Genomic DNA, 57,232 nt, shown 5'->3' on the forward strand with positions numbered 1-57,232 from the left:
AGGACGTCTCGGTCGTCGACTGACCCGAGGAGGCGCGGGTCGACTGGCGCAGGCCGCCTCGCCGCCACGCTGCGGTCACGACGCCAGGTCGTGGACACGACGCCAGGGGTGGAGCCGGCGTCGTGTCCACGACCTGGCGTTCTGCACGCGCGGCGTCGGCGTGCGCCCCGGGTCAGCGCGCGGCGGTGCGCTGGCGGTGCGCTCGCACCTTCGCGCGGTTGCCGCAGCGCTGCATCGAGCACCAGCGGCGACTGCCCGCCCGCGACTCGTCGAAGAACACGAGTCCGCACGCCTCGTTCGAGCAGCGGCGCAGGCGCGAGTCCGAGCCGCCGACGAACCCGACCGTCGTGAACAGCGCCACGGCGTCACGCGCGACCGACGCCATGGCCTGCCCGAGGCGGAGTCGACCGGCGCCGGCCTGGCGACGTCCGCCCGCGAGCGAGGGCGGCACGTCGGGCAGCGCGGCGAAGAGGTTGAGCGTGTCGACGTCCTGAGGATCGGTCGACGTGCCGTCGGCGGAGGCCACGGCCAGACGCGCGATCGCATCGCGGAGGCCCCGCGCGTCGGCCAGCTCGCGGTCGCCCGCGGATCCGGCGACGCCCTCGAAGCGCTCGCCGATCCAGTCGTCGAGATCGGCGGGCAGCAGCAGGCCGTCCCACGGGGTCGACCCGTCGGCCGGCAGGTCGAGACCGGACTCGGGGCCGAAGCGCGATCCGGCCCGGAACCCGCCGAGATAGGCGAAGTCGAGCCCGAGCGACCCCGAGTCGAAGAACCACCGGGTGTCGGTGTCGGATCTGAGCCACTGTCCGGTCTGCACCGAACCAGTCTAAGCGGTTACGCGCTTCGTCCAGGTGATCAGGTGCTCGGGGTCGTAGCGGCGCGAGCAGCGACCGCACGACAGCGGCCGTCTCGGCTCGCGGTAGCGGTAGTGCTCGTGACCCTCCGAGCAGACACCGACCCAGGGGGCGAGATCGGACGCGATGGCGCCGTCGTGCAGGCGGTCGCCGACGTAGCCGAGATCGCCGGCGACGGACCTCCAGCGGGGTCCGTGCCCCGCCTTCGACCCCGCGAGGGCGTGGGCGACCTCGTGCAGCAGCACCTGGTGGATCTCGTCGTCGTCGTAGCGCTCCGCCAGATGCCGCGACACGGTGATCCGCTTCTTCGTGTAGTCGCACAGCCCGGCACGGGTCTTCGCGTTGTCGAAGCCGAAGGTCCACACCGTCGGGTCGAGATGCAGGGCGATGAGGGCGTCGGCCCAGCGCCTCACGCGCTCGAGATCGGCCACGGCGACGTCAGGACTCGCGGGGAGGGCAGGAGGTGCGGGTGCGGTGGGAGGCGCGGGTCACCGCGACGGGAACGGCCAGGTCGTCGGCCGGTCGTCGTCGGGCAGACCCTCGACGACCCCGGTGACGCCCGTGGCGCCCGGGCGGGTCGTGTCGTCGTCGTGGTCGGAGTCCGTGCCGCGGCCGCCGCGAGGGGCGGAGTCGCGGAAGCGGTCGCCCTCTCGGTGCCCGGCGGCGTTCGCGGCGAGGCTCGAGATCTTGCCCCAGAGGCTGGTGTCGGCGCGGACGGGACGGTCGGACTCGGCCGCCGCTCGCTCGGCGGCCCGTTCGTCACGACGGGTCGCGCGGTCGTGCGAGTCGTCCGTCCGCGTGGCGGCCGCCCGGGCGGCTGCGGCGGGGTCGACGGCCACCGGCTCGGCGACGGGGTCGACGGCCGCGGGGTCGGACAGCGCCGTCGAGGGCAGGCCCGCGGTGGGGTTCGTGTCGCCGGGGCGGGGGGCGTCGAGAGGGGCGTCGGAGACGTGCGCCGCGCCTCCTTCGCTGATGTCGGCGGGTGCGGCCGGCGCGTCGTCGGGCGCGAGATACGCCCGGAGGACGTCGTCGAACGCGTTCTGCAGATCGGTGACGCGGTCGCGCGGAGCCCCGGTGGCCGCGTAGGCGGTCAGGGACTGCGCCAGGTTCTCGCGGGCCTCGTCGTGCCGCTCGAGCTCGAGCAGCGTGTAGCCCTCGAGCTCGGCGGCGGCGGCCTCGAGCTCGCGCCATTCTTCGGTGGCGGCCGTGATGCGGCTCGTGTGCAGATCGTTCAGGGCGCGATCGAGCTTGCCCTGCTCGCGGAAGATGTGAGCGCGGCGGATGCGCGCGGCCGTCGAGTCGGCCCGGTCGCCTGTGAAGTGCGCGAGCCGGAAGGCCTCTTCGGCGATGGCCAGGGCCTCGTCGAGTCGACCCAGCAGACGCAGCAGATCGGCGCGCTCGCCGAGGGCCGAGGTGCTGCGGCTCTGGCCGAGAGCGGCCAGACGGGCTTCGGCCGAGGGGACGTCGACCGCCGTGCGCAGGCTGATCGGCTCGAAGCCGCCGGCCCCACCGAGACGCGTGCCCGTGGGCGCGGCGAGACCCGGCGGCACGCTGTGGGGACGGGCGCTGCCGGGTGCGGTTCCGAGGTGGGGGTCGTGCTCGCTCATCGTGTCACAGGGTAACCCGCCCGCCCCCCGAAGGGACCGCACGGCGCGCAGGGGGCCTCCCCTCGACGGCACGGATCGTGCCGCGGGAGGCGCTGGTCGGGAGGCGCGGAGCAGGGGCCCGGCGCGGAACGCGAGGCGCGGGTCGGGAGGCGCGGGTCAGGGTGCGCGGGTCAGCGGCACCGACACGATGCGATCGTCGTCGTCGCCGGGCGACCCCCGGCCGTCGGTGTTGCCCGTGACGAGCCAGAGGGTGCCGTCGGGCCCGGGCAGCACGTCGCGGATCCGCCCCAGCGACTCGTCGCCCGTGAAGCGCTCGGTGGCCACGGCCTCGGAGGTCTCGGGCACCTGGATCTCGAAGAGCCGCTCGCCGCCCAGCCCCGCCAGGAACAGGGTCGAGCCGACCGCCGTCAGACCGCTCGGGCTGGCCTCGTCGGTCGACCACTGCAGCACGGGGTTCAGGAACTCGCCGTCGTCGCCGCGCCCCTCGACCTCGGGCCAGCCGTAGTTCGAGCCGGGCGACAGCGAGTTGAGCTCGTCGTAGGTGTCCTGCCCGAACTCCGCGGCCCAGAGCGACCCGAAGGCGTCCCACGCGATGCCCTGCGGGTTGCGGTGACCCAGGGTGTACACGGGCGAGCCGGGCATCGGGTTGCTTGTCGGCACGGCGCCGGTCGGCGACAGGCGCAGCACCTTGCCGCCGAGCGAGTCGGGGTCTTGAGAGGCGGTCGGGTCGGAGGCGTCGCCCGTCGTCGCGTAGAGCATGCCGTCGGGTCCGAACGCGAGTCGGCCGCCGTCGTGGTTCGACGCCTTCGGGATCCCGGTGAGCACCTCTTCGAGGCCGCCCAGGCCGTACGACCCGGCGGCGCCGGTGATCGGGGCCCGCACGATGCGGTTGTCGTCGGCGGTGGTGAGGTAGGCGTAGAGGTACGACGGCGCTCCGCCGAGCACGGCGAGACCGAGCAGCCCGCCCTCGCCCTCGTGCACGACGCCCTCGATCCGGGCGACGTCGCGCAGCTCGCCCGAGGGCGTGAGCTCGACCACGCGGCCGCTGTCGCGGAGGCTGATGAGCGCCGACCCGCTGTCGAGGCGGACGACCGACCAGGGGGCCTCGAGGCCGGTGACGACGTCGGTGGTCGCGGCGTCGTCGGCGACGGTGACGCCGCCGGTGCCGGTCGTGGGCGCCACCGGCGAGGGGCCCGCCGTGGTCGGCACGTCGGCGCGGCTCGACGACGACGCGTCGGACAGGGCGGGGCCGGCGGTGGGCACGTCGGCGGTGCAGCCGACGAGCAGCAGCCCGGTGCTCAGCGCGACGCCGCTCGCGACGGCCCGCGCCCGGGCGGCGAGCCGTCGGGGGGTGGTCGTCCGTGCCTCGTGCATCACCCCATGAGACAGCATCGGGCCGGCACGTCAGACCCGGATCGGGTCATCGTTGTCGGACCGTGACGCGGGTGTCGGCACTCTGGAGGACACCCCTCGGCGTGTCGCAGGCCCCGGTCGGCGGACGGTCGCCTGGCCGGCGCCCGAGAGTCGTCAGCGGGGGTCGAGCTCGGCCCGGAGCGGCCAGTCCTGCCCCTCGAGGATCAGCTGCGCGCCGGCCCCGGTCAGGCGGTTGACGACGATGGGCGCCAGCAGGTTCACGGTCATCCCCGAGGAGGCGGGGGTCGCCACGACGAGGAGCATCGCGTCGTCCGCGTCGGTCAGCCCGAGCAGCGTCGTCTGCTCGTCGGTCACGACGGGCGAGTAGTCCGGGAGGTGCACGGCCGCATCGAGGACGAAGAGGCGGACGTCGTCGTCGGCGTCCGCGCTCCGCAGCGCGTAGAGCCCCGTGGCCCCGACGATCTCGTCGAGGACGAACTCGACCCGCGGTTCGAGACCGAACGGCGAGCCGACGAAGCTGACCTGCGACTGCATCGTGCCGCTCATCGGAGGAAGTCCATCAGCGAGGTCTGGATGACCTTGGCGGTGACGGCCAGAGCCGCCTGGTAGCTGTTCTCCTGCAGCTTGAGGTCGAGCACGGCCTGGCCGAGATCGAGGTCCTCCAGCTGGGACCGCTGGGTCTCGAGACTCACGGTGGTGTCCATCAGGGTGTCCTCGGCTCTCAGAAGCTGGGCGTGGCGGGCGCCGACGTCGGACTGCACGGCCCGCAGCGCGGTGACCCGCGTGTCGATCTCGGCGAGGCGGGTGCCGACGTCGGCGCCGCTCCTCAGGTCGGCGACGATCGAGTCGACGAGCCGGAAGACCGAGTCGTCGCCGACGCCGAAGGCCGTGGCCCCGTCGGCGTCGACGCGGATGCTCGTCTCGGGACCGACCCGACGGGTGACGGACGAGACGGCGGCGCCCGTGTACTCGTAGTCGTCCGTCCAGGCGACTCCCGCGTCGGAGGTGCCCGCGAAGACGCTGCGACCGTTGTAGCTCGCGTTGGCGGTGCCCAGCAGGTCGTCCTTCAGACCGGCGATCTCGATCGCGATCGCATCACGCGCCTCCTGCGAGACGGCGCCGGTGTTGGCGCCCTGCAGGGTGAGCTGACGGATCTTCGCCATCAGCGAGTCGGTGGCCGACAGCGCGGAGTCGGCGGTCGACAACCAGCCGTCGCCGTCGTCGACGTTGCGGGAGTGCTGGGCGGCCTGCGCCTGGAGGCTCTTCACCCGCATGGCCTCGGCGGCGGCGGTCGGATCGTCGGACGGCTTGCCGATCTTCTGCAGGCTCGAGGCGCGGTCCTGGCTCTCGGCGACCCGGGTCTTGCTCGACATCAGGTGCTGCTGGGCCCGGAGGCTGTTCATCTGGTCGGTCACGCGACTGATCATGGTCCGCTACCTCCCGACCCGGCCCATGCCGTTGATGAGCGTGTCGAGCATCTCGTCGATGGCTGTCATGACTCGGGCCGCTCCCTGATAGGCGTGCTGGTACGAGAGGAGGTTCACATTCTCCTCGTCGAGGCTGACCCCGGCGCCCGAGAGCTGACGGTTCTTCGCCGAGTTCGCGGCGAGGTCGGTGAGGGTCGCCTGCTGCGATTCGCTCTTCGCGGTCGCCCCGATGCCGGCGACGATGGTCGACCAGGCGCGATCGGGTGAGCCGGGGCCGACGCCGAGCTGCGCGATGGCGAGGGCGATCGTGTTGTCGTGCGCGCCTCCCACGCCGTCGCCGGTGGCGATCCCCGCTGCTCCGGCGACCTGAACGGTGAGGCTGCGGGCGGCCGACAGGCCGGGCGTGACCGAGAAGAAGTCGCCCCCGGCGTCGCCACCCGTCGTGACTCCGGTGCGGTGCACGGCGTTGACCTGCGTGGCCAGCTGCGTCGCGAGGGCGTCGTACGATGCCGCGGCCTCCGCGAGCGTGCCGCCGGCGCCGCCCGCGGCGGGCTGCAGCAGCGACACGGTGCCGGCGAGGCTGCCGCCGGTGAGCGGGATGGGCTGCCCGGGGCGGTCGGCCCATTCGACCGAGACGCCGCCCCCTGAAGCGAGGGCGTAGTCGCCGGCCACGGTGACGGTGCGGGCCGAGGTGCCGCTGACCAGGGCGTTCCCGCCGATCAGCACATCGACGGTGCCGTCGCCCGCGTCGCGGACGGTACCGCCTGCGATCGCCGCGATGCGCTCGGTGAGCACCGAGCGGGCGTCGATCAGCTCGTTCGAGCCGACGCCGAGCTGCGTGTTCGTGCGGATGCGGTCGTTGAGGTCGGCGACCTGCGTCGCCGCGCTGTTCAGCTCGGATGCGAGACCGTCGGCCTGCAGTCGGAGTCCGGTCCACTGCTCGTCGACGGCACGGTGCCCGGCCGAGAGCGCGGCGGCCAGCGAGGTGGCCTGGCCGATCAGCACGGCAGCGGGGCCGGAGTCGCCCGGGTTGTTCGCGACGTCGCCCCAGGCCGACCAGAACGCGTTCAGCTGACTCGCGATGCCGTTCGTCGACGGCTCGCCGAGCGACGCCTCGAGGGTGGCGATCGCGGAGGCGCGGGTCGACTGGTACCCGGCGGTCGAGGCCGCGCTCCGCACCTGACCGTCGACGACCTGGTTGCCGAGCCGTGCGATGGCGTCGACCGAGACGCCCTGGCCGGGCACGACGCCGGCGCTGAAGATCCCGGCACGGGCGGGCGACTCGATCGACGAGGTCGCGACGCGCTGGCGGGTGTAGCCGTCGGTGTTGACGTTGGCGATGTTCTGCCCCGTGACGTCGATGCCCGCACGAGCGGCGGCGAGGCCGGAGTAGGCGGTGTTCAGCCCACCGAAGGTGCTGCCCATGGTCAGAGTCTCCCGTCGAAGAGATGCCCGCTCGAGGCGGGGCCGGTGGTGCCGACCCGGCGACCGGCGGTCGTCGCCGCGGTGGAGCCCGTGGCGTCGTAGATGGCGCCGGCGGCGGCGCCCGCGTCGGTGGTCGTCGTCGCGAGCGTCTCCTGCGTGGCGCGGGCCGCCGCGCGGAGGAACCGCTCGTTCTCGTCGCGCAGCTGCGCGATGCGGGCCGTGAGCTCGGTCATGGCCGCGAGGTGGGCGGTGAAGATCTCGCCCCAGGGGCCTGCGGGAGCCGCGGCGATGATCTCGCGGAGGGGCGCCTCCTCGTCCGTGCCCCACTCCTGGGCGACCGACGACACCTCGACGCTGCGGTCGAGGCCGGCGGACCGGAGCCGGTCGAGCACCTGCTCGACCTCCCGCGTGGCGTGATCGATCCACCGGGTGCGGCCGGCGGTGAGCAGCAGCTGCTCCTCCTCGAGCTTGAACGTGAGCAGTTCGAGCAGCTCGCGTTCACGCCAGAGCAGCGCGGACAGTTCGTTCGCGCCCATGGGGTCTCCTCGATCGGTGATGGTCTCGGCGGGGGAGCGGTGATGTCCCCTACGAGGAGGACTATCGGCGCGACCCGGCTCGGCGTTAGGCGACGGGCCGCGGTGATCGTCGGGACACGCCCCTAGCGGGTCGACGACGTCCGTCGGAAGGTGCCGGTGCGCCCCACTGCGGGGGTAGGGGTACAGGCCGCGTCCTCCACAGATGCGACACCCGTTCCCCCTGACTGGGGTCACCCAGGCCCCCTTCAGGCTGTGTGGACGCCGATAGCGTTGGCGATGCCGGGAGGGTCGCAGACCCACCCGGAGCTCCTCCCGAATCCACCCGACCTCGGGACGAGTCACCCGTTCACGACCCGACGCACCGTGCGTCGCCGACGCACCGCAACCACTCGTCGCTTACCCGCAGATCCGTTCGCACCGGTTCGACATCGCCCTGGTCAGAGGGCTGTTCGTCGCGCCCGCGATCCATTCACCGTCCGTCCGGACGCCTCTTGCTGGGAGCAAGCGATGAACCGCACCGAACGCAACGCCCTCGTGGTCGAGAACCTGCCGCTGGTCGGCTACCTCGTCTCCGAGGTCTGCGCCCGCGCGACGCACCTGTCGCGCGACGACCTCGCCGGGGTCGGCGCCGTCGCCCTCGTCCAGGCCGCCGACGCCTTCGACCCCACCCTCGGCATCCCGTTCGGCGCCTACGCCCGAACCCGCATCGTCGGCGCGTTCGCCGACGACATGCGCTCGGGCGACTGGGCCAGCCGCGGCACCCGCAAGCGCATCAAGGAGACCCTCGCCGTCCAGGAGGCGCTCACCGCGTCCCTGGGACGTCGTCCGTCGGTCGACGAGGTCGCCTCGGCCCTCGGGGTCGACCGTCAGACGGCTCAGTCCGCGTTGAGCGACGCCGGCCGCACCGTCTCGACGCTCGACGACACCGTCGCCGACCACCTCGCGAGCGACCTGCCGCTGCCGGGCGACGACCTCCTCGTCGACGAGCGCAGCCGCTACCTGCGGGCCGCCGTCGAGGCGCTGCCCGAGCGCATGCGCCTCATCGTCGAGGGCGTCTACTTCGGCGACCGCACCGTCACCGAGATCGCCGACGAGCTCGGCATCACCCACAGCGCCGTCTCGCAGCAGCGCACCGAGGCCGTCCGCCTGCTGCGCGACGGGCTCGCCGCGCACTACGCCGACGACTCCGACGCCGCGTTCGAGCCGGTCTCGAAGACGGCGCCCGCCCGACGCAGCGCCTATCTGTCGCGCGTCGCGACCAACGCGGCCGTGGGCATCGCGCGCGCGCTGCGCGACCCCGAGCCGCAGGGCTTCAGCACGGCGGTCTGAACCGCCTCGGAAACTTTCGACGTCGCACTAACGCGCGTCGTGAGCCGGTCGACAGTAGCCGGTGTCAGCCCACGGATGGGCCGACGAACACCACCCAGTCACGGAGGAGAACACCATGGGTATGCAGATCAACACCAACCTCGCGGCCAACAACACGTACCGCAACCTGAACGCCACGCAGAACGACCTCTCGAAGAGCCTCGAGAAGCTCTCGTCCGGTCTCCGCATCAACCGTGCCGCTGACGACGCGGCCGGCCTCTCGATCTCCGAGGGCCTGCGTTCGCAGGTCGGCGGACTGACGGTCGCCGCACGCAACGCCCAGGACGGCATCTCCGTCGTGCAGACCGCTGAAGGTGGGCTCACCGAGACCCACTCCATCCTCCAGCGCATGCGCGACCTGGCCGTCCAGGCCGGCAACGACTCGAACAACGCCGACTCGCGCAAGGCCATCACCACCGAGGTCGACGCGCTGCAGAAGGAGCTCTCGCGCATCTCGGCGTCGACGAACTTCAACGGCACCAACCTGCTCGACGGCAGCAAGAGCTCGCTGAAGTTCCAGGTCGGCGCCAACAGCGGTTCGGACAGCCAGATCACCGTCGACCTGTCGAAGGCGAACGTCTCGGCGATCGCCACCAACATCAGCGGCGGCGACCTCGCCACGGCCGGCACCAAGTTCGCGATCGACGACCTCACGGCCCTCGGCACGACGGCCTCGTTCACCTCGAGCAAGGACGGCGTCAGCACGACGGTCACGACCGCCACGCTGTCGTCGACCGCCGACGGCTCCGCCACCGGCTTCCAGAGCGTAGACGAGTTCGCCACGGCCCTGAAGTCGGACGCCGCGTTCAGCGCCAACTTCAGCGTCAGCGTCGACAAGGACGCCAACGGCGCCGGCGTCGGCATCACGGTGACGGCGCTCAACGGCGGCACGCTGGCCGACGGCGACAACGACGATGCCGGCGACGGCCTCGGCGCCGGCGCGGCCGCCACGGCCCTGACCGGTGGTGTGCAGTTCGACACCGCCGAGAAGGCCCAGGCCTCGATCAAGCTGATCGACGAGCAGATCAAGACGGTCTCGACCGCCCGCTCGGAGCTCGGTGCCGTGCAGAACCGGTTCGAGCACGCGATCAACGTGACGAACGTCGCCAAGGAGAACCTCACGGCGGCCGAGTCGCGCATCCGCGACACCGACATGGCGGAGGAGATGGTCAAGTACACGCGCTCGAACATCCTCAGCCAGGCCGGCACCGCGATGCTCGCGCAGGCGAACCAGAGCACCCAGGGCGTCCTGTCGCTCCTCCGCTAGTCGGAGGTCGACCCGGCGTCAGCTCCCAGCAGACGCCGCGCGACACCAGGGCCTGACGAGTGACCGGCCCGCACCGAGACGAGAGCTGACCCTCTCGCTCACCGCGGGCCGGTCGCCCGTCGCTCGTCAGCCACCCAAACGACCCGTGCCACCCGCACGACCCGTGCCACCCGCACGACCCGCCCCGCCACCCGAGAACGCGACAGGAGCCCGCCATGGCCAACATCGGCATCGACGGTCTCGCCAGCGGGCTCGACACCACCACCCTGATCAACAACCTGATCTCGATCGAGGGCACGCCGCAGACGCTGCTCAAGAACAAGGTCTCGGCCGCGACCGGCTTCATCACGTCGATGCAGACGCTGAACGCCCAGATCTCGGCCCTCGCCACGACCGCGGCCACCGCCGCGAAGCCCGCGTCGCTGCAGGCGTACTCCGCCACGAGCAGCTCGACCGCGGCCACCGTCATGGCCTCGGCGACCGCCGCCGCCGGCTCGCTCGACCTCGTCGTCGGAGCGACCGCCCAGGCCAAGACGGCCGTCACGGCGGCCCTCACCGCCTGGCCCGACTCGCCCGCCGTCCTGACCTTCACCTCGGCCGCCGGGAAGACGGTCGAGGTGACCGCCGCCTCCTCCTCGCTCGACGACGTCGTCACCGCCGTCAACGCGTCGGGCGCCGGCGTGAGCGCCCTCAAGGTCGCCTCCGGCACCGACGCCGCGGGGGCCGTGCAGTACCGCCTCCAGCTGACGTCGAAGACGACCGGTGCCACCGGCGACTTCGCCGTGCACCGCGGCACGGCCGCCGAGGTCACCGCCGGCACCGCGCCCGATCTGCTGGCCGAGCCGGGCGCCGCCGTCGTCAAGTCGGCCCGCGACGCGTCCATCACCCTCTACGCGGGGTCACCCGCCGAGCAGGTGGTGACCAGCGCCTCCAACACCTTCGCCGATCTGCTGCCCGGCGTCTCGGTCACGGTCACCGCCGTCTCGGCAGCCGCTGACAAGCCGATCACCATCTCCGTCTCGCGCGACACCGCCACGGCAGGCAAGGTCGCGTCGGGGCTCGTCTCGAGTCTCAACGCCGTGCTCGGCGCCATCACGAGCGGGCAGGCCACCACGAGCAGCACGAGCGCGACGGGCAACACGACCGTCAAGGGCGGTGCCTACACGGGGCAGTCGTCGGTCCGAGCGGCCCAGATCGCCCTGCAGTCGGCGGCCTCGATCCCCGTCGACGGCCGCTCACCCGCGACCATCGGCATCAGCATCGGACGCGACGGCTCGTTCGCCTTCGACGCCGACAAGTTCCAGGCGGCGCTCGCCGCCGACCCCGCCGCGACCCAGTCGATGCTCAGCGGGATCGCCGAGCGCGTCGCCGCGGCTGCCACCGGCGCCTCGGACAAGACGACCGGCACCCTGACCGCCGTCATCACCGGCCAGCAGTCGGTCGTGAAGGACCTCGGCGTCCGCATCGCCGACTGGGACCTCCGTCTCGTCGCGCGTCGCGCGACCCTCCAGACCACCTACAACAACCTCGAGGTGAAGCTGCAGGCGCTCCAGTCGCAGTCCACCTGGCTCAGCAGCCAGATCTCCTCCCTGACCTCCTCGACGAGCGGCTCATGATGAACGCACAAGGATTCGCGGCCTTCGCCGCCGCATCGGCGGGACCCTCCGCCGCCGAGAGGCGCCAGCGCGCCCAGTACACGTCGGAGGCCGTGCTCTCGGCCACCCCCGTGCAGCTCGTCACGATGCTCTACGACCGGCTCATGCTCGACCTCTCACGCGCCGAGGCCGCCCAGGTGAGCGGATCGTGGCTCGTCGCCTCCGAGCAGCTGCAGCACGCGCAGGCGATCGTCGCCGAGCTGTCGTCGTCGCTGCGCATCGACGTCTGGGACGGCGGCGAGGGTCTGCTCGCCCTCTACGGCTACGCGTCGACGGCGCTCGTCAACGCCAACGTGCACCGCGACGTCGCCCTCACGCGCGAGGTCGTCGGCCTGCTCGAGCCGCTCCGGCAGGCCTGGCGCGAGGCCGGCTCCTCGCTGCAGGCCGCCGAGGCCGCCGCCCGACCCGCCGCCACCGCGACGAGCGGTCTGCCGGGAGGCGCGCTCGGTGTCGCCTGACGCCCCCGGTGCCGGGACGGCGCCCGAGTCCGTCGCCGCGCCTCGCGTCGCGGCGCCTCGCGTCGCCGCGCCTCGCGTCGCCGCGCCTCGCGTCGCGGTGCCGCACGACGCGGCGTCGCACGATGCGGCGTCGCACGACGCGGTGTCGCGCGTCGCGGCCTGGTCCGTCGTGCTCGACGACCTCGAGGCCCGTGTCACCCGCCTCGAACGCGACGGACGTCCCGGTGTCACGGGGCGCGCCGACGCCGACGGGACGGACCCCGCCTGGACGGCGCCCACGGGGCTCGGACCGGTGCCGTCCGTGCTGACGACCCGCGCCTCCTCGGTGCTGGCCCGTCAGCGTGCGGTGCTCCGCTCGCTGGTCGACGACCGGGCCGAGGTCGTGCAGCAACTCGGCGCCGTCCGCCGGGTCGAGGCGTCGCACGAGCCCGGTCGGCCCGTGTACCTCGACGCCCTGGGCTGACGCGTCGCTGCGCGGCGTGCCGTGGGCGGCGGGGGAGGCCGGCGGCCCTGCCGCCACGTTCTCGACACGCCGCCACGTGATCCGGTGGCGGGGTGTGGAGTCGGTGGCGGCGTGCGCGGGCTCGGCGTCGTGGGTGGCGGCTCGCGCGGGGTCAGGAGGCGCGGGTCAGCCCCAGGGGATGACGCCGATCACGATCGCCACGGCGAGCATCACCAGCGACACCACCGCCGCGCGCCACAGCACCTTCTTGTGGTGGTCGCCGAGGTTGACGTTCGCGAGGCTGACGAGCAGCAGGATCGCCGGCACGAGCGGGCTCTGCAGGTGCACGGGCTGACCGACGACCGAGGCCCGCGCCATCTCGACGGGATCGATGCCGAACGCCGCCCCGCTCTGCGCGAGCACGGGGAGGATGCCGAAGTAGAACGCGTCGTTGCTCATGAAGAAGGTGAGCGGCAGGCTCAGCACGCCGGTGATGACGGCGAGATACGGCCCCATCGAGGTGGGGATGACGTCGACCAGCCACTGCGCCATCGCGTCGACCATGCCCGTGCCGTTCAGCACGCCGATCAGGACGCCTGCGGCGAAGACCATCGACACGACCCCGACGATGCTCGGGGCGTGGGCGACGATCTCGGCGGACTGCTCCTTCACGCGGGGGAAGTTCACGAGCAGCGCGATCGCCGTGCCCACCATGAAGACGTAGGCGAGCGGGAACAGGTCGGCGACCAGCAGCACCATCACGGCGACGGTCAGCACGAGGTTGAACCAGATCATCCGCGGGCGGAGCGTGGGGCGGTCGGGGTCGAGCATCGTGTCGGCCAGCGTCGCCCCGCCGGGGGTCCCGTTCTCGTTGCCGCCGGAGCCGCCGGAGCCGCCGGAGCCGCCGGAGCCGCCGGGGTTGTCGACCGCACGCTCGCCGGGGGCGTCGGCGCGCGAGCCGTCCGCCCGTCCGCCGCGGACGCCGAGGGCGACCGTGGGGCTGGTGAACATCGAGACGCCCACGCCGGGCATCCCCGTGCCGCCGCCGCGCGACGCGGTCGCGAGCTCCTGCGACAGGGGCGACATGGCGGCCGCGGCCGCCTCGAGCTTCGAGCCGCCGATCTCGAGCGACCCGAGCCGGCGGCGCTCGCGCAGACCCATCAGCCAGGCGAAGACGAAGACGAGCACGAGACCCGCGATCAGCGACGGCACGAGCGGCACGAAGATGTCGCTCGGCTGCACGCCGAGGGCCGCGGCCGCGCGGACGGTCGGGCCGCCCCACGGGACGATGTTCAGGGTGCCGTTGGCGAGACCGGCGACGCAGGTCAGCACCACGGGGCTCATGCCGAGCTTCAGGTAGATGGGCAGCATCGCGGCCGTCGTCACGATGAACGTGGTCGACCCGTCGCCGTCGAGCGAGACCGCTCCGGCGAGCAGAGCCGTGCCGAGCACGACCTTCGCCGGGTCGTTGCCGGTCACCCGCAGGATCAGCCGCACCAGCGGATCGAACAGCCCGACGTCGATCATCAGCCCGAAGTACATGATCGCGAACATCAGCAGCGCTGCGGTGGGGGCCAGATCGCCGATCGCCTCGATGACCATGTCGCCGATGCCGAGACCGGCGCCGGCGAACAGTCCGAAGATCGTGGGCACCATGATCAGGGCCAGCATCGGCGAGAGCCGCTTGGTCATGATCAGCGCCATGAAGGTCAGCACCATGAGGTAACCGAGTACGACGAGCATCCGAACTCCTTCGTCCGTGAGCGGCACCGTGGGGGAGCCGAGCGTGTCCGGGCACGCTAGCCGCGCCTCCTCGGCCCTGTCGCGCTTCTGCGCATTCGCCGACTATCGCGCGTTCGCCACGTTCTGCGCATTCTGCTCACCCCCGCGGTGACCCGCCGCGGCCCGTGGGTGAGGGCCGAGGGCACGGCCCACGGACCGCAGGAGGCGCGGGTCGGCCCGACCGCGCCCGGTACCCTGGCCCACGTGACCGACGACAGCTCACGCCCGCGCCCGCGCAAGCGCCGGTTCGCCACCGAGGTGCTGCTGCTGCAGCTCGCCGTCGTCACCGTGATCGTCGTGCTCACCAGCGCGGTCTTCGCCGCCATCGCGGTGCAGCGCCTCGCCCGCGAGGCCGAGTCGACGGCGCTCGCCGTGGCGCAGAGCGTCGCGTCCGACACCGACGTCCGGGCCGAGGTCGCGGCCCTCAGCATCGACGGAACCCCGCTCGACGAGGAGGCGCTGGCCGGCGGCGACCTGCAGCGCACGGCCGTCGCGGCGCAGCTGCGGACCGGGGCGCTCTTCGTCGTCATCACCGACGACCGCGGCGTCCGCCTGGCCCACCCCGACGCGGAGCGCATCGGCGAGCGGGTCAGCACGAGCCCCGACGCCGCCCTCCGCGGCGAGGAGGTCGTCTCGTGGGAGCGCGGCACCCTCGGCGAGTCCGCCCGCGCCAAGGTGCCGATCGTCACGCCGACGGCCGACGACCCGCGGGCCGGCTCAGGAGGCGCGGCTGCGGCGGCGCCGTCCGCGGGCGACTCGGAGGCGGTGCGGGTGGCCGACGCCGCCGACGTGGTGGGCGAGGTCAGCGTCGGCTACGCGCCCGCCCGGGTGTACGAGACGCTCGCGCGCGACAGCCTGCCCGTGATCGGCATGGCACTGCTGGCCCTCGCCGTCGGGGTCGTGGCCTCGGTGCTCATCCGCCGACGCCTCGACCGGCTGACCCTCGGACTCCAGCCGGAGGAGCTCTCGGCCCTCGTGCAGAACCAGCAGGCGGTGCTCGGCGGCGTCGCCGAGGGCGTGCTCGCGGTGTCGCGCGACGGGGTGGTGACGGTCTGCAACGATCTGGCGCCGCGCCTCCTCGGCCTCGACCCCGGCCCGATCGTCGGTCGCCCCGTCGACGGGCTGGGGCTTCCGGGCGTGCTCGTCGACCTGCTGATCGGACCGCCGCCCGCGAGCCCGGGAGGCGCGGGTGCGGTCGGTCGCACCGCCGACGGACCGCACGACACCACCCTCGTCGTCGGGCCCCACGTGCTGCTCGTCGACGTGCGCGGCGTCTCGCGCGACGGGGTCGACCTGGGTCGCGTCGCCGTCATGCGCGACCGCACCGCCGTCGAGGCCCTCACCCGCCGGCTCGACGCGGTCGGCGCGATGACCACCGCGCTCCGGGCCCAGCGGCACGAGTTCGCCAACCGCCTGCACGCCGTGTCGGGGATGCTCGAGCTCGGGCGCACCGAGCAGGCGCGCAGCTACCTCGCCGACGTGCTCGACCACGGTCCGCTGCGCTACCCCGTCGCCCACGCGGATCGGCTGACCGAGCCCTACCTGCAGGCGTTCCTCGGCGCGAAGGGGGTCGAGGCCGCCGAACGGGGCGTGCTGCTGAAGCTCGGCCCCGAGACGCTCGTGTCGGGCGTGGTGGTCGAGCCCGGCGACGTCACGACGGTGCTCGGCAATCTCGTCGACAACGCCGTGCGGGCCGCCGTCGCCGGTCGGGTCAGCCCGGCGTGGATCGAGGTCGAGGTGCTCGACGGCGGCACCGACCTGCACCTCTCGGTGATGGACTCGGGGCAGGGGGTCGACGAGGTCGACACCCTCTTCGAGCGGCTGCGCACCGACGACGACGACCCCTCGCGGGTGCACGGGCTCGGCTTCGGCCTGCCCCTGTCGCGCGAGATCGCCCGGCGGCGCGGGGGCGACGTCTGGCTCGGCTCCTCCGGGGGCGACGACCACGGCGCCGTGTTCTGCGCCCGACTCGTCGGCGCGGTGCAGCCGCCGGCACCGTCCGCCCCGCCCGCCCCGCCCGCCCCGCCCGCCCCGCCTGAGAGGATCGAGCCGTGACGTCACCCGACCTGACCGTGCTCGTCGTCGACGACGACTTCTACGTCGCCGAGCTGCACCGCCGGCAGGTCGACGAGGTGCCCGGGTTCCGCGCGCTCGAACCGGTGGGCACGGCCGCCGAGATGCGCCGGACTCTCGCCGAGACGCCCGTCGACCTGCTGCTGCTCGACGTGCACCTGCCCGACGGCAGCGGTCTCGACCTGCTGCGCGAGGTCGACGTCGACGCGTTCGTGCTCAGCGCGGCGTCCGACGGCGAGACCGTGCGCCGGGCGCTGCGCCGCGGGGTCGTCGGCTACCTCATCAAGCCGTTCGCCTCGGGGGTGCTGAGCGACCGGCTGCGGGCCTATCAGCGCTACCGCAACGTGCTCGACGACCGCGGCTCCGTCGACCAGGAGGCCCTCGAGCGGGCCCTGCGCATCCTCCATTCCGGCGACGCGGCGAAGGCGGCGTCGCCGTCGCGCTCGGCCACCGAGCAGGCGGTGCTCGAGCAGTTCGACCACGCCGACGCGGCGGCCGCCGCCGGTGCGGAGGGAGCCGCCGGCGAGGAGGGAGACGCCGGCACCCCGGTCGAGCTCTCGGCCGCGGACGTGGCGACGAGGGTCGGCGTCTCGCGGGCGACCGCGCAGCGGTACCTCGCGGCGCTCGCGGCCGACGGTCTCGTGACGATGAAGCTCAGCTACGGCACGACCGGCCGCCCCGAGCACCGCTACTCCCGAGGCTGACCCGCCCCGCGCCTCCTCGGCTCGATCCTCTCCGCGCCCCCACTACGGGGCGGCCCGCGCCGGGCGGCTTACGCCGACCCCGACCCCGCCGATAGAGCGACGTGAGCACGGATCGCTCGCACACCCGGCCATGGATCGGCCCCCGCCCGACGCAGGGCACCCCAGACACCTCACCGGGACAGGCATGCCACTCGAATCCGTGACGCAAGCGGCGCTGCAGAGCGCCCTCGACGGTCTCTCGCTGCGCCAGAAGACCATCGCGAACAACATCGCCAACGTGAACACGCCCGGCTACCAGGCCAAGCGCGTGCAGTTCGAGGAGGCGCTCGGCCGGTCGGTCGCGGACGGCGGCGGGGCGATCCAGGCGACCACGGCGCGCTCCCTCGAGCCCACCCGCACCGACGGCAGCAACGTGAACCTCGACACCGAGACGCTCTCGAACGTCGACACCGTGCTGCGGTACCAGTTCGCGACGCAGGCGATGAACTCCGAGCTGACGGCCGTCCGCGCCGCCTTCAGGACGAACTCGTGACCGCCTTCGACGCGATCGGCATCGCGAGCACCGGCCTGACCGTGCACCGCAAGTGGCTCGACGCGGTCTCGGACAACATCGCCAACGCGAACACCGTCAAGTCGATGGACGACACGGCGTTCCAGGCGCGCTACGTCGAGGTGCAGGAGGGCGACGGCACCTCGGGCGTCTTCGTCCGCGCCGACCGCTACGGCAGCGAGGCGGGCCGGGTCACGTACTCGCCCGACCACCCGCTCGCCGACGCCGAGGGCTACGTGCGCATGCCCGACATCGACCTCGGCGCCCAGATGGGCGACCTGATCATGGCGCAGCGCGGCTACCAGGCCAACGCCGCTGTCGTCGACCGTGCCAAGACGGCCTACGAGGCCGCACTCCAGATCGGACGTGGCTGATGCCCCTCTCGGCGATCCAGGCTCTCGGAGCCGTCCAGCAGTCCGGCTACGCCGACGCCGCCTCGCTGCTGCAGGGCGCGGGCGCGGTCGGAGGTCCCGGTGCGCCCGACGCGACGGGCCGAGGAGGCGCGACCAGCGCCTCCGGGGCGACCTTCGGGGCGTCGATGGCCGGTGCCGTCGAGGGACTGCAGCAGCTGCAGGGCGAGGCGAAGACCCTCGCCGTCAAGGCCGTGACCGGTGATCTCACCGACATCCACGACGCGACCATCGCCGCGACGCGCGCGCAGGTCACGCTCGAGCTCGTCAGCGCCGTCCGCAACAAGGGCGTCGACGCCTTCAACGAGATCATGAGGATGCAGGCCTGATGCCCACCGCCGTCAAGAACTCGCTCGACCGGATGCGCGCGACCCTCGCGGGCTTCTCGATCGCCCAGCGGACGATCGCGGTCATCCTCCTCGCCGCCCTCGTGCTCGGCGTCGTGGCCCTCACCAGCTGGCTGACGAAGCCGACGTACACGCCGCTGTTCAGCGGCGTCGACCCGGCCGACGCCAGCGCCATCGTCGAGCAGCTGCAGGCCGACGGGGTGCCTTACCAGCTGACCGCGGGCGGCAACACGATCCTCGTGCCCGAGGAGCACGTCTACCAGGAGCGCCTCACCGCCGCGGCCGCCGGCCTGCCCTCGACCGCCGGCACCGGCGGCTACACGCTGCTCGACACGATGGGCGTCACCTCGTCGGAGTTCCAGCAGGACGTCACCTACAAGCGCGCCATCGAGGGCGAGCTCGCCAACACGATCAAGGCGATGGACGGCGTGAAGAACGCCACCGTGCAGCTCGCCATCCCCGAGCAGACCGTGTTCGTCGCCGAGCAGCGCGACCCGACGGCCTCGGTGTTCGTCGAGACGCAGGCGGGGGTGTCGCTGACCACCGAGCAGGTGCAGGCCATCGTCAACCTGACCAGCGCCTCCGTCGAGGGCATGACCCCCACCGGCGTCGCCGTCACCGACTCGACCGGCACGGTGCTGTCGCAGGTCGGCACCGGGGCGACCGGAGGAGGCGCGGGCGAGGCCGGCGAGTACGAGTCGAAGGTGCAGACGGCCGTCCAGACCATGCTCGACAAGGTCGTCGGCGTCGGCAACTCGTCGGTCGTGGTCGCGGCGCAGCTCGACTCGAACTCGGGAACGCGCGTCACCGAGCGGTTCACCGAGCCCGAGAGCGGCCCGCTGGCCCTGAACGAGTCGACCACGACCGAGCAGTACGGTGCGGGCGGGGCCGGCGACGGCACCGGGCGGACCGGCGTGCTCGGACCGGACAACATCGCCGTGCCCACCGGCGCCGACGGCGAGGCCGCCGGTGCGGACGGGGCGGCCGGCGACGGCTACGTCAACGAGTCGGCGACGAAGAACAACGCCGTCGACAAGGTCACCGAGACGATGAGCGTGCCCTCGGGCACCGTCGCCCGGCAGACCGTGTCCGTCGCTCTGAACGCGACGGCCGCGCAGGGCGTCAACATGCAGAGCATCCGCGACCTGGTCGACAGCGCGGCCGGCATCGACGGCGCCCGGGGCGACACCGTCGACGTCGCGATGGTCGACTTCGACACGACCGCGGCGACCGCCGCTCAGGAGGCGCTGGCCGCCGCGGACGCCGCCGCCGCGACCGAGGCCATGTGGTCGACGATCCGCACGGCCAGCATCGTCGGCGTCATCGCCCTGGCCGCCGTCATCGCGCTCATCGTCTTCGCTCGACGCAGCCGCCGCCAGGCCCGTGAGGACGTCGATCTCGGCGAGCTCGCCGCCGCCAACGCCGCCCAGACCTGGGACGCCACCATGCGACTCGACCTCGACGCCGCCTCCGGCCGGTCGATGCTCGGCGGCGACGACTCCGCGACGCAGATGCTGCCCGTCGTCGAGGCGCCCGAGCCGTCGCCCGAGGCCGTCTCGGCCGAACGCCGCCGCGCCGAGGTCGACGCCCTGGCCGAGCGCGACCCGGCCAAGACCGCGGAGCTGCTGCGCGGTCTGATGGACCAGCGGAGCGGGCTGTGACCGACGTCGCCGTGCCCTTCGGCTCGGCCACCGCCCCTCCTGCCGTCCTCACCGGCCCGCAGAAGGTCGCCGTCGTGCTCATGCAGATGGAGCAGAGCCGCGCCGCGAGCGTCATGCAGCAGTTCAGCGAGGAGGAGGCCGCCGAGATCACCGCCGAGATCGTCCGCCTCCGTCGCGTCGATCCGGCGGTCGCCGAGTCCGCGGTCGCCGAGTTCCACGAGCTGTCGGTGTCGGGCCGCTATCAGCGCCGCGGCGGGCACGACGTCGCCGTCGGACTGCTCGAGGCCTCGTTCGGCTCGGAGCGCGCGGCGGGCGTCATGGAGCGCCTCGCGTCGAACATGGCGGGCAAGTCGTTCGAGTTCCTCGACGAGGCCGAGCCCGGTCAGGTCGTCGCGCTGCTCGACGGCGAGCTGCCGCAGACCATCGCGCTCGTGCTCGCCCACGTGCGGCCCCAGCAGGCCTCGGCCGTGCTGGCGGGGCTCGACCTCGACGTGCGCACCGACGTCGCCCAGGCCATCGCCACGATGGGCACCGCGACCCCCGAGGCGGTCGCCATCGTCGCGGCCACCCTCAAGGTCCGCGCCGGCGCCGTCGTGTCGCCGCGCGACCAGGTCGAGGTCGTCGGCGGCATCCAGCCCCTCGTCGAGATCATCAACCGCAGCGACAGCGCCACCGAGCGCGCCCTGCTCGACGGCCTCGACGCCCGCGACCCGGCACTCGCCGAGGAGGTGCGCTCGCGGATGCTCACCTTCGAGGACATCGTCAAGCTCGAGGCGCGTGACATCCAGCAGGTGCTGCGCGGCATCGACGCGGCCGTGCTCGCCACGGCCATGAAGGGCGCCGCCGCGGCCGTCACCGACGTGATCCGCGGCAACGTCTCGGCGCGCAACGCCGAGCTGCTCGACGACGAGATCCAGTCGATGGGCCCCGTGCGCAAGTCGCAGGTCGAGGAGGCGCGGGCCGAGGTCGTCCGCTCCATCCGCGAGCTCGAGGCGCAGGGCGCCATCACCGTGCACCGCGCCGACGAGGACGCCCTGGTCGACTGACCGCGCCGCGCCGCCCGTGCCGCCCGCGCGGCGCCCCGCGCCGAACTCGCGCGACACCCCGGAAGCCGCGCTGCACCCCGATCTCTCGGGGTGGAGCGCGGCTTCCGGGGTGTTCGGCGGCGCGAGCGCCCGCGCGGCCCCCCTTCGGGGCGGGCGCTAACGCGGCGGGGGCGCCGGTCGAGAGTCGCAGTCGAGCACGGATCGCTCGCTTCCCCCTGGCCACGGATCGGCCGTCGTCCTCGAATCGCCGAACGGCTCGTGATGCTCGAATCCGTGATGAACGCCCCGGCCACCGCGCCGGGTTCCGTCGCGCGCGTCGTGTACCCGTCGCTCGTCGGCCCCGGTTCCGACCGCGCGGCCGCCCGCGAGGCCGACGACGTCCGTGCCGAGGCCCGAGGTCATGCCGCCGGGTACGCCGCGGGGCTCCGCGCCGCCGAGCTCGAGCTGACCGCCCGCCGGGCCGTGCTCGAGGCCGAGCACTCCGATCTCGTGCAGCGGCTCCAGGCCCATGCGCTGGCCGCCGCGGACGCGCTGGGCGCCGCAGCACGCGCTCTCGACGCCTGCGTGGTGCGGACGGTCGCCGACGCCGAGGAGGCGCTGGTCGCCTCCGCCTTCGAGCTCGCCGAGGCCGTGGTCGGCTACGAACTGCGCGCCTCCGAGCCCGAGTCGAGCCCGGCCGCGCCCGCCGCCGCCGAGGCCCCCGCCACCGTTGCCGCCGGCGCCGCCGATGCCGCGCCCGCCGGTCCCGCCGCCGCCGACGGCGCTGCACGCGGGACCGACGCCCCGGCCGTCGCGCCCGCCGAGCCCGGCGCCGACCCTCGTGTCGGACGCACCGCCCGGGCCGCCGTCGCGCGTGCCCTCGACGGGGCGGCCGGAGGCGTCGTGACGACGATCCGGATGCACCCGCTCGACCTGGCGCTCCTCGACGAGTCGACCCGCGCCTCCTCGGCTCCCCGTGCGGTGTTCGCGCCCGACGCGTCGCTGGCGCGGGGCGACGCCGAGGCCGATCTGCCGGCCGGGCTGATCGATGCGCGTCTGGGCACCGCGCTCGACCGCGCCCGCCGCGCCCTGCTGGGCCCCGCCTCGACGGGAGCGGCGTCGTGATCGGCACGCTCGCACCCCGGGCCGTCGCCGCGCGCCCGGTCGGTGCCTCCGACGAGAGCTCCGCCGAGAGCTCCGTCGCGCTCCGTCTCGCGGCCGCCCGCTCCGCCGCCCGCCCCCAGCGGGTCGGTCGGGTCAGCGCCGCCGTCGGTCTCGGCATCACCGTGATCGGGCTCGACGCCGCCGTCGGCGACGTGGTCAGCGTGGGCGAGGCGACCGACGGGTCGAACCTCGCCGAGGTCGTCGCGACGACGCCCGACGGCGTCCGCTGCATGCCGCTCGGGCGGTTGGCCGGGATCACCTCGGGCACGCCGGCCCGCTCGACGGGGCGGCCGCTGCTCGTCCCGACGGGTGCGGGGCTGTTCGGGCGGGTGCTCGACGGTCTGGGGCGTCCGATCGACGGCCGGGGCCCGCTGGTCGGCGTCGACGGTCGACCGGCCGATCTGGTGCCGCTCGACCACGAGACCCCGTCGGCGATGCACCGTGCCCGCATCGACACCCCGCTGCAGCTCGGCGTCCGCGTCCTCGACACCCTGACGACCGTCGGCAAGGGCCAGCGCGTCGGCCTGTTCGCCGGCTCGGGCGTCGGCAAGTCGTCGCTGCTGTCGATGATCGCCCGCGGCTCCGACGCCGAGGTGAGCGTGATCGCCCTCGTCGGCGAGCGCGGCCGGGAGGTGCGGGAGTTCCTCGAGGACGACCTCGGCGCCGAGGGCCTCGCCCGCTCGATCGTCGTCGTGTCGACAAGCGACGAGCCGGCGCTGATGCGTCTGCGGGCGGCGTTCGTCGCGACGCGCATCGCGGAGTCGTTCCGCGACGCGGGCGCCGACGTGATGCTGATGATGGACTCGCTGACCCGCGTCGCCATGGCGCAGCGCGAGATCGGCCTGTCGGTGGGGGAGCCCCCGGCGACCCGCGGCTACCCGCCGTCGACGTTCTCGGTGCTGGCCGGGCTGCTCGAGCGCGCCGGGACCGACCGCGTCGGCTCGGTGACGGGCATGTACACGGTCCTGGTCGACGGCGACGACCACAACGAGCCGATCGCCGACGCGGCGCGGAGCATCCTCGACGGTCACGTCGTGCTCGATCGCAAGCTGGCCGTGACCGGGCACTTCCCGTCGGTCGACGCGCTCGGCTCGGTGTCGCGCGTGGCCTCGAAGGTGACGACGCCGCCGCAGCGCACCGCCGCGACGACGCTCCGCCGGGTGATGGCCGCCCGCCGGGCCGCGCAGGACCTCCTCGACGTCGGCGCCTACCAGCGCGGGGCGAACCCGCTGGTCGACGCGGCGGTCGACAACCAGGCGGCCATCGACGCGTTCCTGCAGCAGGGCATGGACGAGCAGTCGTCGTCGGCCGAGTCGTGGGATCGCCTGGCCCGTCTCACCCAGCGGCTCGGGGGCGTGTGATGGCGCGCGCGTTCTCGCTCCTCGGGCTCCTCCGTCTCCGTCACGCTCAGCAGGGGCAGGCGGCGGCGACGCTGGCCGACGCGAACGAGCGGCTGCGCGAGGCGTCCGATCGGCGGATGGCGGCCCGGCGCACGCTGGACGACGGCCCGGTCGAGGTGTCCGACGCGGCGATGCTCAGTGCGATCGCGGCGGCGCGGGCGTCGACCCGCGGCATGCTGACCGAGCTCGACGCCGTGGCCGAGCGCCGCCGGGTCGAGGCCGACGAGGCGCAGCGCGCGTACAGCGAGGCCCGCCGGGCGGCCCTGTCGCTCGAGAAGCTCGAAGAGCAGCACGCCGCCACGACCGCGGCCGACGACCTGCGGGCCGAGCAGACCGTGCTCGACGAGATCGCATCGCAGAGCCGAGGAGGCGCGTCATGAGTCCCGTGAGCGAGGTCCTGTCGAGGATCGACGACATCCGATCGCAGATGGAGCAGATCCGGGCCGGTGTCACCGGTCGTGCCGCGGCGGCGTCCGCGGCGTCGGGCGCCTCGGGGTCGGCCGCGTCGGGCGGGTCCGCGTCGGCGTTCGCATCGGCCCTGTCGGCGACCGGCAACACGCTCGGCTCGGCGGGGTCCGCCGCCGCGGCGGCTGCGGCGCTCGGGCTGCCGGGTGCCGCGGGTGCTGCGGGCACGGCGGGTGCCGCGGGCGCGGGTGCCGCCTCCGGCGCCGGTCTCGCCGGTGCAGCCTCGGGGGTCCCGTCGACATCGGTCGATGCGGTGAAGGGTGCGATCGCGTCCGGCAGCGGAGCCGTCGGGTCGGACGTGGTGGCGGGGGCAGAGAAGTACCTCGGCGTGCCGTACGTGTTCGGGGGAGAGGACCGCACCGGCATGGACTGCTCCGGTCTCGTGCAGACGGTGTTCAAGGATCTCGGGGTGGCGATGCCGCGCGTCGTGCCCGACCAGGCCCGGATGGGCGCCGAGGTCGCCTCACTCGCCGACGCGCGCCCCGGGGACCTCATCGTGCCCAAGGGCGAGGGGCACATCGTGATCTACGTCGGGGACGGCAAGGTCCTGCACGCGCCCCGTCCCGGCAAGGACGTCCAGATCGTGAACAACTGGTACAGCGACGCCGACCTGTCGACCATCCGCCGGGTGGTCCCGGCGACCGCGGCGGCGAGCGCCGGTGTCGCGAGCGTCGGGTCGGCGGCCTTCGCGGGCACCGACATGACGACCGCGGCGTTGCAGCAGCTGATGCGGGCGGGGGCGGTCTCGTGACGGGCCTCCGCACGCTGCCGTTCGCGGCGCCGTCGATCGATGCTGCGGCGTCCGGTCGTGGACGGGCGTCGGGTGCCTCGGCCGGAGGCGCGAGGGCCGACGGGGCCTTCGGCGCGGCGATGCTGTCGGCCGCCCCTGCCACGCCCGGTCCTGCTGCGTCCGGTTCTGCTGGGCTCGGTCATGCTGCGTCGGGGTCTGCTGCGTCCGGTTCTGCTGCGAGCCGTTCCGGTGCGCGCGACTCCGCCGAGTCCGACGTCGACGCGAGGGATGCGGTCGTCCCCGACCGCCGGACGGCCGGTTCGCTCGGTGATCCGAGCGGTTCGTCGCTCGCCGGTTCGTCGGGGCCGCTCGTCGACGGTTCCGGGGCCCTCGCCCTCCTCGGCGCGGTCCCGGCCGGTGCCGGCTCGTCCAGCCCGGCTGCGTCCGGTCCGGCCGTGTCAGGCACGATCGGGATCGGATCGAGCGGGCCCGGATCATCCGTCCCCGCGCAGGTGACGGCGGCCCCGTCGCCGTCCGTCCGCGTCGGGTCGGCCTCCGCCGAGGCTCCCTCGTCGAACGACCCGACCCGGGGATCCGAGTCGGCGACGCTCACCCCCGGATCCGTCCCGGGCACCGACCTCATCACCGGAGAGGCGTCGACGTCAGTGACGACGACGACGGCGCCGTTCCCGTCGGAGTCCGGGTCCGCGTCGGCGACGATGCTCGCGTCGGCGTCGGCGTCGGCGTCGGCGTCGGCGTCGGCGTCGGTGTCGGCGTCGGCGTCGGTGTCCGCGTCCGCGTCCGCGCTGGCGTCAGTGCTCGCGTCTGCGTCTGCGTCCGAGCCGGGGCCCGCGTCTGCGACAGCGGCGGTGGCGACTGCAGCGGCGTCCGCGACAGCGGTGGCGTCTGCGACAGCCGCGGCGCCCGCGATAGTGATAACGCCCGCGACAGAGTCGACGTCCGCAACAGCCGCGGCGTCGGCGTCGGCGCGCGTGCCCGACGCCGGAGTCGGTCAGGCCGGCCCGATTCCGGGATCCTCCCTGACTCCGCTTGCTCCGCATGCAGTCGCGACGCCTTCCGGCAGCGCACCGGCCGGGTCACCCGTCGCTCCGCATGCAGGCGCAGCAGCCGCCGAGAGCGCCCCCGCACCCGCTCCTCCCGCCACCATCACCCCGGCTACCGTCGCTCCCGCCACCACCCCGGCCACCGTCGCTCCCGCCACCACCCCGGCTGCTGCGCATGCAGGCGTAACAGCTCCTCCGAGCGCACACTCCGCTCGCGGAGCCGCTGCCGACGCCTCCGCGCCCTCGGCCCCCGCCGCCGCCCCCGCCGTCCCTGCCGCCGCCCCCGCCGTCCCTGCCCCCGCCGCCGCCGTCGCTCCCGCCCCCTCCACCGCCACCGTCCCGGGTGCTGCGCATGCAGGCGTAACAGCTGTTCCGAGCGCACCCCCAGCCCGCGGAGCCACTGCCGAAGCCTCCGCCACCGCGACCCCGACCCCGCTGACCCCGACCCCGCCCCCCGCCCCGTCGGCGCACCCGGGCGGGGCGTCCCCGACGCTCACGGCGCCCTCTGCGACCGAGACGCCGATCACGGTCGGCGCGGCTGCACAGTCGACCCGCGCCTCCTCGGCTGCGGGCGACGATGCCGTGAGCACCTCAGGCGATCGATCCGCAGCCCCGACCGCCGCCGGGGCACCCGGCGCCCTCCCCGCTCCCTCGGCGGTGCCGACCGGCCCGTCCGCCCTCACCGCGCCTCCGGCCGCCTCGACCAGCCAGTCCCCGGCCCCCGCGCCGGCTCCACTCGGCCAGCAGCTCGTCCGGCCCCTGTTCTCGCTCGCGTCGGCCGGTCACGGGACCCACACGGTGACGGTGACGGTCGCCCCCGAGGCGCTCGGTCCCGTGACCGTGCGCGCCCACGTCTCGGCGACCGGCATGCAGGTCGAGATGTTCGCCGGCTCCGACGCCGCGCGTGACGCCGTCCGGGCGATCATCCCCGACCTCCGTCGGGACATGGGAGGCGCGGGTCTCCAGGTCGGCATCGACCTGTCGAGCCAGAACCAGCCCTCCGACCCCCGCGGTCAGAGCGCCGCCCAGAGCGCCCTCCAGAACGGCACCGGCACCGGCACCGGCGCCGATCGCGGCGACGACCCGTCCGGCGCGCCCGGCTCATCCCGCGCCCCCCTCGACCCCGGTGCCGACGGTCCGCAGCTCGCGACCGACCCGACCCGCGCCTCCCTCACGACGACGTCGCTCGACGTCCTGGCCTGAACGGACCCCGACATGCCCTCCATCGACCAGATCAGCGGAAGCGTCGACCCCGCGAGCGTGGCCTCGGCGCTCGCGAACTCCTCGATCCGCACCCCGAAGCAGAACATGGACAGCGAGATGTTCATGCAGCTGCTCGTCTCGCAGCTCAAGAACCAGGATCCGTCGTCGCCGATGGACACCAACGCCATGATCGGTCAGACGACCCAGCTGGCGATGATGGAGCAGATCACCAACCAGACCACCACGGCGACCGAGGGCTTCTCGCTGCAGATGCGGATCGCCGCGTCGAGCATGGTCGGTCGCGAGGTCAGCTACCTCGGTGCCGACGGCAAGCCCGTCACCGGCACGGCCACCAGCGTCTCGTTCGCCGACGCCGTCCCCACGGTCACCGTCGCCGGGAAGGAGGTCGCGTTGGATCTCATCTCCGGCATCTCCGCGTCGACCTCCTCCTGATCCCCCTCACGCTCTCGTCCCCCTCCTTCTTCCTCCGAAAGGCAGCACTCATGCTCCGCTCGCTCTACTCCGGCATCTCCGGCCTCCGCTCGCACCAGACCATGCTCGACGTCACGGGCAACAACATCGCCAACGTCAACACCGCCGGTTTCAAGGGGTCGACGACGCAGTTCCAGGACACCCTGTCGCAGATGACCCAGGGCGCCGGCGGCCCGCAGACCGGTCTCGGCGGCACGAACCCGGCGCAGGTCGGTCTCGGCGTGCAGGTCGCGGGCATCTCGACCAACTTCGCGCAGGGCTCCGCTCAGGCGACGGGCAAGGCCACCGACCTCATGATCTCGGGCGATGGCTTCTTCGTGACCCGCCTCGGCAACGACACCGTGTTCACCCGCGCCGGAGCGTTCGACTTCGACGCCCAGGGGCGACTCACCTCGGCCGACGGCAAGATCGTCCAGGGGTACTCGGCCACGAACGGGGTCGTCAACGACGGCGGCGCCATGGGCGACATCACGCTGCCCCTCGACGGCGCCGCCCCCGCCCGGCAGACCACCGAGGCCACGCTGAGCGGAAACCTGCCCTCGGACACCGCGGTCGGGGGCACGGTCGTCCGCGACACCAAGGTCTACGACGCCACCGGCAACGAGCGCACGCTCGAGCTGACCTTCACCCGCACGGCGCAGGGCTGGACCGTCCGCAGCGGCGAGGGGGCCGGCGCGCCCGCGACGGCGCTCACCTTCGGCGCCGACGGCCGGCAGCCCAACGCCAACGCCGCCCTGACCGTCGGCGGGGTCACGGTCGACCTCGGTGGCATCACCGGCTTCGCGACGCTCAACACCGTCGCCGTCACCGGTCAGAACGGCCGCGAGGCCGGCACCCTGCAGGGCTTCTCGCTCTCGAAGGACGGCACCCTCGTCGGCCAGTTCAGCAACGGCGAGTCGCTGGCCGTCGGCCGCATCGCGCTCGCCACCTTCGCCAACGCGGGCGGTCTCGAGAAGGCCGGCTCGTCGGGCTACCGCGCGACCGCCAACTCGGGCGACCCGCAGGTCGGCGTCCCCGGCTCGCCCGGCGTCGGCTCGCTGACGAGCGGCACGCTCGAGATGAGCAACGTCGACCTGTCGCAGGAGTTCACCAACCTGATCGTCGCCCAGCGCGGCTTCCAGGCGAACGCCCGCATCATCACCACCTCCGACGAGGTGCTGCAGGAGCTCACGAACCTGAAGCGCTGACGGCCAGCGGGTTCGCGGAGGGGACGACTCGTTCGTCGGACGGATGTGAGGTTCGTCCGGGGGACAAGCCGTCCCCTTCGGGGTTCACGGTCGGCCCCAATCAGGGTGACAACGAGTCGATCCGACTCGTTAGGGGGGTGCCCGGTCCTCCTTTGCGGGGACACCGTGAACCCCATGACCCTCGACCCGACCCGTCTGACGACCGGCGACGCCGACTACACCGACCTCCTCCTGGCCTCCGGCGTCGCCACCGAGCCGCAGATCGAGGAGGCGCTGCTCGCGGCCGCCCGCACGGGCAGCGGTCTCGACGAGATGCTGGTCCAGCTCGGCGTGGTCGACGCCCGCGACCTGCAGCGTCTCGTCGCCCGCTCGTGGGGCCTCGACATCGTCGACACCGAGACCGCCCGGTTCGACGTCGAGCTCGTCCGGTCGGGGTCGGGACAGCGCTACATCGCCGAGGACTGGATGCCCGTGCACCGCCGCCGCGACGGCACCGTCGTCGTCGCCTCGGCGAGACGCCCCAGCCCCGACTGGCAGGCCGACCTCGAGCGCGAGCTCGGCGCCCCGGTGGAGTTCCGGGTGGCGTCGACCTGGGGCATCAAGAACGCCACCCTCCGCGTCTTCGACGAGATCGTCGCCGACAGCGCGGCGAACGACCTGTACCGGGCCAACCCGGCGCTCTCGGCGCGGGTGGTGTTCTCGCGCGGGCAGAAGGCGGGCGGCGTCGTCCTCGCGCTGGTCGGGCTCGTGACCGGCGTCCTGTGGCCGGCCGCTCTCGCCAGCACCCTGATCGCCGTCGTCAGCGTCGTGTTCCTGCTGGGCACCGGGTTCAAGTTCGTCGTCGCCATGCGGGGCGCCCGGTTCGACGTCGTCGAGCGGATCAGCGACGCCGAGGTCGCGGCGATCGACGACGCCGACCTGCCCCGGTACACGGTCCTCGTACCCGTGTTCCGCGAGGCGAACATCGTCGCGCAGCTGATCGACAACCTGGGCGGGCTCGACTACCCGCTCGAGAAGCTCGAGGTCCTCATCCTCATCGAGGAGGAGGACGACGCGACGCGAGACGCCATCGCCGCCGCCGACCCTCCGGCGCACTTCCACGTCGTCACGGTGCCGAAGGGCCACCCGCAGACGAAGCCGCGGGCCTGCAACGTCGGTCTCTACCTGGCGTCGGGCGACTTCCTGGTGATCTACGACGCCGAGGACACCCCCGACCCCGATCAGCTCAAGAAGGCCGTCATCGCCTTCGAGCGTGGCGGCGAGCGCACCGTCTGCGTCCAGGCGGCCCTGAACTACTTCAACGCGACCGAGAACGCGCTGACCCGCATGTTCACCCTCGAGTACAGCTACTGGTTCGACTACATGCTCGCCGGGCTCGACCACGCCGATCTGCCCATCCCGCTCGGCGGCACGTCGAACCACTTCCGCACCGAGGCGCTCATCGGGCTCGGCGGCTGGGATCCCTACAACGTCACCGAGGACGCCGATCTCGGCATCCGCGCGAGCGCCCTCGGCTACCGGGTCGGCGTCATCAACTCGACGACGATGGAGGAGGCCAACACCTCGATCCCGAACTTCGTCCGCCAGCGCAGCCGCTGGATCAAGGGCTACATGCAGACGACGCTGGTGCACGCGCGCCGACCGCTGCAGCTGATCCGGCAGATCGGGGTGGTCCGCTTCGCCTCGTTCGCCCTGCTGATCGGGGGGACTCCGGCGACGTTCCTCGGCGTGCTGCCGTCGTACCTCGGCACGATCGTCGCCCTGCTGCTGCCCTCCGCCTGGCTCTCGGCGCTGTTCCCGGCGTGGGTGCTCTGGATCTGCCTGTTCAACTTCGTGATCGGCAACGGGATCATGGTCTACCTCTCGATGATGGGGCCGTACAAGCGCGGCACGTTCCACCTCATCCACTGGGCGCTCCTCAACCCCGTCTACTGGATCCTCCACTCCGTCGCCGCCTACAAGGCGCTCGCTCAACTGCTGACCCGTCCGCACTACTGGGAGAAGACCGAGCATGGCCTCACCGCTCACACGTCCTGAGACCGCGGAGGTCGCGACGATCCCGGCAGGAGGCGCGGTGCCGGCTCCGGTCCCCGCCCGCGTCGACGAGGCGGTCGCCCCGGTGCTCCCGACCCGCGCCTCCTCGGTCGGCGTCGATCTGACCATCCCGCTCCTCCGGCGACCGACGAGGATGCGTCGACCCGCGCCTCCCGAGCCTCCTGAGGCCCCGTCGCGGCGACCGCGGGGCACCGCGCGCGCCCGGGCGCTGCGGGCCCTCGTCGAGGAGCGCCGGTACGCCTCGGTGCTGGCGGGCATGACGCACGAGTCGTTCCCCGGCACGCTGGCCGGGCGGACCGCCCTGCGGCTGCTGCTCGCCGTCCCGTTCGTGGTCGTGGCGATCCTGCTCGAGGTCGGCGGGGTGCCGGCGGCGATCTCGGCGAACACCCTGCTCGACGTGCGCGCCGCGACCGTCGACTGGACGGGGTCGGGGGCGGCCTGGCTCGGCGACACGTTCCCGCCGATCAGCGGCGCGCTCGCCGCGGTCGTCCCCGGAGGCGCGTTCGGCCTGTCGCTCGTGGGCGCCCTCTGCGCGGGCGTCGTCGTGCACGCCATGATCGAGCTGATGGTGCAGCGGGGCTTCCACGCGTCGACCGTCACGGCCCTGACGCTGGCCCTCGTCGCGAACCCGCTGTTCTTCTTCCTGGCGACGGAGAACCTGCCCGCGTTCCTCGGGATCGCGTTCTTCGGTCTCGCGATGACCGACGTGGTGCGTTTCGTGACGTTCCGCAACACGCAGTCGGGCTTCCGGGCCGGGATCCTGCTCATGCTCGCGACGCTCACCGACCCCAACGGGCTGCTCTATGCGACGGCCGCCGTGCTGACCGTGCCGTTCCTGACGCACGGTCGGCATCAGGTGGGCGTGCATCGGGCGCATGCGCTGGTGCTGGTGTTCCCCACGCTGTCGGCGCTCGCCGCCCTCGTGTTCGTGCAGTGGAGCTTCGGCGGCGATCCCCTCGGGGCGTTCCGCAGCGCCCTCGACTACGACGGCTCGCGCTGGTCGATCTTCTCGTCGCTCTTCACGACGCCCTTCGGGCTGCTGCTGCTCGCGCCGGTGGCGAGCGCGTGGCTGATGACCGCGGTCGTCCGCCGTCTGGCCGGCGGGGTCATCGCGACGCTGCTGCTGGCGTCGGTCCTGATCGGGTTCGTCATCGGCACCGTGCCGATGAACTCGGCCGGCAACACGTTCGTGCTCGTGACCCTGGCAGCGATCGCGCTCGTGCCGCCGTCGACGGCGCTGCGGCGGATCGCCCTGGCCAACGTGATGGCGCTGCTGCAGCTGGTGATCGCCATCGTCGCGGCGCTGCAGCGCGATGTCGTCGTCACGTGGCTGACCGCTGTGCTGAGGTCGCTGGGGCTCGTCTGAGCCCGGTCGCGGGCCGGTCCGGGCGGGGCCGGTCCGGTCCGGCCGCGCCCGCCGTCCGTCAGGTGCGGCCCAGGTACCGCCCCTGCTTGTGGTTCAGCGCGAGCACGAGGTTCAGCACGACGGCGCCGGCGGCCGAGAGCAGCACGACCCAGGGCGACGCGACGGTGAGTGAGAGCGCGACGATGACGACGTCGACGGCCATCTGGACGTAGCCGGCGCGCCAGCCGAGCTTCTCCTGCAGCACGAGGGCGAGGATGTTGATGCCGCCGAGGCTCGCCCCGTGGCGGAACAGGATGAGCAGGCCGACGCCGACGATGAGGTTGCCGCCGAGGGTGCCGTAGACGGGGTTGAGGCCGTCGATGTCGATCGCGAGCGGGTGCAGGTACGAGAACGCCGAGACGAGGGCGACGGTCAGCGTCGTGCGGAGGGTGAAGCCGAGGCCCTTCTTCCACAGGGCGAGGGCGAAGAACGGGATGTTGACCGCGAAGAACAGCACGCCGAACGAGATGTGCGTGGCGTAGCTCAGCAGCAGGGCGATGCCCGCCGTGCCGCCCGAGACCGATCCGCTCTCCTTGAGCAGGTAGAGGCCGAACGAGGCCAGGAACACCCCGGTCACGACGCCCATGACGTTCTCGACGAGGGTGTGGCGGTTGGCGTCGACGGTCGCGATGTTCTCGGTCAGGGCCGGGTCGTCGACCAGCGGCGTCGCCGTGTCGGGCGACAGTGCGGCGTCCAGCCCGGTCGAGTCGGGCGTCGAGTACGTCGAGCCGGTCGGGCTGGTCGGGCCTGCTGGTCCGGTCGGGCCCGTCGCGGGGGAGGCGGTCGTGGGGGAGGAGGGCCGGGCGACAGGGGTGGCGTCGCGCGTGCCGTCGTTCGCGGGGGTATCGGTCACCGCAGCATCCTGCCAGCCCGGTGTTACACGCTCGTGTCGCCTCAGCCGTCGACGCGTCACGCCGAGCCGCCCATCTCCCCGCCGCTCAGGATCGACTGGTCGGTTCTTGTCCTTCGTGGTGTGCGGAAGGACAAGAACCGACCACTCGACGCCGCCACCCGGCGCCATGCACCTAACGCCCGCCCGCCCCCTGCCGATAGTCCCCTCTAGCCACCCAGGACGGGAGGCCACCCCGCCCCCACGGATGGAGGCGGAGAACACAGACCTAGGACGGGCCGATGATCGTCGTCACGCGACTCAACGACAGCAGATTCGCTGTCAATCCAGACCTCATCGAGCGCATCCACGAGACGCCCGACACGACGCTGATCATGGTCGACGGGGCGAAGTACATCGTGACCGAGCCGATGTCCGAGGTCATCGAGATGATCGCCCGCTATCGGGCTCGCATCGTCTCGATCGCCTACGACGAGCCGCATGCGACGTCGCCCTCCGCGCAGCCGCTCGGCACGCGCACCGGCACCGGTCCGCAGCGCGGGCTCGTCCGAGGCTCAGGAGGCGCGGGTCGGGTCAGCGACCTCCGTCCGGCCTCCGCAGACGAGCCGACCCCGGCCGCCACCGCCGCCACCCCGGCCGACGCAGGGCGCTGACCGTGGATCCCGCGACCATAATCGGCATCGTCCTCGCCTTCGGGGCGCTGTTCGGCATGATCCAGCTCGAGGGCGTGAACCTCATGGGTCTGCTGCTGCCCGCGCCGATCATCCTCGTCTTCGGGGCGACGATCGGCGTCGGCATCGCCGGTACGACGATCAAGGACGCCCTGCTCAGCTTCACGAAGATCCCCCGCGCCTTCACGGGCAAGGTGGTGCCGCCGCAGTCCGTGATCGACGGCGTCGTGGCGCTCGCCGAGAAGGCGCGCAGCGAGGGGCTGCTGTCGCTCGAGGCGGAGGCCGAGAAGACCGACGATCCGTTCATGAAGGGCGCGCTGCAGAACATCGCCGACGGCACCGACGGCGAGGAGCTCCGCATCCTGCTCGAGGACGAGATGGAGTCGCGTCTCGCGGCCGATCGCACGGCGTCGAAGTTCTTCATGAGCCTCGGCGGCTACGCGCCGACCGTCGGCATCGTCGGCACGGTCGTCAGCCTCACGCACGTGCTCGAGAACCTCGCCGAACCCGACGAGCTCGGTCACATGATCGCGGCCGCGTTCGTGGCGACGCTGTGGGGCCTGCTCACCGCGAACTTCCTCTGGCTGCCGATCGGTGCGCGTCTGCGGAAGCTCGCCGATCTCGACGAGGCCCGCATGACGCTGCTGCTCGAAGGGGTGCTGGCGGTGCAGGCCGGGAGCCAGCCGCGCCTCCTCGGCGAACGCCTCAAGGCGATGGTGCCGTCGCACTCGCTCGAGTCCGGCAAGAAGGCGAAGAGCGAGCAGGAGCTCGCAGCATGAGCGGCTCGCGCGGCGGGCGGAAGAAGAAGGCGCACGCCGAGGACGAGCACCCCGACGAGCGCTGGATGGCCTCGTACATGGACATGATCACGGTGCTCATGTGCATGTTCATCGTGCTCTACGCGATGTCGACGGTCGATCAGGACAAGTACGTCGCCCTCCGCAACTCCCTCGCGACCGGTTTCGGTCAGACCGAGGTCGGGGCGATCGACTCGGCGTCGGGCACCGTCGTGCCGGTGGATCAGGTGACGCCCGAGGGCGACGGCTACTCGGTGGGCGACGAGAGCGACATGGCCGAGGCGGCGGCGTCGGGCGAGGCCGAGACGGGCGAGGGGACCGAGACGTCCGAGGCGCTGGCGAAGAGCGAGCTGGACGACCTGACGGCGATCAAGGCGGCCATCGCGGCGAACCTCGAGGGGTCCGGGCTGAGCGCCGACGTGCAGTTCGCGACGGACGCGCGCGGTCTGACCGTGCGCCTGGTCGGCTCCGAGACCTTCTTCGGAACGAACAGCGCCGATCTCAGCGGCGAGGCGACGCGGGTGATGAACGCGATCGCCCCGGTGCTCCGCACGGCGCAGCACGACGTGTCGGTCGAGGGACACGCCGACCAGCGCAGCTCGACGGCTCCGTTCGCGACGAACTGGGAGCTCTCGTCGGCGCGTGCCACGCAGGTGCTGCGCGATCTGGTCGAGCGCGGCGGCATGCCGGTCGAGCACATCCAGGCCGTCGGCTTCGGGTCGTCGCGGCCGCTCGCCGCCGGTGGCTCCGCAGCGGATCTCGCCGCGAACCGCCGCGTCGACATCGTCGTCCTCTCGAACCAGTCCGACGACGTCAGCGCCCTGCTGCCCGAGCTGCAGAAGGCGGCCGAGGGGGCGGGAGGCGCGGTGACCGCCGGTCGGAACGACGTCGCCGCCGAGACCGCCGCGATCGCGGAGGCGCCGGCCGAGGCGCCCTCCGACGAGTCGGCCGACGAGCCCGCCGAGGCCGAGAAGGCCCACGACGACGAGGGGGCCCAGTCCGGGGGGCACTGATCACCGTTCTCTAACGCCCGGGAGGCGCGGGTCGATAGGTCCGTCCGTGACCCTCCTCGACGCTCCCGCACCGGCTCCGACCGCCGGCTCGTCGGCGCGCCCGCCGAAGACGGTCGAGGTCTACGACTTCCGCCGCCCGACGACGCTGGCGCGCGAGCACTCGCGGGCGCTCGAGCTGGCGTTCGAGACGTTCGCCCGTCAGTGGGGCACGCAGCTGACCGCGAAGGTCCGCGTGCTGTCGCAGGTCACCTGCGAGAGCGTCCAGATGCTGACCTACGACGAGTACGCGGCGTCGCTGCCGGCGACGACGGCCATGGTGCTCTGCCCTCTCGAGGGCGTCGGGCCGAAGGCCGTCGTGCAGTTCCCGGCGTCGGCCGCGTTGGCCTGGGTCGGTCACATGCTGGGCGCGGCGAAGCCCCCGGTCACCCCCGAGCGCACTTTCACGCCCATCGAGCAGGCCCTCGTGCGTCGTCTCATCGAAGACGCCCTCGACGATCTCCGCTACTCGTTCGGCGGCATGCTCGTCGATCAGATCGGCGTGGGCGGCTTCCAGTACAACTCGCAGTTCGCGCAGGCGGCGCAGAAGTCCGACCTGATGATCGTCGCGATCTTCACCATCCGGGTGGGCGACCGACCGTCGACGGCCACGGTCGCGCTCCCCGCCGAGGTGCTGCTGCCGCAGCTGGGCGATGCGACCCCCGCGGTCGGCGCGGCCGAGGCCCGTCGTCTGCTCGGCGCGCAGCTCGCCTCCGTCCCGGTGGGCGTCTCGCTGCAGTTCGCGCCGGCCGCGGTGCTGCCGAGCGTCGTGCTGGGTCTCGCCGTCGGCGACGTGCTGCCCCTGCCGCACCCGCAGTCCCGCCCCCTCGAGATCCGCGTCGACGGTCAGCCCGTCGGCCGGGCGGCCGTGGGCGCGAACGGCTCGCGTCTGGCCGGAATCGTCGTCTCCACCTCCCTCACCGGCACCGAAGAAGGAACCTCATGACCGCCACGACCATCACCCTGCACACCGCGGCGGCCGAGGCCCTGGTCGCGAAGCTGCCGACGCCCACGCCGCTGCGGGCCGTCCTCCTCGACACCGCGCTGGCCTCCGAGAACCGGACCGCCGCCTCCACGGTCGTCGTCACCTCGTTCGTCGGCGGGGTGTCGGCCGACACGGCGCTCGTGCTCGTCGACATGGACCGGCTCGGCGCGGCCGCCGGCACCGACAACCCCCTGGTCTCGATCACCGACGTGCTGCGCCCCGCGCTCGAGGCGGCGACGTCGGTGCTCGGCGCCGGCGTCCTCGGCGAGAGCCGTCGCGAGCCGGCCGAGGCGCTCCTCGCCGACCCCGACACCGTGGTCTTCGATCTCACGGCCGCGGGAGCGCCCGCCGGCTGGTTCGCGATCCGCCTCCGCGAGAACGGAACGGTCGGAGGCTCGGCGCCGGTCGACCGCGCCGCTCCCCTCTTCTCGTCGATCGCGGGCAACCTCGGTCGCATCAACAACGTCGAGATGGCCCTCACGGTCGAGATCGGCCGCACCCGCATGTCGGTGCGCGACGTCCTCGGTCTCGAGCCCGGCGCGGTCGTCGAGCTCGACCGCTCGGCCGGCGCGCCCGCCGACGTCCTGCTCAACGGCCGGCTCATCGCCCACGGCGAGGTCGTCGTGGTCGACCAGGACTACGCGGTCCGCATCACGACCATCCTCGACGTCGCCGACGGCGTCCTCTGATCGTGGACGCGGTCTTCGTCGGGCTCCGTGTCGTCCTGTCGCTCGGGGTCGTGCTCGCCCTGCTCTACGTCCTGCAGAAGCGCATCGTCACGGGCGGCCGCTCCGGTCGTCAGACGTCTCAGGTGACGGTCGTCGCGCGCCAGGGCATCGGCGCGAAGGCCAGCGTCGTCGTGGTCGACGTCGAGGGCGAGCGGCTCGTGCTCGGCGTCACCGACGCGTCCGTCACCGTGCTGGCGGCCGCCGACCGGCCGGTCGAACCGGTCGCCCTCGAGCTCGTGGCCGGTTCGAGCGACGCGCCTCCGGCGGCTCAGGAGGCGCGGGTCACCCCGATCGCGCCCCTCCCGTCGTCCGCCGCCTCCTCGGCCCCCGCCTTCGCCGCCGTCCTCTCCGCCCACGCCGCCCCCAGCGCCGCACCGGTCGCCGAGCCCGCCCGCGCATCGGCCGCCGACGCGCCGATGCTCCGACCGCGGGGTGCGGCCCGCCGCGCCACGGTCGTCCGCGAGCGCGCCCCCCGCGACGTCGCGGCCCGTCGCCGCGGTCGCACCGCCGAGGCGCTCGACGGCTCGATCCTCTCGCCCGGCACCTGGCGTCAGGCGGCGGCCGCCCTCCGCAGCGGGCGAGCCGGATGACCCTCCGCGCCCCGTCCGCCCGGACGACCCGCGCCTCCTTCGTCACCGCCGTCGCCCGTCTCGTCGGCCCCACGGTCCGTGACGGCCTGCGCGGTCGTGCGCCGGTCGCCCGTCACGCCGCCGTCCGGGTGGCCCCGCTCGCCGACCGGCGCCGTCTCGCCCGCCACGCCCTCGGCGCCGCGCCCGTCGGCGCCGCCCCGCTGCGCTTCGCCGACACCCGCCTCGCGCGCACCGTCGTCGTCGCCCTGCTCGCGATGATCGTCGCGTCGGGTCTCATCATGCTGATCGGTCAGACGGCCCTCGCCGCGCCCGTCGAGCCCACCGCTCCCACCGCGCCCGTCGATCCCGGCACCGACGCCCCGGGCACCGAGGGCTCCACCGGCACGACGCCGACCGACTTCACCGACGACGATCAGACCCAGCCCGACGGCGGCGGCACGGGCGGTCTGAACATCGACATCAACGGCCCCGACGGCGCCCCGAGCACGGCGGTCGTCACGCTGCTCGGCATCACGCTGCTCAGCGTCGCGCCGGCGCTGCTGCTGATGATGACGTCGTTCACGAAGATCTTCGTGGTGCTGGCGATGACCCGCAACGCGCTCGCGCTGCCGTCGATCCCGCCGAACCAGGTGCTGGCCGGGCTCGCGCTGTTCCTCAGCCTGTTCATCATGGCTCCGATCCTCGAGCACATCAACGTCGACGCGGTGCAGCCCTACCTCGACGGGACGATCGACTTCCCAGCCGCCGTCGACGCCGGCAGCGCACCGCTCCGCGAGTTCATGCTCGCCCACACCCGCCAGGAGGACCTGGCGCTGATGACGCGCTCGGCGGACCAGCCGAACCCCGACAGCCAGGCCGACGTGCCCATGCTGACGCTCATCCCGTCGTTCATGATCAGCGAGCTGCGCGCCGCATTCATCATCGGCTTCGTCATCTTCATCCCGTTCCTCGTCATCGACCTCGTCGTCAGCGCCGCCCTCATGTCGATGGGCATGATGATGCTCCCGCCGGTGATGATCTCGCTGCCGTTCAAGATCCTGCTGTTCGTGCTGGTCGACGGCTGGGGGCTCATCATCACGAGTCTCATCGAGAGCTATCAGGTGACCGCCTGATGGACTCCAACGCCGTCCTCGACATCTCGATGCAGGCCCTCGTCATCACCGCGAAGCTCGCCGCGCCGGTGCTCATCACCTCGCTCGTCGTCGGCTTCGCGATCTCTCTGCTGCAGTCGATCACGCAGATCCAGGAGGTCACGCTCTCGTTCGTGCCGAAGGCCGTCGCCGTCGGCATCGCGCTCCTCGTCTGCGGGCACTGGATGATCAGCGAGATGGTGACGTTCACCCATGCGGTGTTCGACCGCATCCCGCAGCTGCTCTCGGGCGGCTGAGCGCGCCCATGGACCTCGACCTCGACCTCAGCGGCCTCGAAGCGACGCTGCTCGCCGCCGTGCGGATGACCGCCTTCATCGTCATCGCGCCGCCGTTCTCGTACCGGGCCTTCCCCGGTCGCGTGAAGGCGATGCTGGCGCTGGGGCTCGCGCTCGCCGTCGCGCCGCGGGTCTCGCCCGGCTACGAGTCGCTCGCCACCGGGCCGTTCGTCGTCGCCCTCGTGCTCGAGATCGTGGTCGGCGCCGTGCTGGGGTTCCTCGTCTTCCTGGTGTTCTCGGCGGTGCAGGCGGCGGGCAGCCTGATCGACCTGTTCGGCGGGTTCACCCTGGCGCAGGCGTTCGACCCGCAGTCGATGATCAACGGCGCGCAGTTCACGCGGCTCTTCCAGATGACCGCTCTGGCGCTGCTGTTCGCGACGGGCGGGTACCAGCTGATCATCGGCGGCCTGACCCGGTCGTTCGACGCCGTGCCGCTCGGTCTCGGCATCGACCTGACCGACCCGGTGGGGCTCATGGCCGACGGCGTCACGCAGATGTTCCTCGCGACCCTGCAGATCGCCGGTCCACTCTGCGTCGTCCTGTTCCTGGCCGATGTGGGGCTCGGCCTGCTCAGCAGGGTCGCGCCCGCGCTGAACGCCTACGCGATGGGCTTCCCGCTGAAGATCCTCATGACGGTCATGCTGGCCGGCGGGGTCTTCCTGGCGCTGCCGAGCGTCGTGCAGAACCTGTCCGGCGACGCCGCCGATCTGCTCACGGGGGTGAGGTAGGCATGGCCGACGACTCCGGCGAGCGGTCCGAGGACGCGACGCAGAAGCGGATGAAGGAGGTCCACTCCAAGGGCCAGCTCTCGCGCTCGCAGGACCTCAGCGCCTGGCTCGGCGTCGGCGCCGCGGCCGTCATGATCCCGACGACGATCGAGCGCGGCGCCGAGGCCGGCACCGATCAGCTCCTCTCGATCGGTCAGGCCATCCGGCACCCCGACGCGCAGACCGTCGTGACCCTGCTCGGCGACGGCGTCGGCTCGATGGCGGCGACGATCGGCCCGATGCTCGCCGTCGTCGGCGTCGTGGTGCTCCTCACCGCGATCGTGCAGGGCGGCGTCCACATCAAGCGGATGACGGGCAACTACGAGCAGTTCAACCTGATCAACGGTCTGAAGACGACGTTCGGCGGGCAGGCGCTGTGGAACGGCGCGAAGGCCCTGATCAAGACCGCCGTCGTCGGGCTCGTGCTGTGGATGGCCATCCAGGGGCTCATGCCGGTGCTGATGAGCGGCGGCGGGCTGAGCGTCTCGGCGCTGCTCGACGAGGCGACCTCGGGCACGGCGATCCTCCTCCAGGCCGCCGTCGTCGCCGGTCTCGTGCTCGCCGCGGCCGACGTCTTCGTCGTCATGCGCCGCAACCGCAAGAAGACCCGCATGACCAAGAAGGAGGTGCGCGACGAGAACAAGAGCACCGACGGCGATCCCCTGGTCAAGTCGCAGCGCCGTTCGCGGCAGCTCGCCATGAGCCGCAACCGCATGATGGCCTCCATCGCCGACGCCGACGTGGTGATGGTCAACCCGACCGACTACGCCGTGGCGATCCGGTACGAGCCGGGTCGCTCCGCCCCGCGCGTCGTGGCGAAGGGCGCGGGCGCGACCGCCGCCCGCATCCGCGAGAAGGCCGCGGCCGACGGCGTCCCCCTCGTCGAGGACGTCCCGCTGACCCGGGCCCTGCACGCGAACTGCGGTCTCGGCGACGAGATCCCCGTCGACCTCTACACCCCGGTCGCCCGGGTGCTGACCTTCGTCATGGCCCTCCGGGCGCGCGGCGCGTCGGCGGTCGCGGGCACGCACGCGAACCCCCGTCCGACCACGCCCGACGAGGTCGCCGCCGTGCTCACCCCCGGGTCGCTCGCGGCCGAGGCGGTGCCGCAGCGTCTGCGGATCGCGCGCGACTCGTCCGCCGCACCCGCGCCTCCGGGGCCCGCCGCCCTTCGCACCGCCCGCCCCGCTCCCCGCCCGTCCGCCTCCGGAGGAACCGCCTGATGAAGAAGACACTCCCCAAGCTCGCCGTCCCGGTGGGCATCGTCGGGATCGTCCTGCTGCTCGTGGTGCCGGTGCCGGCCCCGATGCTCGACGTGCTGATCATCCTCAACATCCTGCTGGCGCTCGTGATCCTGCTGACGACCCTCTTCGTGAAGAAGCCGCTCGACTTCTCGGTGTTCCCGTCGCTGCTGCTCGTGGCGACGCTGTTCCGCCTCGGGCTCAACGTCGCGTCGACCCGTCTCGTGCTCGGCGAGGGATTCGCCGGCCAGGTCATCGAGGCCTTCGGGCACGTGGCGGTCAGCGGGTCGATCATCATCGGCTCGGTGATCTTCCTGATCCTCGTGGTCATCCAGTTCGTCGTCGTGACGAAGGGCGCCGAGCGCGTGGCCGAGGTCGGGGCGCGCTTCACGCTCGATGCGATGCCGGGCAAGCAGATGGCGATCGACGCCGATCTGAACGCCGGGCTGATCACCGACGAGGTCGCGAAGCAGCGCCGCGCCGACGTCAGCGCCGAGGCCGACTTCTACGGCGCGATGGACGGCGCGTCGAAGTTCGTCAAGGGCGACGCGATCGCCGGCATCATCATCATCATCATCAACCTGGTCGGAGGCGTCGCGATCGGCGCCCTGCAGAACGGCATGGCGATCGGCGAGGCCCTGAACCACTACGGGCTGCTGACCATCGGCGACGGTCTGGTCACCCAGATCCCCGCGCTGCTCATGGCCGTCTCGACCGGCATGATCGTCACCCGATCGGGCGCCGACAGCGACATGGGCTCGCAGGCCGCGACGCAGCTCGGCCAGTCGCGCATCGCGATCGGGATCGCCGGGGTCGCCGCGATCGGCATGGGGTTCATCCCGGGCATGCCCATCGCCGCGTTCCTCGTGGTGGGCGTCACGCTGCTGATCGTCGCCCAGCGGCTCGCGGCGAAGGCGAAGGCCGAGGAGGCGCGCGCGGCTCTCGAGAGCCGGCGCGCCGAGGTCGTCGCCCCCACCGACACCACCGACGACCTGCTCGAGCAGATGCGGGTGCACGCGCTCGAGATCCTGCTGGCGCCCGACCTCGTCGACATGGTCGGCGGGTCGTCCGACGACCTGCTCGGACGGGTCAAGGCGCTGCGGCGCAAGATCGCCGTCGACCTCGGCATCGTCGTGCCGCCGGTGCGCACCCGGGACAGCGTCGACCTGCCGCCCTCGACGTACTCGATCCGCATCGCGGGGGTCGAGGCCGGTCGCGGCCAGGCCCCGGCCCGCTCGGTCCTGGCCCTCGGCGAGGGCCTCGACGGCCTGCCGGGCACGGCGACCGTCGAGCCGGTGTTCGGCCTCGCGGGCAAGTGGGTGCCCGCCGAGATGCGGCACAGCGCGGAGATGACCGGCGCGACCGTGATCGACCGGGTCTCGGTGCTCGTCACCCACCTCTCGTCGATCATCGCCGACAACGCCGCGCGGCTGCTCAGCCGCGAGGACGTCCGGGTGCTGACCGATGGCGTCAAGCAGGTCAACCCCTCGGCGATCGACGACCTCGTGCCCGGCATGCTGTCGCTCGCCGAGCTGCAGCGCGTGCTGCAGGGGCTGCTGGCCGAGCGGGTGCCGATCAACGACCTCGGTCGGATCTGCGAGGGGCTGACCCTGCGCGCCAAGGTGTCGACGGACCCCGAGGGACTCGTCGAGGCGGCCCGCGCCTCCCTCGGTCCCGCCCTGTCGGCCCGTCACCTCGACGGCGCCGTGCTGCGCGTCATCATGATCGACCCGGGTCTCGAGCAGTCGATGCTCGAGGGGCTGCGGCCGTCGGATCAGGGCACGCAGATCCTGCTCGACGGGCACCGGGTCGAGCAGGTGCTCGGTTCGCTGCGCGACTCCGTGGCGGCGGTCGAGTCGCAGGGGCTCAGCGCCGTGCTCGTCTGCGCGCCGGCGCTCCGGCCCGCGATCCACCGACTCGTCTCGGCGCAGCAGAACGGCCTGCCGGTCCTGTCGTACCAGGAGGCGACGGCGGCCGGGTCGACCATCGAGACCGTCGGCGTCGTGCGCGCCAGCGACGCGATCGTGGCCTGAGATGGCGCCCACACGGGTGGTCGTCACGGGCGACTCCCTCGACGAGCTGCGGCGGCGCGTGCGCGAGGCCCACGGCCCGGGCGCGCGGATCGTCGCGGCCCAGCGGGTGACCGTCGGGGGAGTGGGCGGGCTCTTCGCCCGCAAGCACTACGAGGCGACGGTCGACGTGCCCGACCCGACGACCGACCAGCCGTCGGCGCGCGTCACCATCACCGCTCCAGCGTCGCGGGCGGGCATCGCCGCGCTGCTGGCCGACGCCGACGCCGCCGACGGGTTCACCCCCGCGTCGGAGGCCCCGGCCGCGGCGTCCTCTCCCGCGGCGTCCGCTCCCGCGGATCCGTTCGATCGGGTCCTCGCCGGGGGTCGCCCGGCTGCCGACAGCCCCCGTCGCGCCGCGCGCGCCGCGGCGGACGCGGCGTCCGCGGCCTCGGCGCCCGCTGCCGCTCCGTCGCCCGCGACGCCCCAGCCGGCGACCCGGGGCGACGCCTTCGCCGAGATCATGGACGACCTCACCTTCAACGGCATCGCTCCCGCCCCCGCCGTGGCGGCCGCCGCGGTCGAGGAGGTGCGACCGGGCCCCCTGACGAACGCCGCGGAGTTCCTCGCCGCAGCCGCCGTCGCCTCGTCCCCCGCACCCGTCGCGCGGTCCGGCGACGACGTGCCCGCGCCTCCCGCGCTCCTGACCGGTCCCGGCGACCTCGTCGTCGTCGTGGGCCGCCCGGGCGACGCGTTCCGGGTGGCGGCGCAGATGGCGGCGACGTTCGGGCTGCGGTCGGTCGACGTCGCCGATCGGCGCAGCGCGATCCTGGCGCGGGCCGAGGGGGTCAACGGCGGCACGGCCGTGGTCACCGCGCTCGCCTGGGACGCCGCGGCCGGCGACGCCCTGCGGTCGATGGCCGCCGACCAGGTGTGGGTCGCCGTCGACGTGGGGCGCAAGCACGACGACACGGCCCGCTGGGTCGAGGAGGTGCGGGTCGTCTCGTCCGTGGCCGCCGCGGCGGTCGTGGGCGAGGCCGACACCGCGACGCCGGGCACGGTGCACCTGCTGGGCGTGCCGGTCGGGTGGCGGGAGTCCCTCTAGACCGGTCGTGCGCGTCAGCCTGGGTAAGGTGGACGGATGCTGGTGTTGACGCGCAAGGTCGGGGAGCGGATCCTCATCGGTGACGACATCGTCATCACCGTGCTCGACTCGCGCGGCGACGGCGTGCGGATCGGCATCGACGCCCCGCGCGGCGTGAAGATCCAGCGCGAAGAGGTCGTCAAGGCCGTCGCCGAGGCCAACGCCGAGGCCGCCGCCGCGCCCGATGACGCCGAGGCCCGCCTCCGCGCCGCCCTCGGCGGCCCCGCCCCCCGCTGACCCGCGCGAGCAGACGCCCGGCGACGACGGAGCGCCCTCCGATCGCGACGAACGAAGGTCGTTTCGGTCGGAAGAAGCCGAAGAAGCTGACGGAGCTCCTCGAGAGATCGAGGTCTCCGGTGGAGCGGCTCCGAGTCGACTCGCCGCTACCGCGCCCCGAAGACGCTCCGCGACGGCTCGGGCGACGGCACGGCGGTGGCGTCGGTGACGACCGGCGCTCCGGCGATGAAGTCGCGCAGCTCGCGGCCGTGCACGACCTTGGCCGGCAGCGGGTCCGACGAGTACAGGCGCGGCATGCGGTCGGTGGGCAGCGGCGACGGCGACCCGATCAGGACGACGTTGCCGAACCTCCTGCCCTTCAGGGTGGCGGGGTCGGCGACGGCCGCGACGTGCTCGAAGACCGTCGCCAATGTCGAGGCCTGACCTCGGGCGAAGGCGAGTCCGGCGCCGTCGGCGGAGTTGACGATGAGCATGCCGGTCGGCGAGAGGAACTCCGCGGCCGCCGAGTAGAACTCGAGCGACGTGACGTGGGCGGGGATCTGCGACCCGCCGAACACGTCGACCACGAGCAGGTCGACGGTGCCGCGCAGCCCGGCCGGCAGCTTCACCATGACCTCGCGGGCGTCGCCGTAGCGGACCCGGATGGAGGCGCCCCGCGGGAAGGGCAGCCGCTCCCGCACCAGCGCGACGAGGTCCGCCTCGAGCTCGATGACCTGCTGGCGCGAGCCGGGTCTCGTGGCCTCGACGTAGCGGGGGAGGGTCAGTGCGCCGGCGCCGAGGTGCAGTGCCGTGACGGGCCCCTCGGGCAGCAGGTCGATGGCGTGTCCGATGCGGTGCACGTACTCGAACGCCAGGTGGGTGGGGTCGTCGAGGTCGACGTGCGACTGCGGCGTGCCGTCGACGACGAGCGTGAACGCCCCGGGGCGGTGCCGGTCCTCGTCGATGCGGGCGAGCCCCGCGCCGAGCGGGATCTCGACAGGGGGGTCCTCGTGCTGTGCGGCCATGGGGTCAACCCTGGCACGCCGACGCGGGGGGCGGAGGCGACGACGCGCATCGGCCGAGGAGGCGCGCGAGGCCTCCGATCCCGGGGAATACCTGGGCATCGCCCGGGTTATACCGAATCTCGCACAGAAGGTCAACGACAGGGCTTGCCAGGCGTGTCCTCGTCGACCTAGTATTGACCTTTGCGCTCCCCGTGCGTCGACTCGTCATATTCCGGTCGGCGACGCACCCCCGAGACCAGGCCCCCGAATATCGCGGCGGGGGCGTTCTCGGCTTCGATCCCCGGCCTTCCGCCGTGGGGCCGACGTCCCCGGGAGGGCCGTTCACCACTCACCATACTGTCCGACAGTGATGACCCGACGGGGTCCACGGAGGTAACTTCCTTGGCTGCTGCGAACACCGCATCCACCAACTCACCCAAGAACGGCCGAGGCGCATCGCGACTCTCGTTCGCCAAGATCACCGACACGCTGACGGTCCCCGACCTCCTGGCGCTGCAGACCGAGAGCTTCGACTGGCTCGTCGGCAACGACGTCTGGAAGGACCGCCTCGCCGAGGCGACCGAGCAGGGTCGCACCGACCTCGCCCTCCACTCCGGCCTGGAGGAGATCTTCGAGGAGATCTCCCCGATCGAGGACCTCGGCGAGACGATGCAGCTGTCGTTCACCGCTCCCGAGCTCGAAGAGCCGAAGTACTCGATCGACGAGTGCAAAGAGCGAGGCAAGACCTACGCCGCGCCGCTGTACGTCAACGCCGAGTTCATGAACCACCTCACCGGTGAGATCAAGACGCAGACGGTCTTCATGGGCGACTTCCCGCTCATGACCGAGCGCGGAACCTTCATCATCAACGGCACCGAGCGTGTCGTCGTGTCGCAGCTCGTCCGCAGCCCGGGCGTGTACTTCGAGCGCGCCTCCGACAAGACGTCCGACAAGGACATCTACTCGGCCCGCGTCATCCCGAGCCGCGGTGCCTGGCTCGAGTTCGAGATCGACAAGCGCGACCAGGTCGGCGTCCGCATCGACCGCAAGCGCAAGCAGAGCGTCACCGTCTTCCTCAAGGCCCTCGGCCTGACGAGCGAAGAGATCACCGAGAAGTTCAAGGGCTTCGCCTCCATCGAGGCGACCCTCGAGAAGGACGCCATCCTCACCAAGGAGGAGGCGCTCAAAGACATCTACCGCAAGCTGCGTCCCGGCGAGCAGGTCGCCGCCGAGGCGGCGCGTGCGCTCCTCGACAACTTCTACTTCAACCCGAAGCGCTACGACCTGGCGAAGGTGGGTCGTTACAAGATCAACCGCAAGCTCGGCATCGACGCGCCCCTGGTCGACTCGGTCCTGACCGTCGACGACATCGTCGCCACGATCAAGTACCTGGTCTCGCTGCACGCCGAGCAGAAGACGATGGACGGCGTCCGCGAGGGCGAGTCCGTCGAGCTGCGTCTCGACGTCGACGACATCGACCACTTCGGCAACCGTCGCATCCGCGCGGTCGGCGAGCTGATCCAGAACCAGGTCCGCACCGGCCTGTCGCGCATGGAGCGCGTCGTCCGCGAGCGCATGACCACGCAGGACATCGAGGCGATCACGCCGCAGACCCTGATCAACGTGCGCCCCGTCGTCGCCGCGATCAAGGAGTTCTTCGGAACCTCGCAGCTGTCGCAGTTCATGGACCAGAACAACCCGCTCTCGGGTCTGACCCACAAGCGCCGTCTGTCGGCGCTCGGACCGGGTGGTCTGTCGCGTGAGCGCGCCGGCGTCGAGGTCCGTGACGTCCACCCCTCGCACTACGGCCGCATGTGCCCCATCGAGACCCCTGAAGGCCCGAACATCGGTCTGATCGGCTCGCTGGCGTCCTTCGCCCGCATCAACTCGTTCGGCTTCATCGAGACCCCGTACCGCCGCGTCGTCAAGGGCAACGTCTCCACGACGATCGACTACCTGACCGCGTCCGAAGAAGACGAGTACGTCGTCGCGCAGGCCAACGCGCCCCTCGACGACAAGTTCGACTTCGTCGACGACAAGGTCCTGGTCCGCAAGAAGGGCGGAGAGGTCGAGCTCGTCGACAAGGCCGAGGTCGACTACATGGACGTCTCGCCGCGCCAGATGGTCTCGGTCGCCACGTCGCTCATCCCGTTCCTCGAGCACGACGACGCCAACCGCGCCCTCATGGGTGCGAACATGCAGCGTCAGGCCGTCCCGCTGGTCCGCAGCGAGAGCCCCCTGGTCGGCACCGGCATGGAGGGCTACACGGCCATCGACGCCGGTGACGTGGTCACCGCCGACGCCGCAGGCGTCGTCGCCGAGGTCTCGGCCGACGTCGTCACCGTCCAGCTCGACGCCGGTGGGACCCAGGAGTACTACCTCCGCAAGTTCGACCGCTCGAACCAGGGCGCCAGCTACAACCACCGCGTGATCGTCGACGCCGGTCAGCGCATCGAGGTCGGCGAGGTCATCGCCGACGGACCCGCGACCGAGAACGGCGAGCTCGCGCTCGGCAAGAACCTGCTCGTCGCGTTCATGCCGTGGGAGGGCTACAACTACGAGGACGCGATGATCCTGTCGCAGAACCTCATCAAGGACGACACGCTCTCCTCGATCCACATCGAGGAGTACGAGGTCGACGCCCGCGACACGAAGCTCGGCAAGGAGGAGATCACGCGTGACCTCCCCAACGTCAGCCCGGATCTGCTGGCCGACCTCGACGAGCGGGGCATCATCCGCATCGGCGCCGAGGTCCGCCCCGGCGACATCCTCGTCGGCAAGGTCACGCCCAAGGGCGAGACCGAGCTCAGCGCCGAAGAGCGTCTGCTGCGCGCCATCTTCAACGAGAAGAGCCGCGAGGTCCGCGACACGTCCCTGAAGGTGCCTCACGGCGAGCAGGGCACCGTCATCGGCGTCAAGGTCTTCGACTCGCAGGACGGCGACGACGAGCTCGGCTCGGGCGTCAACCAGCGCGTCGTGGTGTTCATCGCGCAGAAGCGCAAGATCACCGCGGGCGACAAGCTGGCCGGCCGCCACGGCAACAAGGGCGTCATCTCGACGATCCTCCCCGTCGAGGACATGCCCTTCCTCGCCGACGGAACCCCCGTCGACATCATCCTGAACCCGCTGGGCGTCCCCGGTCGAATGAACTTCGGCCAGGTGCTCGAGATCCACCTCGGGTGGATCGCGGCGCAGGGCTGGAACGTCGAGGGCATCCAGGAGTGGGCGAAGAACCTGCCCCCCGAGGCGCTCAGCGCCGCTCCCGGCACGAAGGTCGCCACCCCGGTGTTCGACGGTGCCGCCGAGCGCGAGATCGAGGGTCTGCTCGACTCGACCCTCCCGACCCGCGACGGGGAGCGCCTCATCGGTTCGTCCGGTAAGGCCCGCCTCTTCGACGGTCGTTCGGGTGAGCCGTTCCCGAACCCGATCTCGGTCGGCTACATGTACATCCTGAAGCTGCACCACCTCGTCGACGACAAGATCCACGCGCGTTCGACGGGCCCGTACTCGATGATCACGCAGCAGCCGCTGGGTGGTAAGGCGCAGTTCGGTGGTCAGCGATTCGGTGAGATGGAGGTCTGGGCCCTCGAGGCCTACGGCGCCGCGTACGCGCTGCAGGAGCTCCTGACCATCAAGTCCGACGACATCCTCGGCCGCGTCAAGGTCTACGAGGCGATCGTCAAGGGTGAGAACATCCAGGAGCCCGGCATCCCCGAGAGCTTCAAGGTCCTCATCAAAGAGATGCAGTCGCTCTGCCTGAACGTCGAGGTCCTCTCGGCCGACGGCCAGACGGTCAGCCTGCGAGACACGGACGACGAGGTCTTCCGTGCCGCCGAAGAGCTGGGCATCAACATCTCTTCCCGCTTCGAGTCGTCGAACGTCGACGAGATCTAAGCCCTCCCCAGACGACGTCGACACTTTTTTCACAAAGGGATAAACATTGATCGAAGCAACAACTTTCGACGAGCTGCGGATCGGCCTCGCAACGGCCGACAACATCCGCGCTTGGTCGCACGGTGAGGTCAAGAAGCCGGAGACCATCAACTACCGCACGCTGAAGCCCGAGAAGGACGGCCTCTTCGGAGAGCAGATCTTCGGGCCCTCGCGCGACTGGGAGTGCGCCTGCGGCAAGTACAAGCGAGTCCGGTTCAAGGGCATCGTCTGCGAGCGCTGCGGCGTCGAGGTCACGAAGTCGTCGGTGCGCCGTGAGCGCATGGGCCACATCGAGCTCGCCGCCCCCGTCACGCACATCTGGTACTTCAAGGGCGTGCCCTCGCGTCTCGGCTACCTGCTCGACATGGCGCCGAAGGACCTCGAGAAGGTCATCTACTTCGCCGCCTACATGGTCATCTCGATCGACGAGGAGGGCCGTCACGCCGACATGCCCGGCCTCGAGAACGAGCTCCGCCTCGAGATCAAGCAGCTCGAGTCGCAGCGCGACACGCGCATCGCCGACCGCCTCCAGAAGCTCGAGGACGACCTCGCGGCTCTCGAAGAGGAAGGCGCGAAGAGCGACCAGAAGCGTCGTGCCAAGGACGGCGCCGAGAAGGAGATGTCGCAGACCCGCAAGGCCTTCGACGAGGACATCAACCGCCTCGAGCGCGTGTGGGAGGACTTCCGCACGCTGAAGGTCGGCGACCTCAAGCCGGAGGACGCCGTCTTCCACGAGCTCCAGGACCGCTTCGGCATCTACTTCGAGGCCCACATGGGCGCCGAGGCGATCAAGAAGCGTCTCGAGGGCTTCGACCTCACCACCGAGGCCGAGAACCTCCACCTGCAGATCTCCGAGGGCAAGGGTCAGAAGAAGATCCGCGCCATCAAGCGCCTGCGCGTCGTCAGCTCCTTCCTCGCCACGGGCAACTCGCCCGCCGCGATGGTGCTCGACGTCGTGCCGGTCATCCCGCCGGAGCTCCGCCCGATGGTCCAGCTCGACGGCGGCCGTTTCGCGACGTCCGACCTGAACGACCTGTACCGCCGCGTCATCAACCGCAACAACCGCCTCCGTCGTCTCCTCGATCTCGGAGCCCCCGAGATCATCGTCAACAACGAGAAGCGGATGCTGCAGGAGGCCGTCGACGCGCTGTTCGACAACGGTCGTCGTGGTCGCCCCGTCACCGGTACCGGCAACCGCGCCCTCAAGTCCCTGAGCGACATGCTCAAGGGAAAGCAGGGTCGCTTCCGCCAGAACCTGCTCGGCAAGCGAGTCGACTACTCGGGTCGTTCGGTCATCATCGTCGGCCCGACGCTCAAGCTGCACCAGTGCGGTCTGCCCAAGCAGATGGCCCTCGAGCTCTTCAAGCCCTTCGTCATCAAGCGCCTGATCGATCTGAGCCACGCTCAGAACATCAAGTCGGCGAAGCGCATGGTCGAGCGTTCGCGTCCGCAGGTCTGGGACGTCCTCGAGGAGATCATCCGCGAGCGTCCCGTGCTGCTGAACCGTGCGCCCACGCTGCACCGTCTCGGCATCCAGGCGTTCGAGCCCCAGCTCGTCGAGGGCAAGGCCATCCAGCTGCACCCGCTCGTCTGCGCGGCGTTCAACGCCGACTTCGACGGCGACCAGATGGCCGTCCACCTGCCGCTGTCCGTCGAGGCCCAGGCCGAGGCGCGCATCCTGATGCTCGCGTCGAACAACATCCTGAAGCCGTCCGACGGCCGCCCGGTGACCCTGCCCGCACAGGACATGATCATCGGTCTGCACTACCTGACGACGGTCACCCCCGGCGCCACCGGTGAGGGCCGTTCGTTCTCGTCGGTGTCCGAGGCGATCATGGCCATGGACCAGGGGTCGCTCGACCTCAACGCCATGGTCAAGATCCGGATGAACGGCGTGCACTTCGCCGAGGGCGAGGCTCCCGAGGGCTACGAGGTCGGACAGGACATCCTGCTCGAGACGACCCTGGGTCGCGCTCGCTTCAACGAGAACCTCCCCGACGACTACCCCTTCGTGCAGGAGGTCGCCGACAAGGGCATGCTCTCGACCATCGTCAACGACCTGGCCGAGCGCTACCCCAAGGTCGCGGTCGCCGCGGCGCTGGACAACATCAAGGACGCCGGCTTCTACTGGGCCTCGCGCTCCGGTGTGACCGTCGCGCTGTCCGACGTGCTGACCCCGCCCCGCAAGCCGGAGATCGTCGCGGGCTACGAGAAGCAGGCCGCCGCGGTCCAGTCGGAGTTCGACAAGGGTCTGATCTCGGACGCCGAGCGTCGTGCCGACCTGATCAAGATCTGGACGGAGGCCACGAACGAGGTCGCCGCCGAGATGCGGGCGAACTTCCCGGTCGACAACACCATCAACCGCATGGTGACGTCGGGTGCTCGTGGTAACTGGCTGCAGGTGCGCAACATCGCCGGCATGCGAGGCCTGGTGAACAACCCCAAGGGCGACATCATCCCCCGCCCGATCATCTCGTCGTACCGTGAGGGTCTGTCGGTCGCCGAGTACTTCATCGCGACGCACGGTGCCCGTAAGGGTCTGGCCGACACGGCTCTCCGTACGGCCGACTCGGGGTACCTGACCCGTCGACTCGTCGACGTGTCGCAGGACGTCATCATCCGCGAAGACGACTGCGGCACCTCGCGAGGCCTCGAGATGCCGATCGCCGCACCCGACGCCGACGGCGTCATGGTGCGCGACGCGACCGTCGAGAACACCGTGTTCGCACGGTCTCTCGCCGCGGCCGCGGTCGACGCCAAGGGCACGGTGCTGGCCGAGGCCGGCGCCGACGTCGGAGACGTGCTGATCGACGAGCTCGTGGCGGCCGGTGTCGAGACCATCAAGGTCCGCTCCGTCCTCACCTGCGAGGCCGCCGTCGGCGTCTGCGCCCAGTGCTACGGCCGTTCGCTGGCCACCGGCAACCTGGTCGACATCGGAGAGGCCGTCGGCATCATCGCGGCCCAGTCGATCGGCGAGCCCGGCACGCAGTTGACGATGCGCACCTTCCACACCGGCGGTTCGGCCTCGGCCGACGACATCACGCAGGGTCTGCCCCGCGTGACGGAGCTGTTCGAGGCTCGTACCCCCAAGGGTGCGTCCCCGATCGCCGACGGTGCCGGTCGCATCACCATCGAGGACACCGACAAGGCTCGCCGCGTCATCCTCAACCTCGACAACGGCGACGAGCCGGTCATCTACCCCGTGCTCAAGCGCTCGACCCTCCTCGTCGAGGACGGTCAGCACGTCGAGCTCGGTGCGCAGATCATCGCGGGCGCCGTCGACCCCAAGGAGGTCCTGCGAGTCAAGGGCGTCCGTGCGGTTCAGCAGCACCTCGTGGGCGGCGTGCAGGACGTCTACCGCTCGCAGGGTGTGCCGATCCACGACAAGCACATCGAGGTCATCGTCCGTCAGATGCTCCGCAAGGTCACCGTCGTCGACCACGCCGACACCGACCTCCTCCCCGGAGAGCTCGTCGACCGGTCGAAGTACAACGAGATCAACCGTGCTGCGCTGACCGAGGGCAAGCGGACCGCGTCCGCTCGTCAAGAGGTCATGGGCATCACCAAGGCCTCGCTGGCGACCGAGTCGTGGCTGTCGGCCGCATCCTTCCAGGAGACGACCCGCGTGCTCACGCAGGCCGCGATGGAAGGCAAGAGCGACCCGCTGGTCGGTCTGAAGGAGAACGTGATCATCGGAAAGCTGATCCCCGCCGGTACCGGTCTGTCGCGTTACCGCGACGTCTCGGTCGAGGCGACGGAGGAGGCGAAGGCCGAGCGGTACCCCAACCGCGTGTTCACGGACGACGCGTCGTTCAACGAGGCTGACCTCAGCTTCGTCGACTTCGACTCGTTCTCGTCGGACGACTTCACCCCCGGCACCTACAACTGATCCGCGGAGGTGCGGTGAGGGTCAGTCCCGCACCGCGCCTCCTCGAATCGACACAGGGCCCCGGCCCACGCCTCGTGCGTGGCCGGGGCCCTCCGTCGTCCCCGCCTCACTCCGGCGAGCGACCGCCGCCGATCCGCTCCAGCCGACGGTCGTCGAAGAGCAGCCCGACGTAGTCGGCCTCGACCTCGTGGTGGATCCGCCCGTCGGTCGGCTCGTGGCGCACGACGTACCGACCCGCGAACAGCAGCAGCACGGGGGCCTCGGGCCGCCACAGCTCGGCGACGACGACGGCCGCCCGCCCGGTGATGCCCACCCGGTACACGGTCGAGCCCCGAGGAGGCTCGCCGAACTCGTCGTCTGTGCAAGTCACCTCGACGGAGACGTAGGCGGGGTCGTCCAGCACGACCCTTCCGCACGCCGTCACGGCTCCTTCGCGAATGATGTGTCCCACGCCGTCGACTCCCTCTGCATTGCGACCGTGATGTGAAGCATCGAACAGGTTCCCACGACGCGGTCGACGCGTCCAGCCGAGGCGTCGCCCCATGGTCGGCGATAGGGTCGGCGGCGTGCGCTATGAACGGCAGCTGTCCGACACGGTCGTCCTGAGGGAGGCGCGGGTCGCCGATGCCGCGTCGCTCGCCGCCGCCTACGACCGCAATCGCGATCACCTCGCCCCGTGGGACCCTGCGCGCCCGCCGTCGTTCTTCACGGAGCACGGTCAGCGGTCCATGCTGACCCAGAGGCTGGCGACCTCGGCGGCGGGGGAGGGGCAGTCGTTCCTCCTCGTCGAGGGCGCCGAGGTCGTCGGCGGCATCTCGCTCAATCAGATCGTGCGAGGCCCAGCCCAGCGGGCGACGGTCGGCTACTGGCTCGACCACGAGCACGTCGGTCGGGGTCTCGCGACGGCAGCGGTCGGTGCCGTCGTCGACTTCGCGACCGAGACCCTCCGTCTGCACCGCCTCGAGGCCGGCGCTCTGCCGCGCAACGCAGCCTCTCGGGCCGTGCTGTCCCGGTCGGGCTTCGTCGAGTACGGCTATGCGGCGAGCTACCTTCGCATCGCGGGCGCGTGGGAGGACCACGTGCTGTACCACCGCCTCCTCGGCCCGGCGTAGCCTCGACGACATGAATCGCGCCGTCTACGCGGTGATGGGCACCGTGCTGTTCGCGGCGCTGATCATCACCACCGCCGCGTTCGAGAGCGTGCTCCTCGACCGCGACGTCATCTCCGAGCCCGATGCGGGGACGCTGCTCGGCCCCGCGATGTTCGCCGCCGCCGTGCTGATCGTCCTGCTGGCGCTGCTGCGGTCGGCCGCCGTGGCCGACGCGGTGGAGGGCGGTGCTCCCGTCATGCGCGGGGCCTTCCCGGCTCAGCCCGCCGACGATCCGGCCCGGCGGGCCGGCGCCCGCCCGTCGCTCGACCCGGACGACGAGTTCCGCCCGGGGCACGCCCCGCTGCTGCCGACGGCCCTCGCGACCACCGTGCTGGTGTACCTCGGCATGCTCCTCGTCGGTTCGGTCTGGTACGGCCTGGTCCGAGACGAGCTCGTGTCGACGGCCCTCTTCGCCGGGCGCTACGCCCTGTCGCCCCTCGTCCTCGGCTCGGCGCTCTGGGCGGGCCTCGTGGTGGCTGGGACGATCGCGATCTCCCGGGTCGAACCGCGCACCTGACGCCGCGCGTCCGCCTCCGGCGTCCCCGATGGGCCCACCGACATTTGATTAACCCCGCGGGTCGAAGCTATGCTCTAGCGGGTGTGCGCTTAACTGCGCGCCCGAAAAATCCCCCTCGGCGTCAGCGCCGGGTCGGGTACCGACCGTCTCGGCCACCGAGACGAGGATGCCGGCGGATCCGCCGGACAGAGCAGAGCGATGCGAGAGCAACGCGACTCGACGTGGTCGTCAGACCGGGTCGAGATCGAACGAGGAGAACCAGTGCCAACTATTCAGCAGCTGGTCCGCAAGGGACGCACGCCGAAGGTCGTCAAGACCAAGGCCCCCGCCCTGCGGTCCAACCCCCAGCAGCGTGGCGTGTGCACCCGTGTGTACACCACCACCCCCAAGAAGCCGAACTCCGCGCTCCGCAAGGTCGCTCGTGTGAAGCTCTCGAACGGCACCGAGGTCACCGCCTACATCCCCGGCGAGGGCCACAACCTGCAGGAGCACTCGATGGTGCTCGTGCGCGGCGGTCGTGTCAAAGACCTCCCCGGTGTGCGCTACAAGATCGTCCGTGGCGCCCTCGACACCCAGGCCGTGAAGAACCGCAAGCAGGCTCGCAGCCTCTACGGTGCGAAGAAGGACAAGAAGTAATGCCTCGTAAAGGACCCGCGCCCAAGCGCCCTGTCGTCGCCGACCCGGTCTACGGTGCGCCGATCGTCAGCCAGCTCGTCAACAAGATCCTCCTCGACGGCAAGAAGGGGCTCGCCGAGCGCATCGTCTACGGTGCTCTCGCCGGCGTCTCCGCCAAGAACGACCAGGATGCGGTCGCCACGCTGAAGAAGGCGCTCGACAACGTGCGCCCGACTCTCGAGGTCCGCTCGCGCCGCGTCGGCGGTTCGACCTACCAGGTCCCCGTCGAGGTCAAGCCCCACCGCGCCAACACCCTGGCTCTCCGCTGGCTCACCAGCTACGCCAAGGCTCGTCGCGAGAAGACCATGACCGAGCGTCTCATGAACGAGATCCTCGACGCTTCGAACGGTCTGGGCGCCGCTGTCAAGCGTCGCGAGGACACGCACAAGATGGCCGAGTCGAACAAGGCCTTCGCGCACTACCGCTGGTAACCGGCCGAGGAGGCGCGGTGTGCGCACGACGCGCACCGCACCTTCTCGTCCCCCCAACTTCCCCACCTACCCCTTCGGAGGAACCCGTGGCACAGGACGTGCTCACCGACCTGAACAAGGTCCGCAACATCGGCATCATGGCTCACATCGATGCTGGCAAGACGACGACCACCGAGCGCATCCTGTACTACACGGGCATCACCCACAAGATCGGTGAGGTCCACGACGGTGCGGCCACGATGGACTGGATGGCGCAGGAGCAGGAGCGCGGCATCACCATCACCTCGGCTGCGACGACGTGCTTCTGGAACAAGAACCAGATCAACATCATCGACACCCCGGGCCACGTCGACTTCACGGTCGAGGTCGAGCGTTCGCTCCGCGTGCTCGACGGCGCGGTCGCCGTCTTCGACGGCAAGGAGGGCGTCGAGCCCCAGTCCGAGACCGTCTGGCGTCAGGCCGACAAGTACGACGTCCCCCGCATCTGCTTCGTCAACAAGATGGACAAGCTGGGCGCCGACTTCTACTTCACGGTCGACACGATCATCAACCGCCTCGGTGCGAAGCCCCTGGTCATGCAGCTCCCCATCGGAGCCGAGAGCTCCTTCGAGGGCGTCGTCGACCTGGTCGAGATGCGTGCCCTCACGTGGCGCGGCGACGCCAAGGGTGACGTCGAGCTGGGTGCGAAGTACGAGATCGAGGAGATCCCGGAAGACCTCAAGGAGAAGGCCGCGGAGTACCGCGCCAAGCTCCTCGAGACGGTCGCCGAGTCCGACGACGTGCTGCTCGAGAAGTACTTCGGCGGCGAAGAGCTGACGATCGCCGAGATCAAGGCGGCCGTCCGCAAGATGACGGTCAACTCCGAGCTCTACCCGATCTTCTGCGGTTCGGCCTTCAAGAACCGCGGTGTGCAGCCGATGCTCGACGCGGTCATCGACTACCTCCCCTCGCCGCTCGACGTGCCTCCCATGGAGGGTCACGACGTCCGCGACGCCGAGAAGATCATCATCCGCAAGCCCGAGTCGTCGG

54 protein-coding genes (2 of these 54 cut by a window edge) are annotated in these 57,232 nt (G+C 71.9%); 42 read left to right on the plus strand and 12 right to left on the minus strand.

What is annotated here, in order from left to right; genetic code table 11:
• Positions 1–23: the 3' portion of a DUF427 domain-containing protein gene (locus tag ASF17_RS11380; protein WP_055799725.1), read on the plus strand. Its footprint begins 283 nt before the window's first position; 23 of the gene's 306 nt are visible here — the last part of the coding sequence; its start codon lies off the left edge, out of view; its stop codon occupies positions 21–23.
• 149 nt (positions 24–172) lie between these two features.
• Here the strand turns inward: ASF17_RS11380 and ASF17_RS11385 are convergent, their stop codons facing one another.
• The 8 genes from ASF17_RS11385 to ASF17_RS11420 form a co-directional block, all read right to left on the minus strand.
• Positions 173–817 carry a CGNR zinc finger domain-containing protein gene (locus tag ASF17_RS11385; protein WP_055799727.1) on the minus strand — a complete coding sequence of 215 codons (645 nt, stop codon included), beginning with the start codon at positions 815–817 and terminating at the stop codon, positions 173–175.
• Between the two features lie 9 nt (positions 818–826).
• Positions 827–1,285, minus strand: coding sequence for a SprT-like domain-containing protein (locus tag ASF17_RS11390; RefSeq protein WP_055799732.1), 459 nt, complete (start codon positions 1,283–1,285; stop codon positions 827–829).
• Positions 1,286–1,342: 57 nt separating this feature from the next.
• Positions 1,343–2,461 (minus strand): hypothetical protein, encoded by a 1,119-nt coding sequence (locus ASF17_RS11395; RefSeq protein WP_055799735.1) that lies wholly within the window; start codon positions 2,459–2,461, stop codon positions 1,343–1,345.
• Positions 2,462–2,617: 156 nt separating this feature from the next.
• A complete protein-coding gene (locus ASF17_RS11400; RefSeq protein WP_055799737.1) occupies positions 2,618–3,835 on the minus strand; it encodes a PQQ-dependent sugar dehydrogenase in 1,218 nt (405 codons plus the stop codon).
• A gap of 153 nt (positions 3,836–3,988) precedes the next feature.
• Positions 3,989–4,381, minus strand: coding sequence for a flagellar assembly protein FliW (locus ASF17_RS11405; RefSeq protein WP_235476572.1), 393 nt, complete (start codon positions 4,379–4,381; stop codon positions 3,989–3,991).
• The gene (locus ASF17_RS11410; protein ID WP_235476575.1) at positions 4,378–5,250 is read right to left on the minus strand and encodes a flagellin N-terminal helical domain-containing protein; all 873 of its coding nucleotides are present in this window, start codon (positions 5,248–5,250) and stop codon (positions 4,378–4,380) included. Before ASF17_RS11410 ends, ASF17_RS11405 begins: the two co-directional genes overlap by 4 nt.
• Before the next feature lie 18 nt (positions 5,251–5,268).
• Positions 5,269–6,687 carry a flagellar hook-associated protein FlgK gene (gene flgK / locus ASF17_RS11415; protein WP_055799744.1) on the minus strand — a complete coding sequence of 473 codons (1,419 nt, stop codon included), beginning with the start codon at positions 6,685–6,687 and terminating at the stop codon, positions 5,269–5,271.
• 2 nt (positions 6,688–6,689) lie between these two features.
• The gene (locus ASF17_RS11420) at positions 6,690–7,223 is read right to left on the minus strand and encodes a flagellar protein FlgN (RefSeq protein ID WP_082475296.1); all 534 of its coding nucleotides are present in this window, start codon (positions 7,221–7,223) and stop codon (positions 6,690–6,692) included.
• 507 nt (positions 7,224–7,730) lie between these two features.
• On the opposite strand from ASF17_RS11420, the gene ASF17_RS11425 reads away from it, so the two are divergent.
• The 5 genes from ASF17_RS11425 (at position 7,731) to ASF17_RS11445 (ending at position 12,434) form a co-directional block, all read left to right on the plus strand.
• Positions 7,731–8,552 (plus strand): sigma-70 family RNA polymerase sigma factor, encoded by an 822-nt coding sequence (locus ASF17_RS11425; RefSeq protein WP_055799748.1) that lies wholly within the window; start codon positions 7,731–7,733, stop codon positions 8,550–8,552.
• 115 nt (positions 8,553–8,667) lie between these two features.
• Complete coding sequence (locus ASF17_RS11430; protein ID WP_055799752.1) at positions 8,668–9,858, plus strand: flagellin N-terminal helical domain-containing protein; 1,191 nt, start codon at positions 8,668–8,670, stop codon at positions 9,856–9,858.
• A gap of 215 nt (positions 9,859–10,073) precedes the next feature.
• Positions 10,074–11,474 carry a flagellar filament capping protein FliD gene (fliD, locus tag ASF17_RS16100; protein ID WP_055799755.1) on the plus strand — a complete coding sequence of 467 codons (1,401 nt, stop codon included), beginning with the start codon at positions 10,074–10,076 and terminating at the stop codon, positions 11,472–11,474.
• Positions 11,471–11,971 (plus strand): flagellar export chaperone FliS, encoded by a 501-nt coding sequence (gene fliS, locus ASF17_RS11440; protein ID WP_235476577.1) that lies wholly within the window; start codon positions 11,471–11,473, stop codon positions 11,969–11,971. The genes fliD and fliS overlap by 4 nt, the downstream gene beginning before the upstream one ends.
• On the plus strand, positions 11,961–12,434 hold the full coding sequence (locus ASF17_RS11445; RefSeq protein ID WP_055799758.1) for a hypothetical protein: 474 nt from the start codon (positions 11,961–11,963) through the stop codon (positions 12,432–12,434). Before fliS ends, ASF17_RS11445 begins: the two co-directional genes overlap by 11 nt.
• Before the next feature lie 165 nt (positions 12,435–12,599).
• On the opposite strand, the gene ASF17_RS11450 is transcribed toward ASF17_RS11445, so the two are convergent.
• Positions 12,600–14,156 (minus strand): CitMHS family transporter, encoded by a 1,557-nt coding sequence (locus ASF17_RS11450; protein ID WP_055799763.1) that lies wholly within the window; start codon positions 14,154–14,156, stop codon positions 12,600–12,602.
• A gap of 243 nt (positions 14,157–14,399) precedes the next feature.
• Here ASF17_RS11450 and ASF17_RS11455 point away from each other — a divergent pair, with 243 nt between their 5' ends.
• The 16 genes from ASF17_RS11455 to ASF17_RS11535 all read left to right on the plus strand — a co-directional run bounded on the left by ASF17_RS11455 (position 14,400) and on the right by ASF17_RS11535 (position 32,091).
• Positions 14,400–16,250, plus strand: coding sequence for a sensor histidine kinase (locus tag ASF17_RS11455; RefSeq protein ID WP_055800771.1), 1,851 nt, complete (start codon positions 14,400–14,402; stop codon positions 16,248–16,250).
• On the plus strand, positions 16,247–16,972 hold the full coding sequence (locus ASF17_RS11460) for a response regulator (RefSeq protein ID WP_055799766.1): 726 nt from the start codon (positions 16,247–16,249) through the stop codon (positions 16,970–16,972). The genes ASF17_RS11455 and ASF17_RS11460 overlap by 4 nt, the downstream gene beginning before the upstream one ends.
• Positions 16,973–17,156: 184 nt before the next feature.
• Complete coding sequence (locus ASF17_RS11465) at positions 17,157–17,504, plus strand: flagellar basal body rod protein FlgB (protein WP_055799770.1); 348 nt, start codon at positions 17,157–17,159, stop codon at positions 17,502–17,504.
• Positions 17,501–17,896 carry a flagellar basal body rod protein FlgC gene (locus ASF17_RS11470; RefSeq protein ID WP_055799773.1) on the plus strand — a complete coding sequence of 132 codons (396 nt, stop codon included), beginning with the start codon at positions 17,501–17,503 and terminating at the stop codon, positions 17,894–17,896. Before ASF17_RS11465 ends, ASF17_RS11470 begins: the two co-directional genes overlap by 4 nt.
• On the plus strand, positions 17,896–18,261 hold the full coding sequence (gene fliE / locus ASF17_RS11475; RefSeq protein WP_082475298.1) for a flagellar hook-basal body complex protein FliE: 366 nt from the start codon (positions 17,896–17,898) through the stop codon (positions 18,259–18,261). Before ASF17_RS11470 ends, fliE begins: the two co-directional genes overlap by 1 nt.
• The gene (gene fliF / locus ASF17_RS11480; RefSeq protein ID WP_055799776.1) at positions 18,261–19,940 is read left to right on the plus strand and encodes a flagellar basal-body MS-ring/collar protein FliF; all 1,680 of its coding nucleotides are present in this window, start codon (positions 18,261–18,263) and stop codon (positions 19,938–19,940) included. Before fliE ends, fliF begins: the two co-directional genes overlap by 1 nt.
• Positions 19,937–20,986 (plus strand): flagellar motor switch protein FliG, encoded by a 1,050-nt coding sequence (fliG, locus tag ASF17_RS11485; protein ID WP_255354966.1) that lies wholly within the window; start codon positions 19,937–19,939, stop codon positions 20,984–20,986. Before fliF ends, fliG begins: the two co-directional genes overlap by 4 nt.
• Before the next feature lie 273 nt (positions 20,987–21,259).
• Positions 21,260–22,090, plus strand: a complete 831-nt coding sequence (locus ASF17_RS11490; RefSeq protein WP_156357408.1) for a hypothetical protein — start codon at positions 21,260–21,262, stop codon at positions 22,088–22,090.
• Positions 22,087–23,490 carry a FliI/YscN family ATPase gene (locus ASF17_RS11495; RefSeq protein WP_235476580.1) on the plus strand — a complete coding sequence of 468 codons (1,404 nt, stop codon included), beginning with the start codon at positions 22,087–22,089 and terminating at the stop codon, positions 23,488–23,490. The genes ASF17_RS11490 and ASF17_RS11495 overlap by 4 nt, the downstream gene beginning before the upstream one ends.
• Entirely contained in the window at positions 23,490–23,909 is a 420-nt protein-coding gene (locus tag ASF17_RS11500) for a flagellar FliJ family protein (protein ID WP_055799784.1), read from the plus strand. Before ASF17_RS11495 ends, ASF17_RS11500 begins: the two co-directional genes overlap by 1 nt.
• Positions 23,906–24,745: a C40 family peptidase gene (locus ASF17_RS11505; protein WP_055799786.1), complete on the plus strand. Its 840-nt coding sequence runs from the start codon at positions 23,906–23,908 to the stop codon at positions 24,743–24,745. The genes ASF17_RS11500 and ASF17_RS11505 overlap by 4 nt, the downstream gene beginning before the upstream one ends.
• A gap of 1,625 nt (positions 24,746–26,370) precedes the next feature.
• Entirely contained in the window at positions 26,371–26,991 is a 621-nt protein-coding gene (locus ASF17_RS15615; RefSeq protein WP_055799794.1) for a flagellar hook-length control protein FliK, read from the plus strand.
• A 12-nt stretch (positions 26,992–27,003) separates the two neighbouring features.
• On the plus strand, positions 27,004–27,444 hold the full coding sequence (locus ASF17_RS11520) for a flagellar hook assembly protein FlgD (protein WP_055799798.1): 441 nt from the start codon (positions 27,004–27,006) through the stop codon (positions 27,442–27,444).
• Positions 27,445–27,494: 50 nt separating this feature from the next.
• Positions 27,495–28,670: a flagellar hook protein FlgE gene (locus ASF17_RS11525; RefSeq protein WP_055799802.1), complete on the plus strand. Its 1,176-nt coding sequence runs from the start codon at positions 27,495–27,497 to the stop codon at positions 28,668–28,670.
• Between the two features lie 174 nt (positions 28,671–28,844).
• Entirely contained in the window at positions 28,845–30,707 is a 1,863-nt protein-coding gene (locus tag ASF17_RS11530; RefSeq protein ID WP_082475300.1) for a glycosyltransferase, read from the plus strand.
• Entirely contained in the window at positions 30,682–32,091 is a 1,410-nt protein-coding gene (locus tag ASF17_RS11535) for a hypothetical protein (protein ID WP_156357409.1), read from the plus strand. The genes ASF17_RS11530 and ASF17_RS11535 overlap by 26 nt, the downstream gene beginning before the upstream one ends.
• 58 nt (positions 32,092–32,149) lie before the next feature.
• Here ASF17_RS11535 and ASF17_RS11540 read toward each other — a convergent pair whose 3' ends face one another.
• Positions 32,150–32,983 (minus strand): YitT family protein, encoded by an 834-nt coding sequence (locus ASF17_RS11540; protein WP_235476582.1) that lies wholly within the window; start codon positions 32,981–32,983, stop codon positions 32,150–32,152.
• 278 nt (positions 32,984–33,261) lie between these two features.
• Between ASF17_RS11540 and ASF17_RS15325 the strand changes: the two genes are divergently transcribed.
• From ASF17_RS15325 to csrA, 13 genes are all read left to right on the plus strand, one after another.
• Positions 33,262–33,633, plus strand: a complete 372-nt coding sequence (locus tag ASF17_RS15325) for a flagellar FlbD family protein (protein ID WP_082475301.1) — start codon at positions 33,262–33,264, stop codon at positions 33,631–33,633.
• A 2-nt stretch (positions 33,634–33,635) separates the two neighbouring features.
• Positions 33,636–34,430, plus strand: a complete 795-nt coding sequence (locus ASF17_RS11550; RefSeq protein WP_055799808.1) for a motility protein A — start codon at positions 33,636–33,638, stop codon at positions 34,428–34,430.
• Positions 34,427–35,461, plus strand: coding sequence for an OmpA/MotB family protein (locus ASF17_RS11555; protein ID WP_082475302.1), 1,035 nt, complete (start codon positions 34,427–34,429; stop codon positions 35,459–35,461). Before ASF17_RS11550 ends, ASF17_RS11555 begins: the two co-directional genes overlap by 4 nt.
• A gap of 46 nt (positions 35,462–35,507) precedes the next feature.
• On the plus strand, positions 35,508–36,443 hold the full coding sequence (locus ASF17_RS11560) for a flagellar motor switch protein FliM (protein ID WP_055799811.1): 936 nt from the start codon (positions 35,508–35,510) through the stop codon (positions 36,441–36,443).
• Entirely contained in the window at positions 36,440–37,171 is a 732-nt protein-coding gene (fliN, locus tag ASF17_RS11565) for a flagellar motor switch protein FliN (RefSeq protein WP_055799815.1), read from the plus strand. The genes ASF17_RS11560 and fliN overlap by 4 nt, the downstream gene beginning before the upstream one ends.
• Positions 37,172–37,173: 2 nt before the next feature.
• Positions 37,174–37,800, plus strand: coding sequence for a FliO/MopB family protein (locus ASF17_RS15620; RefSeq protein WP_055799818.1), 627 nt, complete (start codon positions 37,174–37,176; stop codon positions 37,798–37,800).
• Between the two features lie 254 nt (positions 37,801–38,054).
• Complete coding sequence (gene fliP / locus ASF17_RS11575; protein ID WP_235476622.1) at positions 38,055–38,912, plus strand: flagellar type III secretion system pore protein FliP; 858 nt, start codon at positions 38,055–38,057, stop codon at positions 38,910–38,912.
• Positions 38,912–39,187: a flagellar biosynthesis protein FliQ gene (gene fliQ, locus ASF17_RS11580; protein ID WP_055799821.1), complete on the plus strand. Its 276-nt coding sequence runs from the start codon at positions 38,912–38,914 to the stop codon at positions 39,185–39,187. The genes fliP and fliQ overlap by 1 nt, the downstream gene beginning before the upstream one ends.
• A gap of 8 nt (positions 39,188–39,195) precedes the next feature.
• Complete coding sequence (locus ASF17_RS11585; RefSeq protein ID WP_055799826.1) at positions 39,196–39,954, plus strand: flagellar biosynthetic protein FliR; 759 nt, start codon at positions 39,196–39,198, stop codon at positions 39,952–39,954.
• A gap of 2 nt (positions 39,955–39,956) precedes the next feature.
• Positions 39,957–41,216, plus strand: a complete 1,260-nt coding sequence (locus ASF17_RS11590; RefSeq protein WP_082475304.1) for an EscU/YscU/HrcU family type III secretion system export apparatus switch protein — start codon at positions 39,957–39,959, stop codon at positions 41,214–41,216.
• A complete protein-coding gene (locus tag ASF17_RS11595; protein WP_055799829.1) occupies positions 41,216–43,267 on the plus strand; it encodes a flagellar biosynthesis protein FlhA in 2,052 nt (683 codons plus the stop codon). Before ASF17_RS11590 ends, ASF17_RS11595 begins: the two co-directional genes overlap by 1 nt.
• A 1-nt stretch (position 43,268) precedes the next feature.
• Positions 43,269–44,348: a hypothetical protein gene (locus tag ASF17_RS11600; protein WP_055799834.1), complete on the plus strand. Its 1,080-nt coding sequence runs from the start codon at positions 43,269–43,271 to the stop codon at positions 44,346–44,348.
• 36 nt (positions 44,349–44,384) lie between these two features.
• Positions 44,385–44,624 (plus strand): carbon storage regulator CsrA, encoded by a 240-nt coding sequence (csrA, locus tag ASF17_RS11605; RefSeq protein WP_055799837.1) that lies wholly within the window; start codon positions 44,385–44,387, stop codon positions 44,622–44,624.
• A 146-nt stretch (positions 44,625–44,770) separates the two neighbouring features.
• Here csrA and ASF17_RS11610 read toward each other — a convergent pair whose 3' ends face one another.
• Positions 44,771–45,628: a spermidine synthase gene (locus ASF17_RS11610; RefSeq protein WP_055799840.1), complete on the minus strand. Its 858-nt coding sequence runs from the start codon at positions 45,626–45,628 to the stop codon at positions 44,771–44,773.
• 381 nt (positions 45,629–46,009) lie between these two features.
• Between ASF17_RS11610 and rpoB the strand changes: the two genes are divergently transcribed.
• Together rpoB and ASF17_RS11620 are read left to right on the plus strand one after the other, a co-directional pair.
• The gene (gene rpoB / locus ASF17_RS11615) at positions 46,010–49,501 is read left to right on the plus strand and encodes a DNA-directed RNA polymerase subunit beta (protein ID WP_055799843.1); all 3,492 of its coding nucleotides are present in this window, start codon (positions 46,010–46,012) and stop codon (positions 49,499–49,501) included.
• A 46-nt stretch (positions 49,502–49,547) separates the two neighbouring features.
• Positions 49,548–53,429, plus strand: coding sequence for a DNA-directed RNA polymerase subunit beta' (locus tag ASF17_RS11620; protein ID WP_055799846.1), 3,882 nt, complete (start codon positions 49,548–49,550; stop codon positions 53,427–53,429).
• A gap of 106 nt (positions 53,430–53,535) precedes the next feature.
• Here ASF17_RS11620 and ASF17_RS11625 read toward each other — a convergent pair whose 3' ends face one another.
• A complete protein-coding gene (locus tag ASF17_RS11625; protein WP_055799849.1) occupies positions 53,536–53,832 on the minus strand; it encodes a hypothetical protein in 297 nt (98 codons plus the stop codon).
• Positions 53,833–53,971: 139 nt separating this feature from the next.
• Here ASF17_RS11625 and ASF17_RS11630 point away from each other — a divergent pair, with 139 nt between their 5' ends.
• The 5 genes from ASF17_RS11630 to fusA form a co-directional block, all read left to right on the plus strand.
• A complete protein-coding gene (locus ASF17_RS11630) occupies positions 53,972–54,541 on the plus strand; it encodes a GNAT family N-acetyltransferase (protein WP_055799852.1) in 570 nt (189 codons plus the stop codon).
• Between the two features lie 10 nt (positions 54,542–54,551).
• On the plus strand, positions 54,552–55,097 hold the full coding sequence (locus ASF17_RS11635; protein WP_055799855.1) for a DUF6121 family protein: 546 nt from the start codon (positions 54,552–54,554) through the stop codon (positions 55,095–55,097).
• A gap of 261 nt (positions 55,098–55,358) precedes the next feature.
• Positions 55,359–55,733 (plus strand): 30S ribosomal protein S12, encoded by a 375-nt coding sequence (rpsL, locus tag ASF17_RS11640; protein WP_043593380.1) that lies wholly within the window; start codon positions 55,359–55,361, stop codon positions 55,731–55,733.
• Positions 55,733–56,203, plus strand: coding sequence for a 30S ribosomal protein S7 (gene rpsG, locus ASF17_RS11645; RefSeq protein ID WP_055799861.1), 471 nt, complete (start codon positions 55,733–55,735; stop codon positions 56,201–56,203). The genes rpsL and rpsG overlap by 1 nt, the downstream gene beginning before the upstream one ends.
• Before the next feature lie 86 nt (positions 56,204–56,289).
• Positions 56,290–57,232 carry the 5' end (the start) of an elongation factor G gene (fusA, locus tag ASF17_RS11650; RefSeq protein ID WP_055799864.1) on the plus strand. It continues 1,172 nt past the right edge of the window, so only the first 943 of its 2,115 coding nucleotides appear in the window; the start codon lies at positions 56,290–56,292; its stop codon lies beyond the right edge, outside the window.

Source organism: Frigoribacterium sp. Leaf263, assembly GCF_001422285.1.
Classification (GTDB): Bacteria; Actinomycetota; Actinomycetes; order Actinomycetales; family Microbacteriaceae; genus Frigoribacterium.

Excerpts from the sequence above, each read along its gene's own strand:
- ASF17_RS11395 (WP_055799735.1), bottom strand. The coding sequence starts at position 2,461 with ATGAGCGAGCACGACCCCCACCTCGGAACCGCACCCGGCAGCGCCCGT.
- ASF17_RS11400 (WP_055799737.1), bottom strand. The coding sequence starts at position 3,835 with ATGCACGAGGCACGGACGACCACCCCCCGACGGCTCGCCGCCCGGGCG.
- ASF17_RS11405 (WP_235476572.1), bottom strand. The coding sequence starts at position 4,381 with ATGAGCGGCACGATGCAGTCGCAGGTCAGCTTCGTCGGCTCGCCGTTC.
- flgK (WP_055799744.1), bottom strand. The coding sequence starts at position 6,687 with ATGGGCAGCACCTTCGGTGGGCTGAACACCGCCTACTCCGGCCTCGCC.
- ASF17_RS11420 (WP_082475296.1), bottom strand. The coding sequence starts at position 7,223 with ATGGGCGCGAACGAACTGTCCGCGCTGCTCTGGCGTGAACGCGAGCTG.
- ASF17_RS11425 (WP_055799748.1), top strand. The coding sequence starts at position 7,731 with ATGAACCGCACCGAACGCAACGCCCTCGTGGTCGAGAACCTGCCGCTG.
- ASF17_RS11430 (WP_055799752.1), top strand. The coding sequence starts at position 8,668 with ATGGGTATGCAGATCAACACCAACCTCGCGGCCAACAACACGTACCGC.
- fliD (WP_055799755.1), top strand. The coding sequence starts at position 10,074 with ATGGCCAACATCGGCATCGACGGTCTCGCCAGCGGGCTCGACACCACC.
- fliS (WP_235476577.1), top strand. The coding sequence starts at position 11,471 with ATGATGAACGCACAAGGATTCGCGGCCTTCGCCGCCGCATCGGCGGGA.
- ASF17_RS11450 (WP_055799763.1), bottom strand. The coding sequence starts at position 14,156 with ATGCTCGTCGTACTCGGTTACCTCATGGTGCTGACCTTCATGGCGCTG.
- ASF17_RS11465 (WP_055799770.1), top strand. The coding sequence starts at position 17,157 with ATGCCACTCGAATCCGTGACGCAAGCGGCGCTGCAGAGCGCCCTCGAC.
- fliE (WP_082475298.1), top strand. The coding sequence starts at position 17,896 with ATGCCCCTCTCGGCGATCCAGGCTCTCGGAGCCGTCCAGCAGTCCGGC.
- fliF (WP_055799776.1), top strand. The coding sequence starts at position 18,261 with ATGCCCACCGCCGTCAAGAACTCGCTCGACCGGATGCGCGCGACCCTC.
- ASF17_RS11500 (WP_055799784.1), top strand. The coding sequence starts at position 23,490 with ATGGCGCGCGCGTTCTCGCTCCTCGGGCTCCTCCGTCTCCGTCACGCT.
- ASF17_RS11505 (WP_055799786.1), top strand. The coding sequence starts at position 23,906 with ATGAGTCCCGTGAGCGAGGTCCTGTCGAGGATCGACGACATCCGATCG.
- ASF17_RS11520 (WP_055799798.1), top strand. The coding sequence starts at position 27,004 with ATGCCCTCCATCGACCAGATCAGCGGAAGCGTCGACCCCGCGAGCGTG.
- ASF17_RS11525 (WP_055799802.1), top strand. The coding sequence starts at position 27,495 with ATGCTCCGCTCGCTCTACTCCGGCATCTCCGGCCTCCGCTCGCACCAG.
- ASF17_RS11530 (WP_082475300.1), top strand. The coding sequence starts at position 28,845 with ATGACCCTCGACCCGACCCGTCTGACGACCGGCGACGCCGACTACACC.
- ASF17_RS11535 (WP_156357409.1), top strand. The coding sequence starts at position 30,682 with ATGGCCTCACCGCTCACACGTCCTGAGACCGCGGAGGTCGCGACGATC.
- ASF17_RS15325 (WP_082475301.1), top strand. The coding sequence starts at position 33,262 with ATGATCGTCGTCACGCGACTCAACGACAGCAGATTCGCTGTCAATCCA.
- ASF17_RS11555 (WP_082475302.1), top strand. The coding sequence starts at position 34,427 with ATGAGCGGCTCGCGCGGCGGGCGGAAGAAGAAGGCGCACGCCGAGGAC.
- fliN (WP_055799815.1), top strand. The coding sequence starts at position 36,440 with ATGACCGCCACGACCATCACCCTGCACACCGCGGCGGCCGAGGCCCTG.
- fliP (WP_235476622.1), top strand. The coding sequence starts at position 38,055 with ATGATCGTCGCGTCGGGTCTCATCATGCTGATCGGTCAGACGGCCCTC.
- fliQ (WP_055799821.1), top strand. The coding sequence starts at position 38,912 with ATGGACTCCAACGCCGTCCTCGACATCTCGATGCAGGCCCTCGTCATC.
- ASF17_RS11585 (WP_055799826.1), top strand. The coding sequence starts at position 39,196 with ATGGACCTCGACCTCGACCTCAGCGGCCTCGAAGCGACGCTGCTCGCC.
- ASF17_RS11590 (WP_082475304.1), top strand. The coding sequence starts at position 39,957 with ATGGCCGACGACTCCGGCGAGCGGTCCGAGGACGCGACGCAGAAGCGG.
- ASF17_RS11595 (WP_055799829.1), top strand. The coding sequence starts at position 41,216 with ATGAAGAAGACACTCCCCAAGCTCGCCGTCCCGGTGGGCATCGTCGGG.
- ASF17_RS11600 (WP_055799834.1), top strand. The coding sequence starts at position 43,269 with ATGGCGCCCACACGGGTGGTCGTCACGGGCGACTCCCTCGACGAGCTG.
- csrA (WP_055799837.1), top strand. The coding sequence starts at position 44,385 with ATGCTGGTGTTGACGCGCAAGGTCGGGGAGCGGATCCTCATCGGTGAC.
- ASF17_RS11610 (WP_055799840.1), bottom strand. The coding sequence starts at position 45,628 with ATGGCCGCACAGCACGAGGACCCCCCTGTCGAGATCCCGCTCGGCGCG.
- ASF17_RS11630 (WP_055799852.1), top strand. The coding sequence starts at position 53,972 with ATGGTCGGCGATAGGGTCGGCGGCGTGCGCTATGAACGGCAGCTGTCC.
- ASF17_RS11635 (WP_055799855.1), top strand. The coding sequence starts at position 54,552 with ATGAATCGCGCCGTCTACGCGGTGATGGGCACCGTGCTGTTCGCGGCG.
- rpsG (WP_055799861.1), top strand. The coding sequence starts at position 55,733 with ATGCCTCGTAAAGGACCCGCGCCCAAGCGCCCTGTCGTCGCCGACCCG.